Origin of the sequence: Pseudomonas sp. 25 R 14, from assembly GCF_900004755.1 — a bacterium.
GTDB lineage: Bacteria > Pseudomonadota > Gammaproteobacteria > Pseudomonadales > Pseudomonadaceae > Aquipseudomonas > Aquipseudomonas brenneri.
Map to the genome: position 1 here is coordinate 1 of NZ_CVTS01000036.1, position 57,671 is coordinate 57,671.

Annotated in this window: 50 protein-coding genes and 2 tRNA genes (1 of these 52 running past the window's edge); 19 read left to right on the top strand and 33 right to left on the bottom strand. The window is 59.4% G+C overall.

Annotation, left to right across the window (positions count from 1 at the left end):
* Positions 1-186 precede the first annotated feature (186 nt).
* The 9 genes from msrQ to mrcB form a co-directional block, all read right to left on the bottom strand.
* Complete coding sequence (gene msrQ / locus BFQ03_RS09285) at positions 187-807, bottom strand: protein-methionine-sulfoxide reductase heme-binding subunit MsrQ (RefSeq protein ID WP_032862951.1); 621 nt, start codon at positions 805-807, stop codon at positions 187-189.
* Positions 807-1,820 (bottom strand): protein-methionine-sulfoxide reductase catalytic subunit MsrP, encoded by a 1,014-nt coding sequence (msrP, locus tag BFQ03_RS09290; RefSeq protein WP_032862949.1) that lies wholly within the window; start codon positions 1,818-1,820, stop codon positions 807-809. Before msrP ends, msrQ begins: the two co-directional genes overlap by 1 nt.
* A gap of 63 nt (positions 1,821-1,883) precedes the next feature.
* Positions 1,884-2,741 carry a CDP-diacylglycerol--serine O-phosphatidyltransferase gene (gene pssA / locus BFQ03_RS09295; RefSeq protein WP_029298897.1) on the bottom strand — a complete coding sequence of 286 codons (858 nt, stop codon included), beginning with the start codon at positions 2,739-2,741 and terminating at the stop codon, positions 1,884-1,886.
* Between the two features lie 143 nt (positions 2,742-2,884).
* Complete coding sequence (gene ilvC, locus BFQ03_RS09300) at positions 2,885-3,901, bottom strand: ketol-acid reductoisomerase (protein ID WP_007948647.1); 1,017 nt, start codon at positions 3,899-3,901, stop codon at positions 2,885-2,887.
* Positions 3,902-3,947: 46 nt separating this feature from the next.
* Positions 3,948-4,439 carry an acetolactate synthase small subunit gene (ilvN, locus tag BFQ03_RS09305; protein WP_003176102.1) on the bottom strand — a complete coding sequence of 164 codons (492 nt, stop codon included), beginning with the start codon at positions 4,437-4,439 and terminating at the stop codon, positions 3,948-3,950.
* Between the two features lie 2 nt (positions 4,440-4,441).
* The gene (locus tag BFQ03_RS09310; RefSeq protein ID WP_032862959.1) at positions 4,442-6,166 is read right to left on the bottom strand and encodes an acetolactate synthase 3 large subunit; all 1,725 of its coding nucleotides are present in this window, start codon (positions 6,164-6,166) and stop codon (positions 4,442-4,444) included.
* 431 nt (positions 6,167-6,597) lie between these two features.
* The gene (locus tag BFQ03_RS09315; RefSeq protein ID WP_032862947.1) at positions 6,598-6,927 is read right to left on the bottom strand and encodes a YqcC family protein; all 330 of its coding nucleotides are present in this window, start codon (positions 6,925-6,927) and stop codon (positions 6,598-6,600) included.
* A complete protein-coding gene (locus BFQ03_RS09320) occupies positions 6,927-7,658 on the bottom strand; it encodes a tetratricopeptide repeat protein (protein WP_065942918.1) in 732 nt (243 codons plus the stop codon). Before BFQ03_RS09320 ends, BFQ03_RS09315 begins: the two co-directional genes overlap by 1 nt.
* Positions 7,659-7,674: 16 nt before the next feature.
* Complete coding sequence (gene mrcB, locus BFQ03_RS09325; RefSeq protein WP_032862944.1) at positions 7,675-9,996, bottom strand: penicillin-binding protein 1B; 2,322 nt, start codon at positions 9,994-9,996, stop codon at positions 7,675-7,677.
* A 117-nt stretch (positions 9,997-10,113) separates the two neighbouring features.
* On the opposite strand from mrcB, the gene BFQ03_RS09330 reads away from it, so the two are divergent.
* From BFQ03_RS09330 to BFQ03_RS09340, 3 genes are all read left to right on the top strand, one after another.
* Positions 10,114-11,670, top strand: a complete 1,557-nt coding sequence (locus BFQ03_RS09330) for a bifunctional aminoglycoside phosphotransferase/ATP-binding protein (RefSeq protein WP_065942919.1) — start codon at positions 10,114-10,116, stop codon at positions 11,668-11,670.
* A 91-nt stretch (positions 11,671-11,761) separates the two neighbouring features.
* The gene (locus BFQ03_RS09335; protein WP_032862942.1) at positions 11,762-12,106 is read left to right on the top strand and encodes a pentapeptide repeat-containing protein; all 345 of its coding nucleotides are present in this window, start codon (positions 11,762-11,764) and stop codon (positions 12,104-12,106) included.
* Between the two features lie 201 nt (positions 12,107-12,307).
* The gene (locus BFQ03_RS09340) at positions 12,308-12,580 is read left to right on the top strand and encodes a TfoX/Sxy family protein (protein ID WP_032862941.1); all 273 of its coding nucleotides are present in this window, start codon (positions 12,308-12,310) and stop codon (positions 12,578-12,580) included.
* Positions 12,581-12,816: 236 nt separating this feature from the next.
* Here the strand turns inward: BFQ03_RS09340 and BFQ03_RS09345 are convergent, their stop codons facing one another.
* The 3 genes from BFQ03_RS09345 to BFQ03_RS09355 are packed head-to-tail and all read right to left on the bottom strand — an operon-like array spanning position 12,817 to position 15,496.
* Positions 12,817-13,584, bottom strand: coding sequence for a heme ABC transporter ATP-binding protein (locus BFQ03_RS09345; protein WP_065942920.1), 768 nt, complete (start codon positions 13,582-13,584; stop codon positions 12,817-12,819).
* Complete coding sequence (locus BFQ03_RS09350) at positions 13,584-14,621, bottom strand: FecCD family ABC transporter permease (RefSeq protein WP_032862939.1); 1,038 nt, start codon at positions 14,619-14,621, stop codon at positions 13,584-13,586. Before BFQ03_RS09350 ends, BFQ03_RS09345 begins: the two co-directional genes overlap by 1 nt.
* Positions 14,618-15,496 carry a heme/hemin ABC transporter substrate-binding protein gene (locus tag BFQ03_RS09355; protein WP_065942921.1) on the bottom strand — a complete coding sequence of 293 codons (879 nt, stop codon included), beginning with the start codon at positions 15,494-15,496 and terminating at the stop codon, positions 14,618-14,620. The genes BFQ03_RS09350 and BFQ03_RS09355 overlap by 4 nt, the downstream gene beginning before the upstream one ends.
* Before the next feature lie 207 nt (positions 15,497-15,703).
* Between BFQ03_RS09355 and BFQ03_RS09360 the strand changes: the two genes are divergently transcribed.
* Positions 15,704-16,021 (top strand): Rieske (2Fe-2S) protein, encoded by a 318-nt coding sequence (locus BFQ03_RS09360; protein WP_032862936.1) that lies wholly within the window; start codon positions 15,704-15,706, stop codon positions 16,019-16,021.
* Here the strand turns inward: BFQ03_RS09360 and sfsA are convergent.
* Together sfsA and BFQ03_RS09370 are read right to left on the bottom strand one after the other, a co-directional pair.
* Positions 16,018-16,731: a DNA/RNA nuclease SfsA gene (gene sfsA, locus BFQ03_RS09365; protein ID WP_032862935.1), complete on the bottom strand. Its 714-nt coding sequence runs from the start codon at positions 16,729-16,731 to the stop codon at positions 16,018-16,020. The two genes, BFQ03_RS09360 and sfsA, sit on opposite strands and share 4 nt — an antisense overlap.
* A complete protein-coding gene (locus tag BFQ03_RS09370) occupies positions 16,731-17,903 on the bottom strand; it encodes a pyridoxal phosphate-dependent aminotransferase (protein ID WP_065942922.1) in 1,173 nt (390 codons plus the stop codon). Before BFQ03_RS09370 ends, sfsA begins: the two co-directional genes overlap by 1 nt.
* Positions 17,904-18,223: 320 nt before the next feature.
* Here BFQ03_RS09370 and dksA point away from each other — a divergent pair, with 320 nt between their 5' ends.
* The 14 genes from dksA to BFQ03_RS09435 all read left to right on the top strand — a co-directional run bounded on the left by dksA (position 18,224) and on the right by BFQ03_RS09435 (position 37,944).
* Positions 18,224-18,658, top strand: a complete 435-nt coding sequence (gene dksA / locus BFQ03_RS09375; RefSeq protein WP_032862933.1) for an RNA polymerase-binding protein DksA — start codon at positions 18,224-18,226, stop codon at positions 18,656-18,658.
* A gap of 84 nt (positions 18,659-18,742) precedes the next feature.
* Entirely contained in the window at positions 18,743-19,630 is an 888-nt protein-coding gene (gluQRS, locus tag BFQ03_RS09380; protein WP_032862932.1) for a tRNA glutamyl-Q(34) synthetase GluQRS, read from the top strand.
* 62 nt (positions 19,631-19,692) lie between these two features.
* The gene (locus tag BFQ03_RS29705; RefSeq protein ID WP_003176118.1) at positions 19,693-19,869 is read left to right on the top strand and encodes a hypothetical protein; all 177 of its coding nucleotides are present in this window, start codon (positions 19,693-19,695) and stop codon (positions 19,867-19,869) included.
* Entirely contained in the window at positions 19,853-22,807 is a 2,955-nt protein-coding gene (locus BFQ03_RS09385; RefSeq protein WP_162237657.1) for a sensor histidine kinase, read from the top strand. Before BFQ03_RS29705 ends, BFQ03_RS09385 begins: the two co-directional genes overlap by 17 nt.
* Positions 22,808-22,829: 22 nt before the next feature.
* The gene (locus BFQ03_RS09390) at positions 22,830-24,263 is read left to right on the top strand and encodes a sigma-54-dependent transcriptional regulator (RefSeq protein WP_032862930.1); all 1,434 of its coding nucleotides are present in this window, start codon (positions 22,830-22,832) and stop codon (positions 24,261-24,263) included.
* A gap of 712 nt (positions 24,264-24,975) precedes the next feature.
* A complete protein-coding gene (locus BFQ03_RS09395; RefSeq protein ID WP_029298948.1) occupies positions 24,976-26,373 on the top strand; it encodes a polynucleotide adenylyltransferase PcnB in 1,398 nt (465 codons plus the stop codon).
* A 5-nt stretch (positions 26,374-26,378) separates the two neighbouring features.
* Complete coding sequence (gene folK, locus BFQ03_RS09400) at positions 26,379-26,861, top strand: 2-amino-4-hydroxy-6-hydroxymethyldihydropteridine diphosphokinase (RefSeq protein ID WP_065942923.1); 483 nt, start codon at positions 26,379-26,381, stop codon at positions 26,859-26,861.
* Between the two features lie 322 nt (positions 26,862-27,183).
* Positions 27,184-27,984 carry a 3-methyl-2-oxobutanoate hydroxymethyltransferase gene (panB, locus tag BFQ03_RS09405; protein ID WP_065942924.1) on the top strand — a complete coding sequence of 267 codons (801 nt, stop codon included), beginning with the start codon at positions 27,184-27,186 and terminating at the stop codon, positions 27,982-27,984.
* Positions 27,981-28,835 carry a pantoate--beta-alanine ligase gene (panC, locus tag BFQ03_RS09410; RefSeq protein ID WP_032862927.1) on the top strand — a complete coding sequence of 285 codons (855 nt, stop codon included), beginning with the start codon at positions 27,981-27,983 and terminating at the stop codon, positions 28,833-28,835. The genes panB and panC overlap by 4 nt, the downstream gene beginning before the upstream one ends.
* Positions 28,836-29,124: 289 nt before the next feature.
* Entirely contained in the window at positions 29,125-30,789 is a 1,665-nt protein-coding gene (pgi, locus tag BFQ03_RS09415) for a glucose-6-phosphate isomerase (protein WP_032862925.1), read from the top strand.
* A 97-nt stretch (positions 30,790-30,886) separates the two neighbouring features.
* On the top strand, positions 30,887-32,824 hold the full coding sequence (gene acs / locus BFQ03_RS09420; protein WP_032862924.1) for an acetate--CoA ligase: 1,938 nt from the start codon (positions 30,887-30,889) through the stop codon (positions 32,822-32,824).
* Positions 32,825-32,840: 16 nt separating this feature from the next.
* Positions 32,841-33,710 carry an oxygenase MpaB family protein gene (locus BFQ03_RS09425; RefSeq protein WP_032862922.1) on the top strand — a complete coding sequence of 290 codons (870 nt, stop codon included), beginning with the start codon at positions 32,841-32,843 and terminating at the stop codon, positions 33,708-33,710.
* A gap of 176 nt (positions 33,711-33,886) precedes the next feature.
* Complete coding sequence (locus tag BFQ03_RS09430; RefSeq protein WP_032862921.1) at positions 33,887-34,903, top strand: class I SAM-dependent rRNA methyltransferase; 1,017 nt, start codon at positions 33,887-33,889, stop codon at positions 34,901-34,903.
* A 107-nt stretch (positions 34,904-35,010) separates the two neighbouring features.
* Complete coding sequence (locus tag BFQ03_RS09435) at positions 35,011-37,944, top strand: DUF748 domain-containing protein (protein ID WP_065942925.1); 2,934 nt, start codon at positions 35,011-35,013, stop codon at positions 37,942-37,944.
* Between the two features lie 250 nt (positions 37,945-38,194).
* Here BFQ03_RS09435 and BFQ03_RS09440 read toward each other — a convergent pair whose 3' ends face one another.
* The 16 genes from BFQ03_RS09440 to rlmE all read right to left on the bottom strand — a co-directional run bounded on the left by BFQ03_RS09440 (position 38,195) and on the right by rlmE (position 54,158).
* On the bottom strand, positions 38,195-38,542 hold the full coding sequence (locus tag BFQ03_RS09440; RefSeq protein ID WP_065942926.1) for a BON domain-containing protein: 348 nt from the start codon (positions 38,540-38,542) through the stop codon (positions 38,195-38,197).
* Positions 38,543-38,839: 297 nt separating this feature from the next.
* Positions 38,840-40,945 (bottom strand): polyribonucleotide nucleotidyltransferase, encoded by a 2,106-nt coding sequence (pnp, locus tag BFQ03_RS09445; RefSeq protein WP_032862917.1) that lies wholly within the window; start codon positions 40,943-40,945, stop codon positions 38,840-38,842.
* Between the two features lie 195 nt (positions 40,946-41,140).
* Positions 41,141-41,410, bottom strand: a complete 270-nt coding sequence (rpsO, locus tag BFQ03_RS09450) for a 30S ribosomal protein S15 (RefSeq protein WP_003177875.1) — start codon at positions 41,408-41,410, stop codon at positions 41,141-41,143.
* Positions 41,411-41,525: 115 nt separating this feature from the next.
* Entirely contained in the window at positions 41,526-42,443 is a 918-nt protein-coding gene (truB, locus tag BFQ03_RS09455) for a tRNA pseudouridine(55) synthase TruB (RefSeq protein ID WP_065942927.1), read from the bottom strand.
* A 3-nt stretch (positions 42,444-42,446) separates the two neighbouring features.
* Complete coding sequence (gene rbfA / locus BFQ03_RS09460) at positions 42,447-42,842, bottom strand: 30S ribosome-binding factor RbfA (protein ID WP_029298974.1); 396 nt, start codon at positions 42,840-42,842, stop codon at positions 42,447-42,449.
* A gap of 159 nt (positions 42,843-43,001) precedes the next feature.
* Complete coding sequence (infB, locus tag BFQ03_RS09465) at positions 43,002-45,524, bottom strand: translation initiation factor IF-2 (RefSeq protein WP_032862915.1); 2,523 nt, start codon at positions 45,522-45,524, stop codon at positions 43,002-43,004.
* A gap of 27 nt (positions 45,525-45,551) precedes the next feature.
* Positions 45,552-47,033: a transcription termination factor NusA gene (gene nusA / locus BFQ03_RS09470; RefSeq protein WP_029298976.1), complete on the bottom strand. Its 1,482-nt coding sequence runs from the start codon at positions 47,031-47,033 to the stop codon at positions 45,552-45,554.
* Between the two features lie 59 nt (positions 47,034-47,092).
* Positions 47,093-47,551, bottom strand: a complete 459-nt coding sequence (gene rimP, locus BFQ03_RS09475; protein ID WP_032862957.1) for a ribosome maturation factor RimP — start codon at positions 47,549-47,551, stop codon at positions 47,093-47,095.
* Between the two features lie 140 nt (positions 47,552-47,691).
* Positions 47,692-47,768, bottom strand: a tRNA-Met gene (locus BFQ03_RS09480).
* Between the two features lie 96 nt (positions 47,769-47,864).
* Positions 47,865-47,950, bottom strand: a tRNA-Leu gene (locus BFQ03_RS09485).
* 22 nt (positions 47,951-47,972) lie between these two features.
* Entirely contained in the window at positions 47,973-48,356 is a 384-nt protein-coding gene (secG, locus tag BFQ03_RS09490) for a preprotein translocase subunit SecG (protein WP_032862914.1), read from the bottom strand.
* A 4-nt stretch (positions 48,357-48,360) separates the two neighbouring features.
* Positions 48,361-49,116, bottom strand: coding sequence for a triose-phosphate isomerase (tpiA, locus tag BFQ03_RS09495; RefSeq protein ID WP_032862913.1), 756 nt, complete (start codon positions 49,114-49,116; stop codon positions 48,361-48,363).
* A 66-nt stretch (positions 49,117-49,182) separates the two neighbouring features.
* Positions 49,183-50,520, bottom strand: coding sequence for a phosphoglucosamine mutase (glmM, locus tag BFQ03_RS09500; protein WP_065942928.1), 1,338 nt, complete (start codon positions 50,518-50,520; stop codon positions 49,183-49,185).
* 16 nt (positions 50,521-50,536) lie between these two features.
* Positions 50,537-51,388, bottom strand: coding sequence for a dihydropteroate synthase (gene folP / locus BFQ03_RS09505; protein ID WP_065942929.1), 852 nt, complete (start codon positions 51,386-51,388; stop codon positions 50,537-50,539).
* Between the two features lie 8 nt (positions 51,389-51,396).
* The gene (ftsH, locus tag BFQ03_RS09510) at positions 51,397-53,307 is read right to left on the bottom strand and encodes an ATP-dependent zinc metalloprotease FtsH (protein WP_032862907.1); all 1,911 of its coding nucleotides are present in this window, start codon (positions 53,305-53,307) and stop codon (positions 51,397-51,399) included.
* A gap of 200 nt (positions 53,308-53,507) precedes the next feature.
* Entirely contained in the window at positions 53,508-54,158 is a 651-nt protein-coding gene (rlmE, locus tag BFQ03_RS09515; RefSeq protein ID WP_032862906.1) for a 23S rRNA (uridine(2552)-2'-O)-methyltransferase RlmE, read from the bottom strand.
* Positions 54,159-54,263: 105 nt separating this feature from the next.
* Here rlmE and BFQ03_RS09520 point away from each other — a divergent pair, with 105 nt between their 5' ends.
* On the top strand, positions 54,264-54,572 hold the full coding sequence (locus BFQ03_RS09520) for a YhbY family RNA-binding protein (RefSeq protein WP_029298992.1): 309 nt from the start codon (positions 54,264-54,266) through the stop codon (positions 54,570-54,572).
* Between the two features lie 8 nt (positions 54,573-54,580).
* Here BFQ03_RS09520 and BFQ03_RS09525 read toward each other — a convergent pair whose 3' ends face one another.
* The 3 genes in view from BFQ03_RS09525 to carB are tightly spaced (at most 28 nt apart) and all read right to left on the bottom strand, a layout consistent with a single transcriptional unit that may run on beyond the window.
* A complete protein-coding gene (locus BFQ03_RS09525; protein WP_032862904.1) occupies positions 54,581-54,985 on the bottom strand; it encodes a hypothetical protein in 405 nt (134 codons plus the stop codon).
* Between the two features lie 28 nt (positions 54,986-55,013).
* On the bottom strand, positions 55,014-55,490 hold the full coding sequence (greA, locus tag BFQ03_RS09530) for a transcription elongation factor GreA (protein WP_032862903.1): 477 nt from the start codon (positions 55,488-55,490) through the stop codon (positions 55,014-55,016).
* A protein-coding gene (carB, locus tag BFQ03_RS09535) for a carbamoyl-phosphate synthase large subunit (RefSeq protein WP_032862901.1) crosses the window boundary here: on the bottom strand, positions 55,487-57,671 show its 3' portion. Its footprint extends 1,037 nt past the window's final position; the window shows 2,185 of its 3,222 coding nt (coding positions 1,038-3,222); its start codon lies off the right edge, out of view; its stop codon occupies positions 55,487-55,489. The genes greA and carB overlap by 4 nt, the downstream gene beginning before the upstream one ends.

Genomic DNA, 57,671 nt, shown 5'->3' on the forward strand with positions numbered 1-57,671 from the left:
GGCGAATTCTACAGCGTTACACGCTGCTGTCAACACCTCTTTTTCAACTTCCTTTTGGCTTCGATGAACTGAAGCAACCTGCTGCCGAAAACTGTGTAACTCATTGTTTACCAAGGAGTTTTCCGTTTCGACTGCGCCGGAAGTGGGGCGAATTATAGACTTCCTGATTCTGCGGTCAAGGGCTAATTACACTTTTGTTGCAGAAGGTGCTTTTTTAGCAATAAGACGAGGGATTCGACGCATCACAGGCGGGATCCGCAGGAGCAAAAGCAGCGCGCCTATAGAAGCATAGATAGCCCATTCCTTCAGGTCAGCCCGCACGATCCAAAGCATGTGCAATAAACCAAGCCCCAGAATCACATACACCAAGCGATGCAGCTTCTTCCAACGGCTACCCAACCGACGCTGGCTGTAGCGATTAGAGGTCACCGCCAACGCCAGCAGGCCCAGGAAACCCAGCGCCCCCACAATAATGTAGGGCCGCTTGCGTAACTCCACACCCAATTGCGACCAATCCAACCCCAGGATAAATACACAGTAAGCCGCAAGGTGCAGCACCACATAAGCAAAGCACCACAACCCCAACTGCCGGCGCACAGCGATCCACCCTGCCCAACCGCTCAGTTTTTGCAGAGGCGTCATCCCCAGGGTGACCAGCAACAGGATTAGCGTTCCCAGCCCCAGGCGATCAACCAGCACTTTGCCGGGATCTGGCCCCAAGGCCAGGCTCCAGGCCTCATACAACCAATACAACGGCCACACCGCCGCTGCTATAAAGACGCCAACGCGCCATATGGGGTAACGCATCAATAGTTCTTCCGCAGATCAAGGCCCGTATAAAGAGAGGCGACCTCTTGCGAGTAACCGTTGAACATCTGCGTCTCGCGCACATTCGGGCTGAACAAGCCACTGGGCAGCCGTCGTTCCCGCGCCTGGGTCCAGCGCGGATGATCGACCGTGGGATTCACATTCGCATAAAACCCATACTCATCCGCCGCAATGCTTTGCCAGGTAGTTTTCGGCTGCTCACTCACCAGACTGATCCGCACGATGGACTTCACACTCTTGAAGCCATACTTCCATGGCACCACCAAACGCAGCGGCGCACCATTCTGGTTGGGCAATTCACGCCCATACATGCCCACCGCCAGGATCGCCAGAGGATTCATCGCCTCATCCAGGCGCAACCCTTCTACATAAGGCCAGTCGATCAGGCCGAAGCTCGAACGCTGGCCCGGCATGCTCTTGGGGTCCTGGAGGGTTTCAAAGCGGATGTACTTGGCCTTGGAGGTCGGCTCAACCTGTTTCAGCAGGGCTGATATGGGGAACCCCATCCAGGGAATGACCATCGACCATGCCTCGACACAGCGCAGACGGTAGATCCGCTCTTCCAACTGATACGGCTTCATGAAGTCTTCCAAGGCATAACGCCCCGGCTTTGCAACCTCCCCATCAATTACGACGCTCCATGGCTCGGTCTTGAGTGACCCGGCATTCGCCGCCGGGTCGCTCTTGTCGGTACCGAACTCATAGAAGTTGTTGTAGTGGGTCGCATCCTTGAATGGCGTGATGGCTTCGTCTTTGACCGTCACCGCCTGCCATTGCGTACCAGGCAGCTTCTCGGTAAACCAGCCGGGAGCCTTGCCGGGCTCGACATCGGCATAACGCGCAGCGTCAGCCGCACTCGCCCAACGCGGCAGGCTACTGGCCGCGATACCGGCAAGCGCGCCACCGAGCAAACTGCGACGGGAGAAATAGAGGGATTCTGGGGTGACATCCGATTCGTGGCAGTCGGACGCTTTGGGCAACTTGATTAACATGGCAACTCCGCAGCATTGGAGAACTGATGCACCAATAGACTGCGGAGTATGGGGGAAATTACATTAAGGCAATGTTTTGTCCCGGCGAAGATGCAGCAGGTACTGAACCGGACCCGATGCGGCATACACCAGGAACGCCAGCAGCAGAATCCGCGGTGGATCGCTGAAGACGACCGCGAAGACCAGCACCACCACCAGAATCGCCACGAAAGGCACTCGCCCCTTCAGGTCGAACTCCTTGAAGCTGTTGTACTTGATGTTACTGACCATCAGCATGCCGGCCGCCGCAACCATCAAGGCCACCAGGAACGACATCTTCGAACCCTGGATACCGTAATCACTGAACGCCCAGACAATACCCGCCACCACACCTGCCGCGGCAGGGCTGGCCAGGCCAATGAAGTAGCGTTTGTCGGCAGTACCTACCTGGGTATTGAAGCGCGCCAGACGCAGCGCAGCTCCCGCCACATAGATGAAGGCAACCATCCAGCCAACCTTGCCCATATCTCCCAGCGCCCAGGCAAACGCCAACAACGCAGGTGCGACACCAAAGGCAACCATGTCCGACAGAGAGTCGTACTCGGCACCGAAGGCGCTTTGGGTATTGGTCATCCGCGCCACGCGCCCATCAAGGCCGTCGAGCACCATGGCCACGAAGATCGCGATGGCGGCAAAACCGAAGTATTTGCTGGCACTCGCCGCATCACCTGCCGCCAAGGCGCTCTGGGCGCTCATGGAATTGATGATGGAGTAGAAACCGGCAAACAGGTTCGCCGTGGTGAACAGGTTGGGCAGAAGATAGATGCCACGATGCCGGACCTTGCGGCCTTCCGCGTCATGCCCTTCTTCGACATGCTCATCGATCGGTAGCAGGCTTTCGGCGTCAGAGGCCTGGTTTGGCTCTTCGGGACGTTCGCTCATGGACTTTACCTTGCAACGGTGTGAAAAAATTCGACAGACACTTGCGGCGAGTGTTCGCCCGCAAACGATGCAGCTTTATACCAGAACCAGCCCTCAAACGAAAAAACGCGGCCGAGGCCGCGTTTTCACTTGATACGTACGACTTAGTTCTTGGCTTTGTCGACAATCTTGTTGGCACCGATCCACGGCATCATGGAGCGCAGTTGCTCGCCGATGATTTCGATACCGTGAGCGGCGTTGTTACGACGCTTGGCGGTCATCGAAGGGTAGCCGGTTGCACCTTCGCTGATGAACATTTTGGCGTACTCGCCGTCCTGAATACGTTTCAGGGCGTTGCGCATGGCCTGACGGGATTCGGCGTTGATCACTTCCGGACCGGTCACGTACTCGCCGTATTCTGCGTTGTTGGAGATCGAGTAGTTCATGTTGGCGATACCGCCTTCGTACATGAGGTCAACGATCAGCTTCAGTTCGTGCAGGCACTCGAAGTAGGCCATTTCCGGCGCGTAGCCAGCTTCAACCAGGGTTTCGAAACCAGCTTTTACCAGCTCGACGGTACCGCCGCACAGAACGGCTTGCTCGCCGAACAGGTCGGTTTCGGTCTCGTCCTTGAAGGTGGTTTCGATGATGCCGGTACGACCACCACCAACGCCTGCGGCGTAGGACAGTGCAACATTCTTGGCGTTGCCCGAGGCGTCCTGATAGATCGCGATCAGGTCAGGGATACCGCCGCCTTTGACGAACTCGGAACGTACGGTGTGGCCTGGAGCCTTGGGCGCGATCATGATCACGTCGAGGTCAGCGCGCGGTACTACCTGGTTGTAGTGGATCGCGAAGCCGTGGGAGAAGGCCAGGGTGGCGCCCTTCTTGATGTTCGGCTCGATTTCGTTCTTGTACAGCGCGGACTGGAACTCGTCCGGGGTCAGGATCATGACCAGGTCGGCAGCAGCAACAGCGGAAGCAACGTCAGTCACTTTCAGGCCATGAGCCTCTGCCTTGGCAACGGTCGCCGAGCCTTTGCGCAGGCCAACGGTCACGTCAACGCCGGAGTCTTTCAGGTTGCACGCTTGAGCGTGGCCCTGGGAACCGTAGCCGATGATGGCAACTTTTTTGCCCTGGATGATCGACAGGTCACAATCTTTTTCGTAATAAACTTTCATGAGGTTCCTCTATATATCCAGGCCCTTAGGCCATTCACTAATTGGGTTAGATGCTGAGTACTTTGTCGCCACGGGCAATCCCGGTGACACCACTGCGTACGGTTTCCAGAATCGAGGCCGTCCCGATCGACTGGATGAAGCTGTCCAGCTTGTCGCTTGTACCGGTCAGTTGCACGGTATAAACGCTGGCGCTCACATCGACGATCTGCCCGCGATAAATATCGGTAGTGCGTTTGATCTCGGCACGCTGGGCGCCCGTGGCCTTGACCTTGACCAGCATCAGCTCGCGCTCGATGTGGGCACTTTCCGACAAGTCGACCAGCTTGACCACTTCGATCAGCTTGTTGAGGTTCTTGGTGATCTGCTCGATCACCTCATCGTGGCCTACAGTAGTCAACGTCAGACGCGACAGGGTCGGGTCTTCGGTCGGGGCCACGGTCAGGCTTTCGATGTTGTAGTTGCGTTGCGAAAACAGGCCGACAACACGAGACAGAGCGCCGGGTTCGTTCTCCAGAAGCAGGGAGATAATGTGCCGCATGATTAGGTTCGCTCCGTCTTGTTCAGCCACATGTCGCGCATAGAGCCGTCTTTGATCTGCATCGGGTAGACGTGCTCGCTGGTGTCGACCTGGATGTCGATGAACACCAGGCGATCCTTCATGGCGAACGCCTCTTCCATCTTCGGCTTCAGATCCTTCAAATCGGTGATGCGCATGCCGACGTGGCCATAGGCTTCAACCAACTTGACGAAATCAGGCAGCGATTCCATGTAGGAATGGGAGTGACGGCTGTTGTAGCTCATGTCCTGCCACTGGCGAACCATGCCCAGTACACCGTTGTTCAGGCAGACGATCTTCACCGGCAAGCCATATTGCAGGCAGGTCGACAGCTCCTGGATGTTCATCTGGATGCTGCCCTCACCGGTCACGCATGCAACGTCGGTGTCGGGGAAGCTCAGTTTCACACCCATGGCCGCAGGGAAACCAAAGCCCATCGTGCCCAGGCCACCGGAGTTGATCCAGCGGTTAGGCTTGTCGAACTTGTAGTACTGCGCGGCGAACATCTGGTGCTGGCCCACGTCGGAGGTCACAAAGGCGTCGCCCTTGGTCACTTCGCACAGGGTTTCGATCACGGTCTGTGGCTTGATAATGCTGCCGTCGCCCTTGTCGTAAGGGAACAAGCCGCGATCGCCACGCCATTCGTCGATCTGCTTCCACCAACTGGCAACGGACTCCTTGTTCGGTGCCTCACCGATGTCCTTGAGCGCGGCGACCATTTCGGTCAATACGCTTTCCACTGGACCTACGATCGGCACGTCGGCCTTGATGGTCTTGGAGATGGACGCCGGGTCAATATCGATGTGGATGATCTTGGCATTCGGGCAGAACTTACTCGCGCCGTTGATCACCCGGTCATCGAACCGCGCCCCCACGGCCAGAATCACATCGGCGTGGTGCATGGTCAGGTTGGCGGTGTAGCTGCCGTGCATGCCGAGCATGCCGACGAACTGACGATCCGAACCCGGGAAGGCGCCGAGCCCCATCAGGGTGTTGGTCACTGGCAGGTTCAGCATCTTGGCCAGTTCGGTCAGCGGTGCGGAACCGCCGCCCAGGATCACCCCACCGCCGGAGTAAAGCACTGGGCGCTTGGCCGCCAGGAGCATTTCTGCTGCCTTGCGGATCTGCCCCGAGTGCCCACGAACAGCCGGGCTGTAGGAGCGCAGCTTGGCTTTCTTCGGGAAGACGTATTCGAATTTTTCCGCCGGGTTGGTCATGTCTTTCGGGATATCGACCACCACCGGACCCGGGCGACCGGACTGTGCGAGGTAGAAGGCCTTTTTCATGACGTCCGGGATCTCCGACGGATGCTTGATCATGAAGCTGTGCTTCACGATCGGCCGGGAGATACCGATCATGTCGGTTTCCTGGAATGCATCGGTACCAACCATGGTGCTAGGCACCTGGCCGGAAATGATCACCATCGGAATGGAGTCCATATAAGCAGTCGCGATGCCGGTAATGGCATTGGTTGCACCTGGGCCGGACGTTACCAGGACCACGCCGGCTTTACCGGTGGCACGGGCATAACCGTCAGCCATATGGGTCGCGGCCTGTTCGTGGCGAACCAGGATGTGGGTAACACCAGGTTCCTTGAACAGTGCGTCGTAGACATGCAGCAGAGCACCACCTGGGTACCCGTAGATATAGTCGACGCCTTCGTCACGCAAAAAGCGGACGAGCATCTCACCACCAGATAAAAGCTCCACGTTGTTCACCTCTAAAACGCCAGAATACCGTCCGTTGAAAACCGACGGGTCTTAATAGGTTTACTTCTCAACAGAGCATGAGCGACGGTGGTCGCCGACTACGTCAGCACTGACTGAGCAAGTATTGGGATCGTCCCAAGTGTTGCGGGCTTTTCCCACCCAGCGCGAGGTAACGCGTTGCGGGTGTAACAGGTCGGCGCGGATGTGCGCCTCATGATCTGCTGAGCGGGCCTGCTTCTGGCAGTCCCGATACAGCGGACTTTGGATTCTTCTGTTTCAGCCCCTTCAAGTCAAGCAATAATTGCGCTTTTTTCCAACTAAGCGCATGAGAACGCAGAAGAAAGGGGTTTGAGGAGGGATAAAACTCGCCTGAATGTCGTCAAGCGGTAGAAATGTGCGCAAGACTGCCGGAAAACCCGGCAGTCAGGCAATTAACGAGCGTCGACGATCAGTTGGTCGAACTTTTTCAGCGCATTGCGCAAGCCGAGGCTCTCGCGCGGACGATCGGCGTAGACCATCTCGGCCATCTCCAGGATTCCCGACGCATTGGGCAGCGGCAAGTCCTGCTCCAGGATCTGTTTCATCCGGGCCAGGAAAATCCACTGCAACCACTGATGAAAATCCAGGGTATCGACAGAAAAAGGCTCGACGCTGCTCAGCGCCTCGGCGCTGGGAGACACTTCGTCCCACCAGCCCTGCACGCGCAGTTCACGCTCAATCAACAGCAACTGTTCGGCAATCGCCGGAAAACGCGAATCCATCAGAGGCTGACCTTGGCTTTTTGCCGGGCCTGGGCTGCGCCAGCGGCGTCACCTTGCGCAGCGCGCGCATCACCAATCAAGGCCCACAGACTGGCTTGCAGGTCAGGGCGACCATTGGCCATGGTCAAGCCACGACGGGCGAACTGTTCAGCTTGTGGCGCATCCCCCTGGGCCATGCGCACTTGTGCCAGGCGATACAGAACCTGTGGTTCACGCGGCGCTACACGCTGGGCGCGCTCAAGGCTGGACGATGCGCCGTTCAAGTCACCACCAGCCTGCTGTTGCTGGGCGGTCGTGAGCAAGGCCAGGACCGGACCGTCCAATTGCTCGTCGGCAGACAGCCCACCGCTGCTTGCGGAAGGAATCCCACTCGGTGTCGAAGGCATGGAGTAGCTGCCCTGGTTGATCGGCGCCGTTTGAATCGGCGCGGAGTTCGACGGACCCGGGGTGATTGGCCCAGGCGTCCATGGCGCGGAGCTGATCGGCGCAGAAGTCGTGGCACCACCGCCCGGAACCATGACCACCACCCCGGATTCCTGAGGCACGGCCTGCGTCGTGGCTGGGTTCGGACGCGTGACCACGGTCTGGCGAAAACCGCCATTGGCCGAAATCCGATCATTGTTGGACACGGCCGTGCCGGAATCCACCACCGGGATGGAGCCACGCTGCACGGTGGAACAACCACTGAGCAAAGCCAATGTTGTAACAGCTGGAATCAACCACTTGTTCACTTGAAATCCTCTTTGCTTAATTCATCCAGCCCTTGACCCAATCCATCACCGAATCCGCGTCTGTGGGCACGCCACCACACGGTGCGCCGGCTGGCGGTTCGCTGCCGCGAATATACGGCATCTGCACCGCGCCCGGACAGTTGGCATCGGAGCCCTGGCCGGTATGGGGATCGATCCAGGCCTGAACGATATTGTCAGGTTGTGGCATGTTCAGTGGCAGCGGGTCGGCCTTGCGCATAAAGCTGGTCCAGACCTGCAGGGCGCCGGTCGCGCCGGTAAAAGGTGTCTTGCCGTTGTCATCACGCCCCAGCCAGACCACCGCGAGCAGGTCCTGGCTGAAACCGGCGAACCAGCTGTCACGGGAATCGTTACTGGTACCGGTCTTGCCAGCCAGCGTCAGGTTGGACGGCAACACGCTGTAGACCGAGCGCCCGGTACCTTCGCGCATGACGCGCTGCATGGCGTTCTGGGTCAGGTAGATGGAGGCTGGATCAAAGCGCTGTTCAATCTGGAACGGATAACGCTTGAGCGGCTCGCCTTCCGCCGTGAGAACACTACGAATCCCGCGCATCGGCGTGTTGAAACCACCGTTGGCGAGGGTCTGGTACATGGTTGCCACTTCCATCGGGCTCAAGCCCCCCGCGCCCAGCAACATCGACGGGAACGCCGGGAACTCGCGGCTGACGCCCAGTCGCGCCAGCGTCTTGAGCACATTCGGCACACCCAGTTCCAGGCCAAGTCGCGCCGTGGACAAGTTGTAGGAATGCGCCAGGCCCTGGTACAGGAAAACCGTACCGTGGGAGCGGCGATCATAGTTCTGCGGCTTCCACACCTGACCATCGGCACCCTTGACCGAAAACGCCTCGTCGGACAACCAACTGGTCAGTGTGTATTTGCTCGGTTTTTCCAGCGCAGTGAGGTACACCGCCGGTTTGATCAGCGAGCCAATCGGCCGCACGGCATCCAGCGCCCGATTGAAACCGGCGAAGCTGGCCTGACGGCTACCGATCATGGCCTGGACTTCACCGGTTTCCGGATTGGTCACCACCATGGCGGCTTCGACTTCGTCCGAGCCTTTACGCCCGGCCAGGCGCTTGAAGGTATCGCTGACCGAAGCCTCGGCCTTCATCTGCAGGATCGGGTCGAAACTGGTGAAGATCCGCAGGCCTTCTTCGGTCAAGTCTTCGTCGCGATAATCTTCGCGCAACTGGCGTTTGACCAGGTCGATAAAGCCGGGGAACGAGCTGTCTGCCAACTTGCCACGGGTGGTGACACCCAGGGGCATCTTCTTCGCGGCAGCCACCTGTTCAGCGCTAGCAACGCCCTGCTGCTCCAGCACATCGAGCACCAGATTGCGGCGTTCCAGCGCCCGCTCCGGGTTACGACGTGGGTTGTAATAGGACGGCCCCTTGACCATACCCACCAGCAACGCCACCTGGTGCAGCTTCAATTCGGACAATGGTTGACCGAAGAAGAACTGGCTGGCCAGGCCGAAACCGTGCACCGCCCGCTGGCCATCCTGGCCGACAAACACCTCATTGAGGTACGCCTCCAGAATTTCCTGCTTGCTGTAATGCAGCTCCAGCAACATTGCCATCATGGCTTCGGTGAGTTTGCGAGTCAGGCTGCGTTCACTGGTCAGGTAGAAATTCTTGACCAATTGTTGCGTCAGCGTACTGCCACCCTGGGTCATCCGCCCGCCGGAGGTGTTGACCCACACGGCACGGGCGATGGACTTGGGCGATACACCCCAGTGGCTATAGAAGTCCCGATCTTCGACCGCGACCAGGGTTTCCAACAGGTAGGGCGGTACCTGATCGATCTTGATCAGGATGCGATCTTCAAGGTTCTTCGGGTAAATCCCGCCGATCAGCAACGGCTCAAGGCGCACCACCGGCAGTTTGCCGCCATTGAGTGCCGACAGCTCGGCAACGTAATCACCGGAGAAGCGCACACGCACAGGCTGCGCCTTTTCCAGGCCTTCATAGAACTGGAAACCCCGGGTATTCAAGTCAACCGTGTTCCCGCTGACAGCCGCAGCGCCCGGGCCGTTGGCCACGGCTTCACGCCGATAGCCCAGCGCATCGAGTTCGGTGAGGAAGTCCGCCTTGCTCAGCTTCTGGCCGGTAAACAGTTCCAGCGGGCGAGCGTAGACCTTCGCCGGGATGGTCCAGCGTTTGCCTGAGAACTTCTCCTGGACCACCGCATCAAGGTAGACCGCGATGCCTGCGATCACCACCAGGCCCACCAGGCCGAGCTTGAGCGCCCAGCCCAACCAGGGGCGCAGGCTGCGGGGAGGAGGTTTTTTACGGGAACGGGGAGATCGGGTACGAGTCATGGCGGCGGATTATACGCACTTTATTGATGATCAACATGAACCGGACGGCGGTTTGCATGACCGGCTTGAGCGGCCATAATGCGCACCATTATTTTCCCAGACTCCGAAGGATCGCCCGTGAGCCAGCCCCTGATTGCCGCCCTGCAAAACCCGGCCTTGTTTCCTCATCCGGTCGACGCGTTTCAAGTCATCGAAACCCATATTTCCTGGGTCCTGCTCACCGGCCCCTATGCCTATAAAATCAAGAAGCCGGTGAACTTCGGCTTCCTCGACTTTACCCAATTGGACGCCCGCGGCCACTTCTGCAATGAAGAGCTGCGCCTCAACCAACGCCTGACACAAGATTTGTATCTTGACGTGTTGCCGATCACCGGCAGCGCTGAAGCACCGCAACTGGGCGGCGAAGGCCCAGCCATTGAATATGTGCTGAAAATGCGCCAGTTCCCGCAAAGCCAACTGCTGAGCACGTTGCAGGCCAATGGCGAGCTGACCAGTGGCCACATTGATGAGATGGCCAGCCAGATTGCCCACTTTCACCTGAGCGCGCCCAAGGTTCCCGAAGCCCATCCCGCCGGCACCCCGAACGAGGTGATGGCGCCGGTGCGGCAGAACTTCGAGCAGATTCTTCCCTTCCTCAGCGACAAGGCCGACCTGGCCCAACTGCAAGCCCTGCAAGCCTGGGCCGAGAGCAGCTTTGAACGCCTCAAGCCGCTGCTGGAGCAACGCAAGCTCAATGGCTTTACCCGTGAGTGCCACGGTGATATTCACCTGGGCAACGCGACCATGATCGACGGGCACGTGGTGATCTTCGACTGCATCGAGTTCAACGAACCGTTTCGCTTCACCGACGTGTGCGCCGACACTGGCTTCCTGGCCATGGACCTGGAAGACCGTGGCCTCAAGTCGCTGGCCCGACGCTTTATCAGCCAGTACCTGGAGCTGACCGGCGATTACCAGAGCCTGGAGCTGCTGAACTTCTATAAAGCCTACCGTGCCCTGGTGCGGGCCAAGGTCGCGCTGTTCAGCATGCCGTCCGAGGCAACACCGGTCGAGCGGGCCACCACCCTGCGCCAATACCGCAACTACGCCAACCTGGCCGAAAGCTACAGCACCATCCCCTCGCGCTTCCTGGCGATTACCCATGGCGTGTCGGCGACCGGCAAAAGCCACGTGGCGATGCGTCTGGTCGACGCGCTGGGCGCCATTCGCCTGCGCTCGGATGTCGAGCGCAAACGCCTGTTCGGCGAGCAGCAGGTCGAAAATACCCCGCAAGCCGGGATTTATGCCGCAGATGCCAGCGCAGCGACCTACGCCCGCCTGCATACCCTCGCCGAAACCGTGCTGCGCGCAGGCTTCCCGGTGGTCCTGGATGCGACCTACCTCAAGCGTGAGCAACGCGCCGCTGCCGCCCAGGTCGCAGAAGCAACCGGGGCGCCCTTCCTGATCCTTGATTGCAATGCACCGCAGGCTGTTATCGCCAGTTGGCTGGCAAAACGTCAGGCAGATAAAAACGATCCGTCTGACGCCACCCTGGCAGTCATTGAAGAGCAGCAAGCCAGCCGTGATCCCCTGAGCGCCGAAGAACTGCTGCTGAGCAAACGGGTCGAGACCAATGAAAGCGGGACACTGGACGCACTGGTTGCCCATGTCCGCCAACGCTTGCCGGGCCTGTAATAAATATTTCTTGGCCGTGAAGCCGTTAACAGCTCACGGCCAGCAATAGTGGCACTATAATGGCGTCATAATTCCAACGGGAGATGCCGCCATGGGCCAGCCGAAGCTGCTTGATACCCCGCTCTACGCACTACTGCATAAAGATGACATCCGTGGCTTCAACCAGGAACGCCCCAAGGGTGGCCCCATCGATATGCGCGGTGGCGATTTCCGTGGGCTCGACCTGCGGGATCTGGACGCTGCCGGCGTGGACTTCACCGACGCCTACTTCCGCTCGGCCGACTTGCGTGGCCTGGACCTGCGCGACTGTTCGCTGGAAGGCGCCAGCCTGGCCCATGCGCAGATTTCAGGCGCTTACTTCCCGCCCGAACTGAGCGCTGACGAGATCCTCATGTCGGTCAATTTCGGCACTCGCCTGCGTTACCGCACCCGCTGACAGCACATCCTCACCCCCGGCCCCGCGCAATGCGGGCTGGGGGCTTGCGCCGCTCACCGTCAACATTCCAGCGCCAGCCTTAGAAGCGTTTACATCGTTTCTGAGCAAAGAACTACGCTTTTCCTACTGAGCGCTACACTCCTTTCAGGCTTGCCTGGTCACGATACCCACCGAACCATTCGGCCGTCGCAAGGAGGCTTGATGAATGATGAGCTGCAACACCTGAAAAACCTTGGCAAGACCTCGGCACAATGGCTGCATGCGGTGGGCATCCATAGCGCTTCGGACCTGCGCCGCCTGGGCGCGGTAGACGCCTACCGGGCAGTACGCACCCGCGGCTTCCGGGCTTCCAAAGTCCTGCTGTATGCCATCGAAGGCGCATTGATGGATGTGCATTGGAACGATATTCCAACCGAGCGCAAGGAAGCCCTGAATCGCCAATTGGACGCACTGTCGGTCCGCAACAAGAGCTGAGAGGGCCTGATGCCCAGCGTTTTCGGGAATTCCAAACAGACGTTTGAGGAAACATCCCGGGGCCGCAAAAACAAATGTTGACTCTTAAATGAGAATCGTTATGATTATCACAACTGGTCGCGAGATCAGCCGATAACTGAAAGACCATTGGTTCGGACTCTCAGCTTATCTCCTCATCAGGCTAATCACGGTTATTTGACCCGGCTCTTGCCGGGTCTTTTTTTGCCTACGGTTTTTTAACGGGCGATGATCAATGGATGACCTAGCTCAGGATGGGGCTGCACCAGTACATCCAGGCCAAACACCGCCTTGAGCAGTTCAGGACGCAACACCTGCGTCGGCGTATCCAGGGCATGGGGGCGGCCGTTCTCCAGCAGCAGGATACGGTCGCAGTAGCGCGCGGCCAGGTTCAGGTCGTGGAGGATCACCAGCACGGCGGCACCACGGTCAGCGAATCTGCGGATAGCCTGCAAGGTGGTGTGCTGGTGCAAGGGGTCAAGCATCGAGGTCGGCTCATCGAGCAATAACGTCTGCCCAGCTTCACCCGGCCATAGTTGCGCCAGTACCCGCGCCAGGTGCACGCGCTGGCGCTCGCCACCGGACAAAGCCAGGTAGCTGCGCCCGCTCAAATGGCCCACATCGGCGGCCTGCAAGGCGGCGGCGATGATTTCATCGTCGCGCACGCGCCCGGTCTGATGGGGCAAGCGCCCCATGCCCACCACTTCCTCGACGCGAAAAGCGAAGTCCAGGGTCGACACTTGGGGCAGCACCGCAAGGCGCTGGGCCCGTTGCGCGCCCTGCCAATCCTTTAGCGCGCGATCGCCCAGCCATACCTGCCCCTCATCCGGGTGCAACTGCGCACACAATGCACCGAGCAATGTGCTTTTGCCCGCGCCATTAGGGCCCAGCACGCCCAAGACTTCACCCGGCCTGAGGTCCAGGGTCACATCGGCCAATACGGTTTTGCGACCGCGACGGACCTGCAGGTTTTCCACTCGCAGCATCAGGCGCGCCCTCGTAACAGCAAGTAAAGAAAGAACGGGGCGCCGATAAAGGCGGTAACAATCCCAATGGGCAATTCCGCGGGTGCCAGGGCCAGGCGCGCTACCAGGTCAGCGAATAACAACAGGCTCGCGCCAGCCAGCACCGAAGCCGGCAACAGCACCCGGTGATCCGGCCCGGCCAGCAGCCGCACAAGGTGCGGCACCACCAGCCCGACAAAACCGATCAACCCTGCGGCCGCGACCGCTGCGCCCACCCCGAGGGCCGTGCAAAACACCAGCTCACGCTTGAGCCCCTCAACGTTGATCCCCAGGTGACTGGCTTCCGATTCCCCCAGGAGCAAAGCGTTGAGCGCCTTGGCCCGGCGCGGTAGCCACAGCGCCACACCGGCACTGACCAGCAACAACGGCCACAAACGCGAGTAGCTGGCACCATTGAGGCTGCCCAGGTTCCAGAACGTCAGGGTGCGCAAGGTGGCGTCATCCGCCAGGTAGGTGAACAGGCCCACCGCCGAGGCCGCCAGTGCGGTCAAGGCGATGCCGGCCAACAGCATGGTTGCGACATTGGTCTGGCCGTCACGTCGTCCCAGGCGATAGACCAGCGCAGTCACACCCAGCCCGCCGAGAAACGCACACAACGACAGCAGATACGGCCCCACGGCATCCGGCAGGCCACCGAAGGCCGCGCCACCGACGATGGCCACCGCCGCCCCCAGCGCGGCGCCACTGGACACGCCGACCAAACCCGGGTCGGCCAACGGGTTGCGGAACAACCCCTGCATCGCCACCCCCGACAGCGCCAGCACCCCGCCAACCGCCAGCCCCAACAAGGTGCGCGGTAAACGGATCTGCCCGAGAATCAACTCGGCCTGCTCCAACCCCTGGGCCTCGATGGGCACGCCAAGCAAACGCAAGGCGGCGCGCAAGGTGTCGAGCAATGGCAGGCTGACCGGCCCCAAAGCCAGGGACAGCCAGATCGCCAATACACATAACAGGCTCAAACCGATGAACAGCGCGCGCGGTTTAACCAGAGTCGTCATGGGGCAGCTTGGGTTTTAGGCGGATAGAACCCGGCGGACAAGGCTTGCAGGCTGGCCGGCAAACGCGGCCCCAGGCCACCGACCAACAAGGTGGGGTCCAACTCAAAGACTCGCCCGGTCTTGGCCGCAGAAGTGGCTGCCAGAATCGGGTTTTCCTTGAACAAGGCCGCGCGGGCTGCCTCGCCACTCAGGGCGCGATCAGAGAACACCAGCACTTCAGGACTCAGCCCCGCCAGGGACTCTACGGAAAATGGCTTGTAGCCACTGTGCGTCGCCAGGTTGTGCCCACCGGCGTGTTGCAGCACCCAATCGGCGGCAGTGTCCTTGCCGGCGATCAGTGGTTTGCCACCGGCATGCCCGAGCACCAGCAGCACACCTGGGGCCTTTTGCCGGGTTTGCGCCTGGGCCACAGCGGCTTTCTGCTCGTCCAGTTGCTGCTGATAGGTGTTGAACAGTGCCGCAGCCTTGGCTTCGGCCCCCAACAGTTTGCCAAGATGTTGCAGGTTGCCTTGCAGGGTCGGCAAATCCGGCTGCGCGGAGAACAGCTCCACTTGCACGCCTGCACCACGTATCTGCGCCAGCACCGGCGGCGGCCCCATTTCCTCGGTGCCCACCAGGATTTGCGGGCGCAGGCTCAAGATCCCTTCGGCCGACAGTTGGCGCTGGTAACCGATACTGGGCAGTGCCTTGAGTGATTGCGGATGCTGACTGGTGGTGTCGACACCCACCAGTTTGGACTCCCCACCCAGGGCCGTCACCCACTCCGACAATGCACCGCCTGCACTGACCCAGCGTTGTGGCAGCTCAGAGGCTTGTGCCCCGTGGTTGACCAGCAGTCCGACAACAAGCGCAATAGCGCTGGTACTCAGGCGCATAAAAGGGTTTCCTTCCAAGGGGTGGAGCCACTGAATCACTCAATCGTGTGACAGATCCTGGCGGTCTGGCATCGTACTGAGCACGCAGTCAGCTAACGGGCGAAGCCGGCATTTGATAATTGTTTGCATTTGAACGTCAAGCGCCAGGCTCGCCCATAAACCCTGGATCGCCCTGCAGCCCTTGACCCGCACCACCTGAGAACACTCATGAAGTTTCTGTGCCCGTCCCACGAACTTGCCCAAGACAGCAGCCGCGGCTTCGATCTCGATGGCCGCAAGCTGTTTGCCGTACGCCGCGAAGGCCGGGTGTATTTCTATATCAACCGTTGTCCTCATCGCGGCGTACCGCTGGAATGGCAACCTGACCGGTTTCTCGATCCCAGCGCGAGCATGATCCAATGTGCCACCCATGGCGCATTGTTTCTGATCGAAAACGGCGAATGCGTCGCCGGCCCCTGCGCAGGCCAAAGCTTGACCCCCCTGCCCGGCCGCGAGGACGCACAGGGATTGTGGGTACAGCTCTAGGGGTTGAGCAACACTGGCAGTGGGCGATCGATATAGATTTGCTGCGCACTCACCTGCACACCGTAAGCTAAGACTTGCACCCCGGCAGCCTTGGCTTCACGCAGTGCCGCGGCATAGCCCGCGTCGATTTCCTCGGCCGGCCGTACACCGTCGATGCCAGACAGATTCACACAGTACAACTGCACGGCTCGTACACCGCTGCGAGCCAGATGCGCCAGCTCACGCAAATGTTTGGCCCCACGCTGAGTCACCGCATCGGGAAACGCTGCGATAGGCGTGCCGTCAAACCCCAGGGTGACACTTTTGACTTCGACATAAGCTGCACCGTCGGGGTAGTCCAGGCGAAAGTCGATACGGCTCTTCTCCTGGCCGTAGGGCACTTCGCGCTTTAAGGCGGTAAAGCCGTTGAGTTCGGTGATCACTCCAGCATTCAGCGCTTCTTCAACCAGTTGATTGGCGCGCGCGGTGTTGACGCACGCCAGGCGGCCCTGGGGTGTTTGCGCGATTTCCCAGGTCCCCGGCAGCTTGCGCTTGGGGTCGTTGGAGCGGCTGAACCAGACTTGCCCGCCCTCGACCATGCAGTTGAACATCGAGCCAGTGTTCGGGCAGTGGATGGTCAGCAATTCGCCGGCTGCGGTTTCGATGTCGGCCAGAAAGCGCTTGTAGCGGCGAATCAGCCGACCTTCTTCGAGGGGAGGATGAAAGCGCATCAGCCTTGCCAACTCTGCAAGCCACGGGCAATGCGTTCCACTGCTTCCTGTAGTCGATCAAGGTTTTGCGTGTAGGCAAAACGCACATGATGACCGGCCTGGAAGCGACCGAAATCCAACCCTGGCGTGAATGCCACATGCTCGGTTTCCAGAAAATGCCGGCAGAACGCGAAAGCATCGCCACCAAAGGCGCTGATATCGGCATACAGGTAAAACGCCCCTTCAGGCTCGACCGCAATACCGAAACCCAACTCGCGCAGAGCCGGTAACAAAAAGTCACGCCGGCGCCCGAATTCGGCCCGTCGCTCTTCAAGAATCGCCAGGGTCTGCGGGGTAAAACAGGCCAATGCTGCGTGCTGGGCCATGCTGGGGGCGCTGATGTACAGGTTCTGCGCCAGTTTCTCCAGTTCGCCCACGGCTGCGGGGGGCGCCACCAGCCAGCCAAGGCGCCAACCGGTCATGCCGAAATACTTCGAAAAACTGTTTAGGACGAACGCGTCATCATCCACTTCCAGCACGCTGGCTGCGTCAGTGCCATAGGTCAGGCCGTGATAGATCTCATCCACCACCAAATGGCCATTGCGCGCCTTGATCGCACTGGACAGGCCAGCCAGCTCATCACGGGTCAGGATGGTCCCGGTCGGGTTGGCCGGCGAGGCAACCAAGGCCCCCACGCTGTCCTGGTCCCAATAACGCTCCACCAGGTCGGCGGTCAGTTGGTAACGCACCTCGGGACCAACCGGCACCAGTTGCGCCGCACCCTCGACCAGTCGCAGGAAATGCCGGTTACAGGGGTAGCCAGGGTCCGCCAGCAACCAGTGCTTGCCGGGATCCACCAGCAGGCTGCTGGCCAACAGCAAGGCCCCGGAGCCGCCCGGGGTGATCAGGATGCGCTCGGGGTCGATGTTCAAGCCATAGCGCTGCTGGTAGAAACCACTGATGGCCTCGCGCAACTCCGGCAGGCCACGGGCAGCGGTGTAGCGGGTCTTGCCATTGGCCAGCGCGGCCTGGCCGGCCTGGATGATCGGCTCGGCGGTGGTGAAGTCCGGTTCGCCGATCTCCAGGTGAATCACATCATGGCCAGCGGCCTGTAGCTCATTGGCCCGCGCCAGCAACGCCATGACATGAAAAGGTTCGATAGCACGACTGCGAGCACTGTAGGGCTGAGCCATTAGCCTTCCTTAACAATGAGGACAAAATCGGGATTCTACCGAACCCGTGAGGTAAAACATGTTCTATTGCCTGCCTGGCTGGCGATGATGAGCCGGGCAAGCGCCGGCAAAAAGACTAAAATCATCATTCGGGACGATGCATGCCCGGCCACGGCGGGTCGCAGCCGTTTGCAACCCCGGCGCGACGGGCCCAGACAACCGGGAGTGGCGCACCCCGAATCTATCTGGTAAGTTCGCCCGCTTGCAGCCGCAGGGCCGGCAGGTGTCGGTGATGTTGCAATCCTGCGCAATGGATTAGAAGAGTGAGAGGCGGTCTATTCATGTCCACCCAAGCAAAGCAACAGAGCATCAGCGGCTTCGAACCCTACATCGAGTCGAAGGGCGAAGAGTACATGGGCGAGCCCATGCGCAAGCACTTCACCAAGATCCTGCAGAAATGGAAACAGGACTTGATGCAGGAGGTCGACCGTACCGTTGACCATATGAAGGACGAAGCAGCCAACTTCCCTGACCCGGCCGACCGAGCCAGCCAGGAAGAAGAGTTCAGCCTTGAACTGCGCGCCCGTGATCGCGAGCGCAAGCTGATCAAGAAAATCGACAAGACGCTGCAACTGATCGAAGACGAAGAATACGGTTGGTGCGAATCCTGCGGCGTCGAGATCGGCATTCGCCGCCTGGAAGCCCGTCCTACCGCAGACATGTGCGTGGACTGCAAGACCTTGGCCGAAATCAAGGAAAAGCAGGTCGGCAAGTAATCCCTGCCGAGCTGAACGAATGGGGCGTGCAAACGCCCCATTTTTGTTTCTGGCGCCTGGCGGTTTTCCAGTAATATCCAGGCCATGACAGCCTCCCCCTATATCGGGCGTTTCGCCCCCACGCCCAGCGGCCACCTGCACTTCGGCTCCCTGGTTGCAGCCCTCGCCTCCTATCTCGACGCCCGTGCCAATCAAGGCCGCTGGCTAATGCGCATGGAAGACCTCGACCCACCCCGTGAAGAACCCGGCGCCCAGGCAGCGATCCTGCATGCCCTGGAAAGCTATGGTTTTGAGTGGGACGGGGAACTGGTCCGACAAAGCGAGCGGCATGATGCCTACGCCAAAGTACTGAACGACATGTTCAACCATGGCCTGGCCTACGCCTGCACCTGCTCACGCAAGCAACTGGAACCGTACAACGGCATTTACCCCGGCCTATGCCGCAATGCCGGCCACGATCAGCAGGATGCCGCCATTCGTCTACGTGTTCCCGAGCTGGAATACCATTTCACCGACCGTGTACAAGGCCAATTCCGACAACACCTGGGCCGCGATGTCGGCGATTTCATCATCCGCCGCCGCGACGGCCTATATGCCTATCAACTGGCCGTGGTGCTCGACGATGCCTGGCAAGGCGTAACCGATATCGTACGCGGCGCCGACCTGCTCGACTCCACGCCACGCCAGCTGTACCTGCAAGAGTTGCTGGGCCTGCGCCAGCCGCGCTACCTGCATGTGCCCCTGATCATCCAGCCGGACGGTAACAAGCTGGGCAAATCCTACCGCTCCCCGCCATTGATGCCCGACCAGGCCACACCGTTGCTACTAAGGGCGTTGCGCGCGCTCGGCCAGCAACCTGGGGATGAACTGCACCATGCCAGCCCACGGGAACTGCTGGATTGGGGCATTGCGCACTGGGATGCCACTCGGATCCCGCGCACACTCACATTGGCCGAGGCGCAATTACACTGAAGGCGCTTGCAGCCTGCCAGCCATCCGTTAACATCGCCGCAGTTTTTCAATCAGAGGCCAACATGTACATCTATCGCTTGGTCCTGCTGTTGGTCGTCGGGATCTACCTGTTTTCTCCCGCCATCATGGACTGGTGGATCGACGCCACGGGCGCCTGGTATCGCCCTTATCTGCTGTGGCTGATCCTGATCGTCGTGACCTTTATCCTGCAGAGCCAAAAAGATGCCGATGAGCTTTAGCCTGACCCAGATGCTGCTGATCAGCGCCGCCTACCTGGCCGCGCTGTTCGGGGTGGCCTGGATCAGTGAGCGCGGGATGATCCCGCGGGCGATCATTCGCCACCCGCTGACCTACACCTTGTCGCTGGGCGTGTATGCCAGCGCCTGGGCGTTCTATGGCACGGTGGGCCTGGCGTACCAGTACGGTTACGGATTTCTTTCCAGCTACCTCGGAGTCTCTGGGGCCTTCCTGCTGGCGCCGGTGCTGCTGTACCCGATCCTGAAGATCACCCGCACCTACCAGTTATCGTCGTTGGCCGACCTGTTTGCCTTTCGCTTTCGCAGCACCTGGGCCGGCGCGCTGACCACGATTTTCATGCTGATCGGCGTGCTGCCGCTTTTGGCCCTGCAAATCCAGGCCGTGGCCGATTCCATCGGCATCCTCACCCATGAGCCGGTGCAACATCGCGTAGCCCTGAGCTTTTGTGCGCTGATTACCCTGTTCACGATTTTTTTCGGCTCGCGGCATATCGCCACCCGGGAAAAACACGAAGGCCTGGTGTTTGCGATTGCCTTCGAATCGGTAATCAAGCTGATCGCCATCGGCGGCGTGGGCCTGTACGCGCTGTACGGCGTGTTCGACGGCCCGCAACAACTTGAGCTGTGGCTGCTGCAAAACCAGACCGCCCTCGCCGCCCTGCACACCCCGCTGCAAGAAGGCCCATGGCGCACGCTGTTGCTGGTGTTCTTTGCCTCCGCCATCGTCATGCCGCACATGTACCACATGACCTTTACCGAGAACCTCAACCCGCGCTCGCTGGTCAGCGCTAGTTGGGGCTTGCCGCTGTTCCTGCTGCTGATGAGCCTGGCGGTGCCGCTGATCCTCTGGGCCGGCCTGAAACTGGGGGCCACCACCAACCCGGAATACTTCACCCTCGGCATCGGCATCGCCGCCAACAGTAAATCCCTGGCCTTGCTGGCCTACGTCGGCGGCTTATCGGCGGCCAGTGGCTTGATCATTGTCACCACCCTGGCGCTGTCGGGCATGGCCCTCAACCACCTGGTGCTGCCGCTGTACCAGCCGCCTGCCGAAGGCAACATCTACCGCTGGCTGAAATGGACACGCCGCGCGCTGATCGTGGCAATCATCATGGCCGGCTATGGCTTCTACCTGCTGATGGCGGCCGAGCAGGACCTGGCCAACCTCGGCATTGTGGCCTTCGTCGCTACGTTGCAGTTCTTGCCGGGCGTGCTCTCGGTGCTGTACTGGCCGACCGCCAACCGGCGCGGGTTTATCGCCGGGCTGCTGGCGGGGATCCTGGTGTGGCTGGTGACCATGCTGCTGCCGCTGGTCGGTAACCTGCAGGGCTTCTACATCCCGCTGCTGAACATGATCTACGTGCTGGATGACACCAGTTGGCACATGGCGGCCATCGCCTCGCTGGCAGCCAACGTGCTGATGTTCACCCTGATCTCCCTGTTCACCAACGCCAGCCCCGAAGAAACCAGCGCCGCCGAAGCCTGCGCCGTAGATAACGTGCGCCGCCCGCAGCGCCGCGAACTGCATGCGGCTTCGCCCCAGGAGTTCGCCACGCAACTGGCCAAGCCCCTGGGCGCCAAGGCCGCGCAAAAGGAAGTGGAGCAGGCACTGCGCGATCTGTACCTGCCCTTCGATGAGCGCCGGCCCTATGCCCTGCGCCGCCTGCGCGACCGCATCGAGGCCAACCTGTCCGGGCTGATGGGCCCCAGTGTGTCCCAGGACATGGTGGAGACTTTCCTGCCCTACAAGGCCGGCGGCGAAAACTATGTCACCGAAGACATCCATTTTATCGAGAGCCGGCTGGAGGACTACCACTCGCGCCTCACCGGCCTTGCCGCCGAACTCGACGCCCTGCGCCGCTACCACCGCCAGACCTTGCAGGAACTGCCCATGGGCGTCTGCTCCCTGGCCAAGGACCAGGAGATCCTGATGTGGAACAAGGCCATGGAAGAGCTGACCGGCATCGCCGCCCAGCGCGTGGTGGGCTCGCGCCTGACCACCATCGCCGATCCGTGGAAAGAATTGTTGCAGGGTTTTATCAACCTGCCGGATGAACACCTGCACAAACAGCACCTGGCCCTCGACGGCCAGACGCGCTGGCTGAACCTGCACAAAGCAGCGATCGACGAACCCCTGGCCCCCGGCAACAGCGGCCTGGTGTTGCTGGTCGAAGACCTGACCGAAACCCAGATGCTCGAAGACAAACTGGTGCACTCCGAGCGCCTGGCCAGTATCGGGCGCCTGGCGGCTGGGGTGGCCCACGAGATTGGCAACCCGATCACCGGTATCGCCTGCCTGGCGCAGAACCTGCGTGAAGAGCGCGAAGAAGACGGCGAAATCACCGAAATCAGCGGGCAAATCCTCGAACAGACCAAGCGTGTCTCGCGCATCGTGCAATCGCTGATGAGCTTTGCCCATGCTGGCGGCCACCAGAATCACGATGAAGCGGTGTGCCTGGCCGAAGTCGCCCAGGATGCCATTGGGCTGCTGGCCTTGAACCGGCGCAATTTCGAAGTACAGTTCTATAACTTGTGCGATCCGGAACACTGGGTGGTCGGCGACTCACAACGCCTGGCCCAGGTGCTGATCAACCTGTTGTCCAACGCCCGCGACGCGACACCCGCCGGCAGTGCGGTAAGGGTCAAGAGCGAGGCTTTCGAGCACACGGTCGACCTGATCGTGGAGGACGAAGGCAGCGGTATTCCACAGAACATCATGGACCGATTGTTCGAACCCTTCTTCACCACCAAGGACCCTGGTGAAGGTACCGGTCTGGGCCTTGCACTGGTCTATTCCATCGTTGAAGAGCATTATGGACAAATCACCATCGACAGCCCGGCTGACACCGAAAGCCAACGCGGCACCCGTATTCGGGTGACCTTGCCGCGTCATGTCGAAGCGACGTCCGCTGTGAACTGAGACCGTCGAGAGAATTGAATCAATGCCGCACATTTTGATCGTCGAAGACGAAACCATTATCCGCTCTGCCTTGCGTCGCCTGCTTGAACGTAATCAGTACCAGGTCAGCGAAGCCGGCTCGGTGCAGGAAGCCCAGGAGCGTTTCAGCATTCCCACGTTCGACCTGATCGTCAGTGACCTGCGCCTGCCTGGCGCACCGGGCACCGAACTGATCAAGCTGGGCCAGGGCACGCCGGTGCTGATCATGACCAGCTATGCCAGCCTGCGCTCGGCGGTCGATTCGATGAAGATGGGCGCGGTTGACTACATCGCCAAGCCCTTCGATCACGATGAGATGCTCCAGGCGGTAGCTCGTATCCTGCGTGACCGTCAGTCGGCCAGCAGTGCACCCGCTGAACGACCTGCCGGCAAGGCCGCCAATGGCAGCGACAAGCCAGGCGTGGACAACAGCAATGGCGAAATCGGCATCATCGGCTCCTGCCCACCCATGCAGGACCTGTACGTCAAGATCCGCAAGGTTGCGCCCACCGACTCCAATGTTTTGATTCAGGGCGAGTCCGGTACCGGCAAGGAGCTGGTGGCCCGTGCCCTGCACAACCTGTCCAAGCGCGCCAAGGCACCGATGATCTCGGTGAACTGTGCGGCGATCCCCGAATCCCTGATCGAATCCGAACTGTTCGGCCATGAGAAAGGTGCCTTTACCGGTGCCAGCGCCGGACGCGCCGGCCTGGTAGAAGCGGCGGACGGCGGCACCCTGTTCCTCGACGAAATCGGTGAACTGCCCCTGGAAGCCCAGGCGCGCCTGCTACGGGTGCTGCAGGAAGGTGAGATTCGTCGGGTCGGCTCGGTACAGTCGCAAAAAGTCGACGTGCGCCTGATTGCCGCGACTCACCGGGACCTCAAAAGCCTGGCGAAAATCGGCCAGTTCCGTGAAGACCTGTATTACCGCCTGCACGTGATCGCCCTCAAGCTGCCGGCCCTGCGTGAACGCGGTGCCGACGTCAACGAGATTGCCAATGCGTTCCTGTTGCGCCAAAGCGCCCGGGTCAACCGTACCGACCTGACGTTTGCGGCCGACGCCGAACAGGCCATCCGCCATTATTCGTGGCCTGGCAACGTGCGCGAGCTGGAAAACGCCGTGGAACGCGCGGTGATCCTGTCGGAGAGCCCACAGATCTCCGCCGAGCTGCTGGGCATCGATATCGAACTGAGCGACCTGGACGATGACGACTTCATTGGCCTGGCACCGCAACAGGGCGGCAGTAACACCAGCCACGAACCCACGGAAGACTTGTCCCTGGAGGACTACTTCCAGCACTTCGTCCTGGAGCACCAGGACCACATGACCGAGACCGAACTGGCACGCAAACTGGGTGTCAGCCGCAAATGCCTGTGGGAGCGGCGCCAGCGCCTGGGCATTCCACGGCGCAAGACCGGGGTTGCCAGCGAAAGCTGAGGCCAGCTCACATCGGGTAACACCCCAAACGTGAAAAAACTGTTACCTCAGATATTCACGTAACAAAAAGCCGGGGCTTACGGTAACGAAGCCCCGGCTTTTTTATGCCTGCCAAACCCACCATAACCGGCAAAACCCCTTGTTTTGCTGGGGTTTGCAAAAGTTGGCACGCACCCTGCTATATGCTTAGTACAAGAACAATAAAAAGCACCGTACACACACAATAAAAATAAGACGAATCGACTCACGCATAATAAAAACAACACGGCGGAGGCGCAGCTAACTGATTCTTTTGGAGAGGCGTTGCATTTGGGGCTTGCCCCGCAACCAGGCCGAGAACAACAAAAACTGCCCTAAGGCAGAGCCTGAACTGGTTGGATCATTGATCATAGCAACACAGCGACCAAAGCAATCCGTTTGCTCTTGACTCCCGATTGGGAGTGTCATGAAGGTCAAATCTCATGGCGAGGGCGATCAACAAAAACAAGAAGCCCGAAATCAATAATAAAAATAGAGCACGCAACTACTTTCTGGGGGAGCTTCGGCTCCCCTTGTAGTTTCTGCAATTTGAGCATCACGCCGGCTTATTTAAGCCTCTGGCTCAACGCTTGCAGCTAGTTCCTACACCATCCCCTGACTAAATGCTAGAATCCCGGCCCATCATGCGGTCATTCTTCGTTATGGCCGAACATTCCTTCAAACAGTGCATCCCATGCTGAAGAAGTTGTTCCAGTCATTCCGTTCCCCCTTGCGTCGTACGCAACACATTCGCAGCACGCCTGAAGTGCTCAACAGCAATCAACATTCGCTGCAGCGCGCCCAGTTCAGCCGTTATGCGGTGAACATCGTCGAACGCCTGCAGAACGCTGGCTACCAGGCCTACCTGGTCGGCGGTTGTGTGCGCGACATGTTGCTCAACATCACTCCCAAGGATTTCGACGTCGCCACCAGCGCCACGCCCGAACAAGTGCGTGCCGAGTTTCGCAACGCGCGAATCATCGGACGACGCTTCAAGTTGGTGCACATCCACTTTGGTCGCGAGATCATTGAGGTCGCGACCTTCCGCGCGGGCCACCCGCAAAACGATGAAGAGGAAGACAGCAACCAGTCTTCCCGCAACGAAAGCGGACGTATCCTGCGGGACAATGTGTACGGCACCCTGGAAGAAGACGCGCAACGTCGCGACTTCACCATCAATGCCCTTTATTACGATCCGGTCAGCGAACGCATTCTCGATTACGCCAACGGTGTGCACGATATCCGCAATCACCTGATCCGCCTGATCGGCGACCCCACGCAGCGCTACCAGGAAGATCCGGTGCGCATGCTGCGGGCCGTGCGGTTTGCCGCCAAGCTGAACTTCGGCATCGAGAAACACACGGCCGCGCCGATTCGCGAACTGGCACCCATGCTGCGGGAAATCCCCTCGGCGCGCCTGTTCGAGGAAGTGCTCAAGCTGTTCCTGTCCGGGCATGCCGCCGACACGTTCGAAATGCTGGTGGACCTGCAGTTGTTCGACCCACTGTTCCCGGCCAGCGCCGATGCACTGGAGCACAACCCGACGTACACCCACACCCTGATCAGTGAAGCCTTGATCAACACTGACCTGCGGATCAAACAGAACAAACCGGTGACCCCGGCGTTCCTGTTTGCTGCCCTGCTGTGGCCTGCGCTGCCAGCCCGGGTACTGCGCCTGCAGAACCGCGGCATGCCGCCGATTCCGGCGATGCAGGAAGCGGCGCACGAACTGATCGCCGAACAGTGCCAGCGCATCGCGATCCCCAAGCGTTTCACCATGCCGATCCGCGAGATCTGGGACATGCAGGAGCGCCTGCCACGGCGCAGTGGCAAACGTGCCGACCTGCTGCTGGACAACCCGCGCTTCCGTGCCGGCTATGACTTCCTGCTGCTGCGTGAAAGCGCTGGCGAACAGACCGATGGCCTGGGCGAATGGTGGACCGACTACCAGGACGCCAATGACAGCGAACGCCGCGAGATGATTCGTGAGCTCAGCAGCAAAGGCGAAGCCACTGGCGACGGGCCGAAAAAGCGCCGTCGCAGCAGCGGTAGCAAGCGCAAACGCAGTGCCGCCGATACCTCTGGCGAGTAAGCACGGTGGAGCGTATCTACATCGGCATGGGCAGCAACCTCGCTGCCCCGCAGCAGCAATTGCGCAACGCCATAGAGGCGTTGGCGCAATTGCCGAACACCACAGTCGCGGGTGTCTCTGCCTTCTATCAAAGTGATTCCCTGCTTCAGGGCCAACCGCGCTATACCAATGCCGTGGCGGCGCTGGACAGCGCCCTCGCGCCGCTGGAACTGCTGGATGCACTGCAAGCCATCGAGAACGATCAGGGCCGCGAACGTCTTGAACGCTGGGGCCCACGCACCCTGGACCTGGATATCCTGCTGTTTGGCGAGCGCCTGATCGATGAGGCGCGCCTCAAGGTGCCTCATTACCAGATGCATCTGCGGGCTTTTGTGCTGTACCCGCTGGCTGAACTGGCGCCTGCCACGTTGCAACTGCCTGACGGCCGTCTACTCAATGACCTGCTCGCCGAATGCCCGTTCGTCGGCCTGGAACGCTTGCCACTGTAGGAGCGAGCTTGCTCGCGAAAATCGTCAATATAAATGCAGGCTGCCTGATTAAACGCGCTGTCTAGATGTTCTTCGCGAGCAAGCTCGCTCCTACAATCGCATCAGTAACAGCGGTAACACCCCACTCGTAACAATGCGGTAACACATCCAATTGACTTCCAGAGTCCTCCTCACGACTATAGGCGTCCCGCTGCCGCCAACCCGGCGCTGAAGGGCGCAATCCAGGCCTTATAAGCACTGCTCTGAAGAAAGTGCGCCTGTATAAACGAAGACTCACGCGCGTTACTCGCTGTTTCCAAGCGCCTGAATGAGGACCCTTTTCATGCCAGACATTACCCTGACCACCTTGCAGAGCCTCAAACTCAAGGGTGAAAAAATCGCCATGCTGACCTGCTATGACGCCACCTTCGCCCATGCCTGCTGCCAGGCCGGCGTCGAGGTGCTACTGGTGGGCGACTCCCTGGGCATGGTTCTTCAAGGGAATGACAGCACACTGCCCGTCACCACAGACGAACTTGCCTACCACACCGCCAGCGTCAAGCGCGGTAACCAGGGCGCCTTCATCATCGCCGACCTACCGTTCATGGGTTACGCAACGCTTGAGCAGACCTTCCAGAATGCCGGCAAGCTGATGCAGGCCGGGGCACATATGATCAAGGTCGAAGGTGCCGTTTGGCTCGCCGAGTCGATCCGCCTGCTGGCTGAACGCGGTGTACCGGTGTGCGCGCACATGGGCCTGACGCCGCAGTCGGTGAATATCCTCGGCGGCTACAAGGTCCAGGGCCGCAATGAAGCCCAGGCGCGGCAGATGCGGGCCGATGCCATTGCCCTGGAGCAGGCCGGTGCGGCGATGATCGTGCTCGAATGCGTGCCGAGCGAACTGGCTGAAGAAATCACCCAGGCCGTGAAAATCCCGGTGATTGGCATTGGCGCGGGCAGCGCCACCGATGGCCAGGTCCTGGTGCTGCACGACATGCTCGGCCTGGCCCTCACCGGCCGTGCACCGAAGTTCGTGAAAAACTTCATGGCCGGCCAGGACAGCATCCAGGCCGCACTGAACGCCTATGTCGCCGAAGTCAAAGGCGTTACCTTCCCAGGCATCGAACACGGGTTCTCGGCATGAACACCGTCAAAACCCTGCGCGAACTGCGGGCCGCGGTCACTCACGCGCGCAGTGCGGGCAAGCGCATCGGCTTCGTGCCCACCATGGGTAACCTGCATGCCGGCCACGCCACACTGGTGACTCGGGCCGCCGAGCAAGCAGACTTCGTGGTGGCGAGCATTTTCGTCAACCCGCTGCAGTTTGGCGCTGGCGAAGACCTGGACAAGTACCCTCGCACCCTGGCCGCCGACCAGGAAAAGCTGCTGGTGGCCGGCTGCAACCTGCTGTTCGCCCCCACAGTCGACGAGATGTACCCTGATGGCATGACGGTGCAGACGCGAGTCAGCGTACCGCAGTTGTCCGAAGGACTGTGCGGCGCCAGCCGCCCCGGTCACTTCGAGGGTGTGGCGACGGTGGTGAGCAAGTTGTTCAACATGGTCCAGCCTGACCTGGCAGTGTTCGGGCAAAAGGACTACCAGCAACTGGCAGTGATCCGCGCCATGGTGCGCGACCTGAACATGCCGATCCAGATCATTGGCGAGCCTACGGTGCGCGCCGATGACGGCCTGGCGCTGTCCTCGCGCAACGGCTACCTGACGCAAGAACAGCGCGCCATCGCCCCGGTGCTGTACCGCAGCCTCAGCCAGATCGCTACGGCGATCCAGGCCGGTGAACGTGACTTTGCCAAACTGCGCGCCGAACAGATCCAGCACATCGAGGCCGCCGGCCTGCGCATGGACTACCTGGAAGTTCGCCAGGGCCAGCATCTGCGCCCTGCAACTGTCGAGGATCGTGATGTGGTGATCCTGGTTGCCGCTTACCTGGGCGCGACCCGGTTGATCGACAACCTGCATCTCAATTTGCCCGCCTGAAGCTGGCGATAATCCAATGTGCGAGCGGGCTTGTGTGGGAGCGGGCAAGCCCTAATGCCACACAAACCTGCTCCCCCATTGGTTTTGTAGCGCCCCTCAGGCCCTGGTATAAAAAAGTACCAACCTCTGCACAGACAAAGCCAAGACATATCGACACGCTAGGTTTAATGTAATCGCCCGGCGTTATAGTTAGCGCTGTCTGGAACCCAATCCTTGATACAAGACTGGACGTTCCGGGTTCAGCAGTGTCCTAAAGGCAATCCCAGTAATAAAAAGGAAACCCGCAGCGATGGCGTATTACCGCACCCCTCATGACGTTACCGCTCTGCCCGCCTGGCAAGCGCTCAATCAACATCGCCAAGCCATGCAGGATTTCAGCATGCGCGAAGCGTTCAATGCCGATCCCCAGCGCTTTTCCCAGTTCACTCTGAGCAGCTGCGGACTGTTCCTCGATTACTCGAAAAACCTCATCACTGCGCAAACCCGCGACCTGCTGGTGGACCTGGCCAACGAAGTCGACCTCAAGGGCGCGATCAAAGCGCTGTTCGACGGCGAGCCGGTCAACTCTTCGGAAGGCCGTCCGGCGCTGCATACCGCACTGCGCCGCCCGGTGGGCGACAAGCTGTCGGTCAACGGCACCAACATCATGCCCGACGTGCACAAAGTGCTGAACCAGATCACCGACCTGGTGGGCCGCATTCATGACGGCCTATGGCGCGGCTACACCGAGAAGCCGATCACGGACGTGGTCAACATCGGCATCGGTGGCTCGTTCCTCGGCCCGGAGCTGGTCTCCGAAGCGCTGTTGTCCTACGCCCATAAAGGCGTGCGCTGCCACTACCTGGCGAATATCGACGGCAGTGAGTTCCACGAACTGACCCAGAAGCTGCGCGCCGAGACCACGCTGTTCATCGTCTCGTCAAAATCCTTCAACACCCTGGAAACCCTGAAAAACGCCCAGGCCGCCCGCGCCTGGTACCTGGCCCAGGGTGGCTCGGAAGCCGAGCTGTATCGCCACTTCATCGCGGTGTCGAGCAACAATGCGGCGGCCGTGGCCTTCGGGATCCGTGAAGAAAACATCTTCCCGATGTGGGACTGGGTCGGCGGCCGTTATTCGTTGTGGTCGGCCATCGGCTTGCCAATCGCCCTGGCCATCGGCATGTCCAACTTCAAGGAACTGCTGTCTGGCGCCTACTCCATGGACCAGCACTTCCAGAACGCTCCGTTTGAACAGAACATGCCTGTGCTGCTGGGCCTGCTGGGTGTGTGGTACGGCAACTTCTGGGGCGCGCAGAGCCACGCGATCCTGCCGTATGACCATTACCTGCGCAACATCACCAAGCACTTGCAACAACTGGACATGGAATCCAACGGCAAGAGCGTACGCCAGGATGGCACGCCGGTTGCCACCGACACCGGTCCGGTGATCTGGGGCGGCGTGGGCTGCAACGGTCAGCACGCCTACCACCAGTTGCTGCACCAGGGTACCCAGTTGATCCCGGCCGACTTCATTGTGCCAATCGTCAGCTTCAACCCAGTCTCCGACCATCACCAATGGCTGTACGCCAACTGCCTGTCCCAGAGCCAGGCGTTGATGCTCGGCAAAACCCTTAGCGAAGCCGAAGCCGAGCTGCGCGACAAAGGCATGGCCGAAGCCGAAGTGCAGAAACTGGCCCCGCACAAAGTGATCCCGGGCAACCGCCCAAGCAACACCCTGGTGGTCGAGCGGATCAGCCCGCGTCGCCTGGGCGCGCTGGTGGCGATGTATGAGCACAAAGTGTTCGTACAGAGCGTCATCTGGGGCATCAATGCCTTTGACCAATGGGGTGTTGAGTTGGGCAAGGAGCTGGGCAAGGGCGTCTACAACCGCCTGACAGGCGCCGAGGAAAGCACGGCCGACGATGCCTCGACCCAAGGCTTGATCAACTACTTCCGTGGTCGTCACCGCGGTTGAGGTGATCGGCACTACAATCAGGGATTGAACCTGCATAAACGGCTCCTATAGGGGCCGTTTACGCTCTTGTGGCCATAACAAGAATAAGGATCCCTGTATGTTCGATATCAGCCAGTTTCCCCATGCCGATGCCGTGCGCCGTGCTGCACAACTGGGCCAAGAGGACTACCAGCGCCTCTATCGGCAATCTATCGAGAACCCCGACACCTTCTGGGCCGAACAAGCCAAGGCCTTGCTCGACTGGGTCACGCCCTGGCAGACCGTCCAGCACTGCGATATCCACACCGGCGCCGCACAGTGGTTTGCTGGCGGCCAGTTGAACGTCAGCTACAACTGCATTGACCGGCACCTGGCGCAGCGTGCCGATCAGCCGGCCTTCATCTGGGAAGGCGACGATCCGGCAAAGTCGTCCAAAATCACCTACCGCCAACTTCATCAAAACGTCAGCCGCCTGGCCAATGTGCTGAAAAGCCGTGGCGTGAAGAAAGGCGACCGGGTGTGTATCTACATGCCGATGATTCCAGAAGCCGCCTACGCGATGCTGGCCTGCACGCGCATTGGTGCGGTGCACTCGGTGGTATTTGGCGGGTTCTCACCGGATGCCTTGCGCGATCGTATTCTCGATGCCGACTGCCGCACGGTGATCACCGCCGACGAAGGTGTACGCGGCGGCAAACCCGTGGCGCTGAAACAGAATGTCGACAAGGCCTTGGCCAGTTGCCCAAATGTCACGACGGTACTGGTGGTAGCACGTACCGGCGCCGCCGTGGCCTGGACCGAGGGGCGCGACCTCAAGTATCAACAAGCCGTTGACGCGGTCAGCGGCGAATGCCCGCCCGAGCCGATGGATGCCGAAGACCCGCTGTTTATCCTTTATACCTCCGGCAGTACCGGCAAGCCCAAGGGCGTGCTGCACACCACCGGTGGCTATCTGCTGCAAGCGGCAATGACCTTCAAGTACGTGCTCGACTACCGCGAAGGCGAGGTGTTCTGGTGCACCGCCGACGTCGGCTGGGTGACCGGCCACAGTTACATCGTGTACGGGCCACTGGCCAATGGCGCCACCTCCCTGATGTTCGAGGGCGTACCGAGCTACCCGGACAGCTCGCGCTTCTGGCAGGTGATCGACAAGCATCAGGTGAATATTTTCTACACCGCACCCACCGCCCTGCGGGCCCTGATGCGTGAGGGCCATGGTCCGCTGGAGAACACGTCCAGGGCTAGCCTGAGATTGCTCGGCAGTGTCGGCGAACCGATCAACCCGGAAGCCTGGGAATGGTATTTCAATGCCGTCGGCGAGCAGCGCTGCCCGATTGTCGATACGTGGTGGCAGACCGAGACCGGCGGCATCATGCTCAGCCCGCTGGTCAGCGCCCAGCGCATCAAGCCCGGCTGCGCGACCCAGCCAATGTTTGGGGTACTGCCGGTATTACTCGACGAACAGGGCAAGGAAATCAGCGGCGCCGGCAGTGGCGTCCTGGCGATCAAAGCCAGTTGGCCGGGGCAGATCCGCAGCGTGTATGGCGACCCACAGCGGATGATCGACACCTATTTCAAGCCCTACCCCGGCTACTACTTTACCGGCGACGGCGCGCGGCGCGACGAGGATGGCGACTACTGGATCACCGGGCGCATCGATGATGTGATCAACGTCTCCGGCCATCGCATCGGTACCGCCGAGGTGGAAAGCGCGCTGGTGCTGCATGACAAGGTGGCCGAGGCGGCCGTTGTCGGCTATCCCCATGACCTCAAGGGCCAGGGCATCTATGCGTTTGTCACGCCGATGAATGGCGTCGAGCCCAGCGACGAGCTGAAAAAGCACCTGCTGGCACTGGTCAGCAAGGAAATCGGTAGTTTCGCCAAGCCCGAGCTGATCCAATGGGCACCGGCCTTGCCCAAAACCCGCTCAGGCAAGATCATGCGGCGTATCCTGCGCAAGATCGCCTGCAACGAGCTGGACAGCCTGGGCGATACGTCGACCCTGGCCGATCCCAGCGTGGTCGATGGCCTGATCGACAAGCGCCTGAACCGATAGGAACCCCCAAGCCACCATGGAATTTCTGCGCAACCGTATCGAATCCCAGTTGATGAGCCTGACAGGCCTGTCCCTGGGAAACCTGGACCTGGAAAGCCCCAAGGGCGATCCAGGGCTGTTCGGGCCGGACTCGGTAAGCTGGCAGGTCCATGGTGATTTCAGCAGCATGCTGATCGGCGGTATCAGCGCCTTGATGTTGCAGGCGCTGCATCCCCTGGCGCTGGCCGGCGTGTGGGACCATTCGAACTTTCGCCAGGACATGCTCGGGCGCCTGCGGCGTACTTCGCAGTTTATTTCCGGCACCACTTTTGGCTCGCGGCGCGATGCCGAGTGGCTAATCGAAAAAGTGCGTACCATCCACCTGCAAGTGGTCGGGCATGCCCCTGACGGGCGTCCTTATGCGGCCAGCGATCCGCAATTGCTGACCTGGGTGCATGTCGCCGAAGTCAGCAGCTTTCTGGCGGCGCACCTGCGCTACAAAAACCCGGACTTATCGCCTCGGGATCAGGACCGGTACTACAGCGAGATCGCCTTGATCGCCGAGCAACTGGGGGCACGACATGTGCCGCGCTCACGGCAGGAAATTTCGGATTATCTGCAACGAATTCGTCCACAACTGCTGTGTGACGAGCGCAGCCACGAAGTGTTGCGCCTACTGCTCAATGCCCCGGCCCCCAGCACCCTGGCCAAGCCGTTCGGCGCACTGATGATGCAGGCCGGCATCGACCTACTGCCGGGCTGGGCCAGCGACATGCTTGGCCAGCAACAAAGCCCACTGCAACGCCAACTGATCCGCGCCGGGGTCAAGCGCAGCGCACCGCTGCTGCGTTGGGCAATGCGCAATGGTTCGGTGCAGCGCGCCCACAGGCGAATGGGCCTGCTGTAACGACGCAACCCCTTGTAGGCGCTGGCTTGCCAGCGAAAATCGTCAACGCTGACGCAATAAGCCTGACGAAGCGCGGCGATATCGAGTTTTTCGCGGGCAAGCCCGCTCCTACAAAAGCCGGGACCCACAGGAGCTGTTAAACTTGCGCGCTTCAATTCCCCAGCAAGGCGCGCTCCATGTCGTCCCTGAATCAGGCGCTGCGCGCCGCCCTCGATCACCGTCAAGACCTGCTCGCCGAGCTGCATGCCCAAGGCACCGATTGCTACCGGTTGTTCCATGGCAGCCAGGAAGGCGCCGGTGGCTTGACCATCGACCGTTACGGCCCGCAATTGATGGTGCAGAGTTTTCACCAGTCCCTGGACAGCGATGCGCTACAGCAACTGCACCTGATGATCAACCAGTACCTGGGCCTGGAGTTGCTGCTGGTCTATAACGACCGCTCCCGCGGCAACTCGCGGATCGACCGGGAAGACACGGTATACCGCGCCGAACCCGCGGCCCTGGAGGATCTGGTCGGCCACGAGTGGGGCCTGAACTACCGTGTGCGCGGCCGCCACCCCGGGCAGGACCCGCTGCTGTTCCTGGACCTGCGCAACACCCGTGGCTGGGTCAAGGCGCACAGTGCCGGCAAAAGTGTGCTGAACCTGTTTGCCTACACCTGTGGCGTCGGCCTCAGCGCAGCGGCCGGTGGAGCCCGCGAGGTATGCAACCTGGACTTTGCCGAGGGCAACCTGGCCGTCGGCCAAGAAAACGGCGAGTTGAACCCACAGCTGTCGAAAATGACCTTTGTACAGTCCGACTACTTCCCTGCCATTCGCCAACTGGCGGGACTGCCGATCACTCAGCGTCGCGGACAGAAACTGCCCAGCTACCCGCGCCTGGAACAACGTCAATATGACCTGGTACTGCTCGACCCGCCGGCCTGGGCCAAAAGCGCCTTTGGGACCGTGGACCTGTTGCGTGACTACCAAAGCCTGCTCAAACCGGCATTGCTCGCCACCGCCGACAATGGCGTACTGATTTGCTGCAATAACCTGGCAAAGGTCAGCATGGATGACTGGCGCGAGCAGGTCTTGCGCTGCGCCGAAAAGGCCGGCCGGCCTGTACGCGACTGGAAAGTGATGACACCCGGCGCGGACTTCCCCTCACAAGACCAACAGCCACCGCTGAAGACTCTGATCCTGCAACTGTAGGATTGTCCTGAAAAGCTTAGGCTGGCGTAATAAAGGCGCGGTTCTTCGGAACCGCAAACCCGTGCCATACTCCAAGGCACTTCTGAACCACATAGATGGCGTCACCCATGCCCAAAGGATTGATTCGCGCCGCAGGCGCCTTGCTGACCGCCCTTGCACTCTATAGCTTGCTGGGCTTCCTGATTCTCCCCGGCATCGCCCTTCGCGTGGCCAACCAACAGTTGGCCAACTACGCCACCGTGCCAGCCCGCATCGAGCGTATCGAGCTCAACCCGTTCAGCCTTGAGCTGACCCTCTGGGGCCTGAAGATCGGTGAGCCCGGCAAGGAGCAGGTGGGCTTTGAACGCCTCTACGCCAACCTGCAGATCGACAGCCTCTGGACCCGTGCCCTGCACCTGGCCGATGTGCAGTTGGACAAGCCGAAGACCGAAATCCTGTTCGACAAGGCCGGCACGCTCAACCTCGCGCAATTGTTCAAAGTGCCGCCGAGCGAACCGACGCCCGATGATCCCGAAAGCAAACCGTTCCCACTGCGCATCGAGCGCATCAAGCTGGCCGGCGGCTACGTGCACTTTGAAGACGTGCGCCCAAGCGAGCCTATCGAGTTTCTCTACGACAAACTCGACTTCGAACTGAAAAACCTCAGCACCCTGCCCGAAGACAACGCCGACATGACCCTGGTCGCCGCAGGCCCCGAAGGCGGCCAGATCGACTGGACCGGCAATTTCAGCCTGGTCCCGATCGCCTCTGAGGGTAAGCTCAAAGTCACTGATGGCAAGATGAAAGTCTGGTGGCCGTATGTGCGCGACGCCGTGCCACTGGTCCTGGAAGATGGCGTGCTCAATTTCAGCACCGACTACAAGCTCAACCTGGCCAAAGAAACCGAACTGAACCTGACCAACGTCTCCGCGAGCATCGCGCCCTTCGCGATCAAGGCCCCGGATGGCCGGCCACTGGCGCGTCTGGAGCGCCTGGATGTCAGCGAAACCTCGATCGACCTGGCCAAGCAGCAAGTGATCGTCGGTAAGATCCGCAGTAACAAGCTCGAAACCTGGGCTGCCCGCGAAGCCGATGGCCAGTTGGACTGGCAGAAACTGTTCGCCAGCCAGCCGAGCAAGCCGGCCGCAGCCCCTGAGCCGGCAACGGCCCCAGCCACCGCCGACTCGCCAAAACCCGAGGCGGTAGCGCCAAGCAAGCCTTGGCAAGTGCTACTCAAGGATGTGCAACTGCGCAACTATCAGGTGCATCTGGCTGATCGCCAGGTAAAACCTGCGGTAGCGCTGGAACTGGGCCCGCTGAATGTCGATGTCCAAGACTTCGACAGCCTCAACCAAAGCCCCTTCACACTCAAGATCGACACCGGCCTGGGCAAACAGGGCAAGATCCAGGCGAGCGGCCAGGTCAACCTGAACCCGGTCAGCGCCAAGTTGAAAGTCGACACCAAGGATATCGACCTGCGGGTTGCCCAGTCCTATATCAGCCCGTTTATCCGCCTGGAGCTGCGTAGCGGCATGCTGGGCAGCAACCTGGATGTGAACCTCAAGAGTACCGAGCCCCTCGCGCTGCAGATCACCGGCCGTGCGCAAGTGGACCAGTTGCACACCCTGGACACCCTCAAGACCCGTGACTTCCTCAAGTGGCAGCGCCTGGTGGTCGAAGGCTTGAACTATCAGCATGGCAACAGCCTGTCGATCGACAAGATCAACCTGCTGCAACCCTATGTCCGCTTCATGATCAACGATGATCGCACCACCAACGTCGATGACCTGCTGATCCCGCAGCCAGCCGACAGTGGTGCCAAGTCCACCACCAAATCCAGCGCGAGCAACGAAAAGCCCCTGGGCATCCGGATCGGCCAGATCGCGATCAATGATGGCTCGGCCAACTTCGCCGACTTCAGCCTGACGCCAAACTTCGCCACCGCGATCCAGCAACTCAACGGCCAGATCGGCACCATTGACAGCCGCCAGGCCAAACCGGCCAGCGTCGATATCAAGGGCAAGGTTGACCGCTACGCGCCGGTGACCATCAAGGGCAGCGTAAACCCGTTTGACCCGATGGCCGCGCTCGACATCGCCACTAGCTTCAAACGCGTCGAACTGACAACCCTGACCCCGTATTCGGGCAAGTTTGCCGGGTTCCGGATCCGCAAGGGCCGGCTCAACCTTGACCTGCACTACATCATCACCAAGGGCCAATTGAAGGCCGAGAACAAGGTGGTGGTGGAGCAACTGCAACTGGGCGAAAAAGTCGACAGTGCGGACGCGGTGGACCTGCCGATTCGTCTGGCGATTGCCCTGCTCAAGGACACCGACGGCAAGATCTCCATCGAGTTGCCGGTGACTGGCGACTTGAACAACCCGCAATTCAGCGTGATGCCGATTGTCTGGCAAACCCTGCGCAACCTGGTGGTGCGCGCGGCGACGGCGCCGTTCAAGTTTATTGGCGGGCTGGTCACCGGTGGCGGCTCGGAAGACCTTGGCAACGTGTCGTTCGCTGCAGGCTCCAGTGCGTTGAGCAAGGACGCCGAGTCGGCCCTCAACAGCCTCTCCAAGGCCCTCAAGGAGCGCCCTGCCCTGCGCCTGGAGATCGAAGGCACTGCGGCGGCGAGCAGCGACGGTCCGTTCCTGGCCGGCGAGCGGCTTGAGCGCGAATACCAATACAACTACTACAAGATCCTCCAGCGCCGTGGCGATAAAGTCCCGGCCCAGGCATCGTTGCTTGTCGTACCGGAGAAGGAAAAAGCCCCATTGCTGGAAGGCATCTACCGTACCCGCTTGAAACAACAGCCTCCGGCCGAGTGGAAAGACCTGGGCAGCGATGAGCGCACGGCGAAGCTGCGCGAAGGTGTGATCAAGTTCTGGAGCGCCAGTGACGTGCTGCTGCGCCAACTGGGGCAGGATCGTGCCAGCGCCATCAAGGACTATCTGGTGGACAAGGGCCAGCTGGACGATGATCGGGTGTACTTCATTGATGCCAACCTCGGGCAAGCCGAGAAAGATGGCCGGGTTGTTACGCCAATGCACCTGGATGCCGAGTAATTACCCGGCACCAGAAGTCTGAAGTGTGGGAGCTGGCCTGCCTGCGATAGCGGTGGGTCAGCCAGCCTCCCACATTTGAGCTCCATCATCCGCAAATATGTATTCCAAACCACAATAAAACGGGCCCCGACACAAGTGCCGGGGCCCGTAGTGACCACATCCCTGTGGTCGGTCGCATGAACCTGTAAGGTGCATTGAGCGGATATCTGCCTCGCTCTAGGCCGCCTGGGTTCAGTCGAATTGTTAAGCGTTACTCTGCTTTCAGGCCGTCGGCCGATACAGCTTTAACGCCTTTGATTTTCTTGGTGATAGCTACTGCCATTTCCTTCTGTGCGTCAGTCACAGCAACGTTGGAGGACAGGGAAACCACGCCTTTGTTGGTTTCGACTTTGATGTCGGTGCCAGGAATGCCTTTCTCGGTGACCAGATCAGCTTTGACTTTAGTGGTGATCCAGGTGTCAGAGGTCGCTTCTTTGGCCTTGGTCACTTCACCAGCGGCTACAACCATTGGAGCCTGGGAAGTCTGGGCGAACGCAACGTTAGCCATGGTCAGGGTCAGAGCGGTGGCAGTTGCAGCAGCGATAGCGAACTTCTTCATACGAGTAACTCCTGTTTTTTCGAAGGTCTGCAGCGTTTCAACGTTAATGCTGCAGGGTTACCCGTACTATTGCAGGCGCTGTGCCAAGTCTTCACGATCAATAATTACCTTTAAAATCAACAAGTTGAAATATTTGTCGATTTTCGGAATCGTGCAACTTGCATGAAGGGTATCGTGCCTGCATGCAAGTTGCGGCTTTTGCCCTGGGCTAAACGGCTGATTTACCTTCACTTTCCCACAGCTATAAAAAAAGGACCCCGAAGGGTCCTCTTTTTCAGCGTGAAGCCTGGGGAGTAATTAAACGCCCGAAGCCTTGGCTGCCGCTACGTCCTTGATGGACAGCTTGATACGGCCGCGGTTGTCCACGTCCAATACCAGCACTTCCACTTCCTGGCCTTCTTTCAGGATGTCGGTCACTTTCTCAACGCGAGCATCGCTCAGCATGGAGATGTGAACCAGGCCATCCTTGCCCGGCAGGATGTTGACGAATGCGCCGAAGTCGACGATGCGCTCAACCTTACCGACGTAGATCTTGCCGATTTCAGCCTCAGCGGTGATGCCCAGGACGCGCTGGCGTGCAGCTTCAGCAGCTTCCTTGGTTTCGCCGAAGATCTTGATCGAACCGTCGTCTTCGATATCGATCGAAGCCTTGGTTTCTTCACAGATCGCACGGATGGTCGCGCCACCTTTACCGATGACATCACGGATTTTGTCGGTGTCGATTTTCATCGCGATCATGGTCGGAGCATTTTCCGACAGCTCGGTACGCGACTGACCAATGATCTGGTTCATCTGGCCGAGGATGTTCAGGCGCGCTTCCAGGGCTTGGCCCAGGGCGATTTCCATGATCTCTTCGGTGATGCCCTTGATCTTGATGTCCATCTGCAGCGCGGTCACACCCTTGGCGGTACCGGCTACCTTGAAGTCCATGTCGCCCAGGTGGTCTTCGTCACCCAGGATGTCGGTCAGGACGGCGAACTTCTCGCCTTCCTTAACCAGGCCCATGGCGATACCGGCAACCGGCGCCTTCATCGGCACACCAGCGTCCATCAGAGCCAGGGAAGCACCGCAAACGGAAGCCATGGAGCTGGAACCGTTGGACTCGGTGATTTCCGACACAACACGGATAGTGTACGGGAACACATCAGCGGCCGGCAGCATGGCCGAAATCGAACGACGGGCCAGACGGCCGTGACCGATTTCGCGACGACCAGCACCACCCATGCGACCACACTCACCTACCGAGAACGGAGGGAAGTTGTAGTGCAGCATGAACGGGTCTTTTTTCTCGCCTTCCAGGGTGTCCAGCAGCTGTGCGTCACGGGCAGTACCCAGTGTTGCAACAACCAGGGCCTGGGTCTCGCCACGGGTGAACAGTGCCGAACCGTGGGTTTTTGGCAGAACGCCGACTTCGATGTTCAGCGGACGTACGGTGCGGGTGTCGCGACCGTCGATACGTGGCTTGCCGTTGACGATGTTTTCGCGAACGGTGCGGTATTCGATCTCGCCGAAAGCAGCTTTGACTTCGCTGGAAGAAGGCTGGCCTTCTTCACCGGACAGCTTGGCAACAACCTGATCCTTCAGCTCACCCAGGCGAGCGTAACGGTCGGCCTTGATGGTGATGGTGTAGGCTTCGGAGATCGCAGCGCCGAACTCGGAGCGGATAGCGCCCAGCAGTTCGGTGGCTTCTGGCTGAGGAGCCCAGGTCCAGGTTGGCTTGGCAGCTTCAGCGGCCAGTTCTTTAACTGCGTTGATCACAACCTGGAACTCGTCGTGAGCAAACAGTACGGCGCCCAGCATTTGGTCTTCGGTCAGCTCTTTGGCTTCCGATTCAACCATCAACACGGCTTCCGAAGTACCGGCAACGACCATGTCCAGGCTCGAAGCTTTCTGTTGTTCGTAAGTCGGGTTCAGCAGGTAGCCGGTGCTTTCGTGGAACGCAACACGGGCAGCGCCGATCGGACCATCGAAAGGAATACCGGAGATGGCCAGGGCAGCCGAGGTGCCGATCATCGCAGCGATGTCCGGATCGGTCTTCTTGCTGGTGGAGACGACGGTGCAGACAACCTGCACTTCGTTCATGAAGCCTTCTGGGAACAGCGGACGGATCGGACGGTCGATCAGTCGGGAAGTCAGGGTTTCTTTCTCGGAGGGACGGCCTTCGCGCTTGAAGAAACCGCCAGGGATCTTACCGGCAGCGTAAGTCTTTTCCTGGTAGTGAACAGACAGAGGGAAGAAGCCCTTGCCTGGATCGGCTTGCTTGGCACCAACGACGGTCACCAATACGCTGACGTCATCATCAACGGTGACCAGCACTGCGCCGGAGGCCTGACGGGCGATACGGCCTGTCTCAAGGGTAACGGTCGACTGACCGAACTGGAATTTTTTGATTACCGGGTTCACGGTGTCCTACCTTCTTTGTGGCTCTTGGGGAACTGGTCTTCTTGCGAAATTCTTGGGCAATGTCGGGAATCGGCCCAACCCTTGTCCAGGGGTAAAACGTGTATCCAGATAAAACTTGAGGCTGGGAGCCTGCCATGGGCCAGCGGGAATCCCACTGACACACGACAGACAACCAACCTCTAGCGCAATCGCTGATTAGCGACGCAGACCCAGGCGACCGATCAGAGTCTGATAACGACCCAGATCCTTGCCTTTCAGGTAGTCCAGCAGCTTACGACGCTGGTTTACCATGCGGATCAGACCACGACGGGAGTGGTGATCTTTACCGTTGGCCTTGAAGTGACCTTGCAGCTTGTTGATGTTGTGGGTCAGCAGTGCAACTTGCACTTCTGGCGAACCAGTGTCACCAACAGCTTGCTGATAGTCAGCTACGATTTGTGCTTTTTCTTGAACGTCGAGAGCCATGAGGCAATCCTTTTTTCAGGAAACCACCCAAAGGGCAGTTTCAACAGGCCAGGGACAAATCCCTGTATCTAAAAATGAGTGTTGACCGTGCCTGTTAACAGCCACACTCGTCCGGTCATTCTGACCGAATCAGTCGACGCGGCGCGATGCGCCCGTCTTCGCTCACTTCACCGATACCGATAAAGCGACCGTTGTGATCTTGTACCCGCACCATACCGAATTTCGGGGCATCCGGTGCGCGTACCGGCTGGCCGTTAAGCCAGTAGAACGCGCTGTGCTCCGAGAAGTGCAGCAATGGCCAATCCAGCAAACCGCTGTCCGATGGCATCAGGAAGCGATCAACTGCTTCGTTGCCGCCCTCGGCATGCACGGCCTCCAACTCTTCCAGCGTGACCGTCTGGGCCAGGGTGAAAGGGCCAGCCTGGGTGCGTCGCAACTCAGCAACGTACGCGCCGCAACCGAGCTGTTCACCAATATCTTCCACCAGGGTACGGATATAGGTGCCTTTGCTGCAATCCACGGCCAAACGTGCGGTGTCGCCTTCGCAGACGAGCAATTCCAAGCGCGCAATAGTAACAGAACGCGGTTCGCGCTCCACTACTTCGCCCGCACGTGCCAGCTTGTAAAGAGGCTGCCCGTCACGCTTGAGAGCCGAGTACATCGGCGGTATCTGACTGATTTGCCCACGAAAAGCAGGTAAGGCAGCCTCAATATCTGCACGACCAACGGTCACGTCGCGAACCTGCAAAACATCACCTTCGGCATCTGCCGTGGTGGTGGTCTTGCCCAGTTGCATCAGGGTTTCGTAACCCTTGTCCGAGTCGAGCAGGTATTGGGAGAACTTGGTGGCCTCGCCAAAACACAATGGCAATACGCCAGTGGCCAGGGGATCGAGGCTGCCCGTGTGCCCGGCCTTCTCGGCATTGAGCAGCCAGCGGACCTTCTGCAACGCGGCATTGGAGGTAAAACCAATGGGCTTGTCGAGCAGGATGATGCCGCTGACATTACGACGGATACGTTTGACCTGAGCCACCGCTTACTCCTTGGCGTCTTCAGGTGTGGACGGATGCTGATTGTCTTCAGCCACGGCGCGCTCGATCAGGGCCGACAGGTGCGCACCACGCACGACGCTTTCGTCGTAGTGGAAGTGCAACTGGGGCACGCTGCGCAGCTTCATCTCACGGGCCAACTGCATCCGCAAAAAGCCTGCGGCGGAGTTGAGCACCTTGATGCTTTGCGCGATCTCTTCGCTGTTGTCCTGGCCCATCACGGTGATGAAGATCTTCGCGTGACCGACGTCACGGCTCACTTCAACAGCGGTGATGGTGACCAGGCCAACGCGCGGGTCTTTGACTTCGCGACGGATCAGTTGGGCCAGCTCGCGCTGCATCTGATCGCCGATACGTTGGGTACGGCTGTATTCTTTTGCCATGTCTTGTTACCTGTTACTGCCACACGGTGAAACCCGTGGGGTCTGAAAGCGGCAAACGCCCGGCCTGACAAAAGCCAGACCGGGCGTTGCGTTTAGAGTCCGGACACTGCGCGGGGCATTTGCATGCCCACACGCGGCGTGGCTCCTGAAGTGCGCGAGTTAGAGGCTGCGAGCAACCTGGACCTTCTCGTAGACTTCGATCTTGTCGCCAGGCTTGACGTCGTTGTAGCTCTTGACGCCGATACCGCATTCCATGCCAGCACGTACTTCGGAAGCGTCATCCTTGAAGCGGCGCAGGGATTCCAGCTCGCCTTCGAAGATAACGATGTCTTCACGCAGTACACGGATTGGACGGTTACGGTGCACGGTACCTTCGATAACCATGCAACCGGCGATCGCGCCGAACTTCGGCGAACGGAACACGTCACGCACCTCGGCCACACCCAGGATGTTCTCCCGGACGTCGCTGCCAAGCATGCCGGTGAGGGCCTTCTTGACGTCTTCGATGATGTCGTAGATGACGTTGTAGTAACGCATGTCCAGGCCTTCCTGCTCGACGATCTTGCGTGCGCCAGCATCGGCACGCACGTTGAAGCCGAACAGTACAGCGTTGGAAGCCAGTGCCAGGTTGGCGTCGGACTCGGTGATACCACCGACACCGCCACCGACAACACGCACTTGCACTTCGTCGTTACCCAGGCCGTTCAAGGCGCCGTTCAACGCTTCGAGGGAACCACGGACGTCAGATTTGAGGACGATGTTAAGCGTCTTCTTCTCTGCCTGGCCCATGTTCTCGAAGATGTTTTCCAGCTTGCCGGCGTGAGCGCGAGCCAGTTTGACTTCGCGGAACTTGCCTTGACGGAACAGAGCCACTTCACGGGCTTTCTTCTCGTCCGACAGCACGCTCATCTCGTCGCCAGCGTCCGGGGTACCGTCCAGGCCGAGGATCTCGACAGGGATGGATGGACCCGCTTCCTTGATTGGCTTGCCGTTCTCGTCGAGCATGGCACGTACACGGCCATAGTTCGAACCGACCAGCACCATGTCGCCTTGGCGCAGGGTACCGTCTTGAACCAGAACGGTAGCAACCGGGCCACGACCTTTGTCGAGACGCGATTCAACCACAACACCACGACCCGGAGCCGATGGCGTTGCTTTGAGTTCCAGGACTTCGGCTTGCAGCAGAACCGCTTCGAGCAGTTCGTCTACGCCAGTACCGACCTTCGCCGAAACCGAAACGAACGGCGTATCACCGCCCCACTCTTCGGAAGTCACACCGTGAACCGACAGTTCGCTACGGATGCGATCAAGATCAGCGCCCGGCTTGTCGATTTTGTTCACGGCAACAACCAGTGGAACACCAGCGGCCTTGGCGTGCTGGACAGCTTCAATGGTCTGCGGCATTACGCCGTCGTCCGCTGCAACTACCAGGATCACGATGTCGGTCGCCTTGGCACCACGGGCACGCATTGCGGTAAACGCGGCGTGACCTGGGGTGTCAAGGAAGGTGACCATGCCGCGCTCGGTTTCAACGTGGTATGCACCGATGTGCTGGGTGATACCACCGGCTTCGCCGGCAGCTACCTTGGCACGACGGATGTAGTCGAGCAGCGAGGTCTTACCGTGGTCAACGTGGCCCATTACGGTCACGACTGGTGCACGGGAGAAAGTCTCGCCTTCAAACTTCAGGGACTCGGCCAGGGAGTCTTCCAGGGCGGTGTCGCTGACCAGGGTCACTTTGTGGCCCAGTTCTTCGGCTACCAGTTGAGCAGTTTCCTGATCAAGCACCTGGTTGATGGTCGCTGGAGTACCCAGTTTGAACATGAACTTGATGATTTCAGCAGCCTTGACCGACATCTGATTGGCCAGATCGCCAACCGTGATGGTCTCGCCGATCTGCACATCACGCACGACAGGGCCGGTTGGGCTCTGGAAACCGTGGGCGTTGCGTTTCTTCAGCTTGGCCTTGCCGCGACCACCACGACGGAAGCCATCGCTTTCTTCGTCGGTAGTGCGTGGCGCAACGCGTGGAGCAGGCGCTTTCTCTTTGACCGAGGCACGATGCGGAGCGTTTTTACGCTCGCCATCGCCACCACCACTGCGACGATTGTTATCGTCGGCACGTGGTTTGTCCGGACGACGAGGTTCGTCGCGCTTGCGAGCGTCAGCAGCAGGTGCTGGAGCAGCGGCAACCGGAGCGGCCTCACGCACAGCTTCAACAGGCGCGCTAGGTGCAGCGACTGCGTCAGTAGCGGATTGCGCAGCAGCAGGCTGGCTACGCGCTTCTTCTTCGGCGCGACGCTTGGCTTCTTCTTCAGCCTTCTGGCGTGCAGCATTTTCTACTGCGCGACGTTCGTCCATCTCGCGTTTGCGCTCGGCTTCGATTTCTTCCGGGCTGCGCTGTACGAAGACTTTCTTCTTACGCACTTCAACGCTGATGCTCTTGCTACCAGCCACCCGCAGGGTGCTGGTTGTTTTGCGCTGCAATGTAATCTTGCGCGGTTCTTCCACTTTCGCCTTGTGGCTGCTTTTCAAGTGAGTCAGCAACGATTGCTTCTCACTGTCGCTCACATGTTCCTCGGCGGCGGTGTGCGGCAGACCTGCCTCACGCATCTGCTGCAACAGGCGCTCTACCGGTGTTTTGACCTCATCGGCCAGTTGTTTCACCGTGACTTGCGTCATGCACTTCTCTCCTCAGGCCGCGCCTAATTACTCGAACCAATGGGCTCGGGCGGCCATGATCAACTTGCCGGCACGATCATCGTCAATGCCGTCGATGTCGAGCAGGTCGTCAATAGACTGCTCGGCCAGGTCTTCGCGGGTAATTACGCCGCGCACCGCCAGTTCCATCGCCAAATCCTTGTCCATACCCTCAAGCGAGAGCAGGTCTTCGGCCGGATGGGCGTCTGCCAGCTTTTCCTCAGTAGCGATGGCTTTAGTCAACAAGCGATCCTTGGCCCGAGCGCGAAGCTCGTTGACGGTGTCTTCGTCAAAGCCGTCGATGTTGAGCATTTCCTCCACCGGTACGTAGGCAATCTCTTCCAGGCTGGTAAAGCCTTCATCTACCAGCACCTGTGCCAGGTCTTCGTCGACTTCCAGCTCGTCGATGAAGTTGCGCAGGATGTCGCCGGTTTCTGCTTGCTGCTTAGCCTGGATGTCCGATTCGGTCATGACGTTCAGGGTCCAGCCAGTCAACTGGCTGGCCAAACGTACGTTCTGACCACCGCGACCGATGGCCTGGGCCAGATTGTCTGCGCCAACGGCGATGTCCATTGCATGGGCATCTTCGTCAACAATAATTGCCGCGACTTCAGCCGGGGACATGGCGTTGATCACGAACTGCGCCGGGTTATCGTCCCACAGCACGATATCCACACGCTCACCGCCCAATTCGCCCGACACTGCCTGGACACGCGAACCGCGCATACCAATGCAAGCGCCCTGCGGGTCGATGCGTTTGTCCTTGGAACGGACCGCGATCTTGGCGCGCGAACCCGGGTCGCGGGACGCAGCCATGACTTCGATCAGGCCTTCGGCAATTTCCGGCACTTCGATACGGAACAGCTCGATCAACATTTCCGGCGCGGTACGCGACAGGATCAGTTGAGGGCCACGGTTCTCGGTGCGGATTTCCTTGAGCAGCGCACGCAAACGCACGCCAACACGGAAGGTTTCGCGGGAAATGATGTCTTCACGGGCCAGCAACGCTTCAGCGTTGTTACCCAGGTCGACGATCACGTTGTCGCGGGTCACTTTCTTCACGGTGCCGGAGATGATTTCCCCCAGGCGCTCGCGATAGGCGTCAACGACTTGAGCACGCTCGGCTTCGCGGACCTTTTGCACGATGACTTGCTTGGCAGTCTGTGCAGCGATACGACCGAACTCGATGGACTCGATCTTTTCCTCGACGACGTCACCAACCTGGGCACCAGGATGCGTCAGCGCAACCTTGCTTGGCCAGGTTTCGATGGCCGGATCATCAAGATCGGCTTCTTCGACGACCGTCCAGCGACGGAAAGTCTCATAGGCTCCGGTGTGGCGATTGATTTCCACACGCAGATCAACTTCGTCTTCAAAACGCTTTTTGGTAGCAGTGGCCAGGGCCAGCTCCAGCGCTTCAAAAATCACGTTTGCCGGTACGCCCTTTTCATTGGATACCGACTCAACAACCAGCAGTACTTCTTTGCTCATCGTACGCCTCGCCTTTCGCAAGCCATTGGATCCGCGGGATCCGCAGTTTCTGGCACGTCTCAGTCAAAACTGGGAATAATGTTGGCCTTGTCGATCATATCGATCGGCAACAGGAACTCGTGGTCTTCTACCTGCACCACTACATCCTGTTCTTCTACACCGCGCAGAAGGCCCTGAAAGTTGCGTCGCCCTTCAAAGGGAGATCGCAGCTTGATCTTCACTTGTTCACCGACATATTTAGCAAACTGCTCAATAGTGAACAGTGGGCGTTCCATGCCTGGCGAGGAAACTTCGAGGGTGTATTCAACGGCAATCGGATCTTCAACATCCAGGACACCGCTGATCTGACGGCTGACAATGGCACAATCGTCCACCAGCACACCGCCCTCTTTATCGATATAAACGCGCAACATTGAGTGGCGACCTTGAGCCGAAAACTCAATACCCCAGCATTCATAGCCTAGGGCCACGACCACCGGGGCCAGCAAGGCCTGCAACTCTTCTAGCTTGCTCGACACCTGAACCCCCTCGTGCATGTATGTGCATGCTGTGCAAAATAAAAAAATGGGCGAAACGCCCATCCTTGAAACGCCGTCGAACAGCGGCGTTGAAAGTGTCCAGCTAACAAAAAGCCCCTTAAAAGGGGCTCCGCTAAAACTGGTTGCGGGGGCCGGATTTGAACCGACGACCTTCGGGTTATGAGCCCGACGAGCTACCAGACTGCTCCACCCCGCGACAAAGCTGGGGCGGAAGTATACGACCGATCCCTTACAGGGTCAATGTAACCTTCCACCTACAAGAAAGCCCGCAATTGCGGGCTCTCCTGATAATTGGTACCGAGAAGGGGACTCGAACCCCTACACCCTATGGGCACAACCACCTCAAGGTTGCGTGTCTACCAATTCCACCACCTCGGCAATACAGCGCTTACAACCCTTCTTACTTTTGCTCTTGAGCTGGAGGTACGTCAGTCGCTGGAGTAGCCGACTTTTGCTCTTGAAGCACCGGGACATCATCAGAAGCCGGTTTTGCTTTTGGAACTTCCAACACTGCTGGATTTGGCAAACCTGCCTGAGTCAGCACTTGAGCTTTCTCTTTAGCAAAGTAACCTAACCCCAAGCTGGTTATGAAGAAACCTGCGGCAAGTATAGCAGTAAACTTACTAAGAAAGGTAGAGGAACCTTGGCTTCCGAACACAGTATTTGAAGCACCTGCCCCGAAAGACGCACCAGCGTCCGCACCCTTGCCCTGTTGCAGCAATACCAGGGCAACAACGCCCAGCGCACCCAACAGATGAAAAACGACTACGACTGTTTCCAGCATTTTCTCAGTTTCCCGCGGCGCGACAAATCGCACCGAACTCATCTGCATTCAGGGAAGCTCCACCAATGAGCCCCCCATCGATATCCGGCATGCCGAACAGTTCGACCGCATTGGCCGCCTTCACGCTGCCGCCGTATAGAAGCCGCACACCTTGTGCGACCTCAGAATTCTCTGCCGCCAACTGCGCGCGGATGGCTGCGTGCACATCCTGCGCCTGTTGCGGTGTAGCAGTCAGCCCGGTACCAATGGCCCAGACCGGCTCGTAAGCAATTACTGCCTTTGCAAATGCACCAACACCCAGCTCCTCGATGATGCTGCCCAGCTGACGCGAGACAACTTCAAGAGTCTTGCCGGATTCACGCTGCTCAAGGGTCTCCCCTATGCACAACACGGGAATCAGGCCACAAGCCTGTGCCGCTGCGAACTTGCGATTGAGTGTCCCATCACGTTCGCCCATCATCTGACGGCGCTCGGAGTGCCCAACGAGCACATAGGAACAACCTGCATCAACCAGCTGACTCGATGCAATCTCACCGGTCAACGCACCCTGCATGGCTTCTACCGCGCAATTCTGCCCGCCGACCTGGATCGACTTGCCTTTCAAGCCATCAACCACTTGGTTGATATGCAAGCAAGGCGGGAATACCGCGATATCGACACCGCTCGGCAGGGCCAAGTGACGAAGGCCATTGACCAGCTCAGCGACACTGGCGCGGGTACCGTGCATCTTCCAGTTACCAGCTACCATAGTGCGACGCATGCTGTACCTCGTCGGTCAAAGTGGGCGCAGATGTTACCCAACCGCATCAACACTGGCAAGCCGAATTCAGACGCAAACTTCAGTTACCAGTTTTGCCAGCTCTTCGGCATAGCCGCGAACCTGTGTTTCGTCATCGCCTTCGACCATGACACGCACCAAAGGCTCGGTTCCCGACTTGCGCAACAGGACCCGGCCACGGCCAGCCATGGCGACGGTAACGCGCTCACAGGCTTCTTTGATCGCCGGGTGCTCGATAGGGTTTTCGCCCCCCGAGAAACGCACATTGAGCAGCACCTGAGGGCACTTGCGCAGAGCCTGGCGCGCCTGGGCCAGGCTTTCTTCACGGCGACGCAAGGCCAATAGCACTTGCAACGCGGCAATGATCGCATCGCCGGTAGTGGTGTGCTGGAAGCACACAACATGCCCCGAATTCTCGCCACCTATCACCCAGTTACGCTCCAGCAACTCGGCGATCACGTAGCGGTCGCCAACATTGGCCCGCACGAACGGAATCCCCAGGTCGGCCAGGGCCAACTCCAGCCCCAGATTGCTCATCAGGGTACCGACCACGCCACCTTGCAGCTTGTTGCGCTCCTGCAGGTCACGGGCAATGATGAACAGCAGGTCGTCACCATCAACGATGGCGCCTGTATGGTCGACCATCAATACGCGGTCGCCATCGCCATCAAAGGCAATCCCCAGGTCCGCGTGCTCAGCCAAGACCGCAGCCTGCAATTGGCCCATATGGGTCGAGCCACAGTTATCGTTGATATTCAGACCGTTAGGCTGGGCCGACAACACGGTGACCTCGGCGCCCAACTCCTTGAATACGCTAGGGGCTACCTTGTAGGTCGCACCGTGAGCACAATCGATGACAATCTTGAGCCCGGCAAAATTGGTGCTGGTGGGCACGCTGCTTTTACAAAACTCGATATAACGACCCGAAGCGTCGTTGATCCGCGAAACCTTGCCCAGCTTGCTCGACTCGACGACGGTCATCGGCGCATCCAGCAACTCTTCAATCATGTGCTCAATCTCGTCCGGCAGCTTGGTGCCCTGGCCCGAGAAGAACTTGATGCCGTTGTCATCATGGGGATTGTGCGAAGCGCTGATCACAATACCGGCTTGCGCATGAAAGGTACGCGTCAGGTAAGCGATCGCCGGCGTAGGCATCGGCCCCAGCAACATCACATCAGCCCCGGCAGCGGACAGGCCCGCCTCCAGCGCAGATTCGAACATATAGCCGGAAATCCGCGTGTCCTTACCGACAAGGATGCGGCATGCGCCCATGCTGCGGAAGGCCATCCCGGCCGCCCAGCCCAGCTTGAGCATGAAATCCGGAGTGATCGGAAACTCGCCGACCCGACCACGAATACCGTCAGTGCCAAAATATTTTTTAGTCATAAGTGCTCCATCATTCTTATTCGGCTGATTCTACCGCTTCGATCATCCGCACGACGTCAACTGTCTCGGCCACATCATGCACCCGCAGAATGCGCGCGCCCTTGGCCACGGCAAGCGCCGCCAGGGCCAGGCCGCCATGCAGGCGCTCGCCCACAGGGCGATTCAAGGCCATGCCTATCATGCTCTTGCGCGACACCCCAACCAACAGGGGGCGACCAAGGGCGTGCAGGGATTCCATATGCTTGAACAGGCTCAAGTTGTGCTGCAGGGTTTTGGCAAAACCAAACCCCGGATCGAGGATGATCCGTTCTGGCGCAATGCCCGCGACGGCGCATTGGGCAATGCGCTCGGCAAGAAATTCCGTCACTTCATCAACAAGATTGTCGTAGTGAGGGGCATCCTGCATCGTCCCGGGCTCGCCGAGCATATGCATCAGGCAGACAGGCAGCCCCGTGGCAGCAGCTGCATCCAGCGCTCCGTCGCGCTGCAGTGAGCGGACGTCGTTGATCAACCCCGCCCCGAGCCGTGCAGTTTCACGCATGACGGCGGGCGTCGAAGTGTCTACTGAAATGATTACATCCAGCTCGCGGTGGATTCGCTCAACAATCGGCGCAACACGCTCCATCTCCTCCAACGGGGAAACAGCACGCGCGCCAGGCCGGGTTGACTCACCACCGACATCGATAATGGTCGCACCCGCAGCCACCATCGCTTCCGCATGGCGCAATGCCACATCCAGCTGACTGAAACGACCACCGTCGGAAAAGGAGTCAGGGGTTACATTGAGAATGCCCATGACATGAGTATGGGCCAAATCAAGAACCCGGCTGCCGCAAGGCAACCGGGTGGAGGACAACGCAGAAGTCATTTCAAGCCTTAAAGGTCGGCAGCCGGGCCGCCGATTGGGTTTTCCGGGCGCTCGTTCTGTACCACTGGCGGAGTGCCTGAAGTACCCGAACCACCTTCCCAATCGCGAGGCTCGCGAGGCGCACGACCAGCCATGATGTCGTCGATCTGCTCGGCATCAATGGTCTCGTACTTCATCAAGGCATCAGCCATGGCGTCGAGCTTGTCACGGTTATCGGTAAGGATCTGCTTGGCCGTGCCGTAGCACTGGTCAATGATGCTGCGCACTTCAGAGTCGATCAGCTTGGCAGTCTCGCCGGAGAAGCTGGCACCTTGACCACCGCCGCCACGACCCAGGAACACTTCGCCTTCTTCCTCGGCATACATCAGCGGGCCGAGCTTTTCCGACAGACCCCACTTGGTAACCATGTTCCGCGCAATCTGGCTGGCACGCATGATGTCGTTGGAAGCGCCGGTGGTTACACCATCGAAGCCCAAGGTCATCTCTTCAGCAATACGACCACCGTACAGCGAGCAGATCTGGCTGATCAGGGCGCGCTTGGAAAGGCTGTAGCGATCCTCTTCCGGCAGGAACATGGTGACACCCAGTGCCCGACCACGAGGAATGATCGATACCTTGTAGACCGGGTCATGCTCAGGCACAACGCGACCGACAATGGCGTGACCGGCTTCGTGATAAGCGGTGTTCTGCTTCTCTTTCTCGGACATGACCATGGATTTGCGCTCGGCACCCATCATGATCTTGTCTTTGGCCAGCTCGAATTCTTTCATCTCGACGATGCGCTTGCCGGTACGGGCAGCGAACAGCGAGGCCTCGTTCACCAGGTTGGCCAGGTCGGCACCGGAGAAACCAGGGGTACCACGGGCAATCACACCTGGAGCCACGTCATCGCCCATTGGCACTTTGCGCATATGGACTTTGAGAATCTGCTCGCGGCCACGGATATCTGGCAAGCCAACCACGACCTGACGGTCGAAACGGCCCGGACGCAGCAGCGCAGGGTCAAGTACGTCAGGACGGTTGGTGGCGGCAATCACGATGATGCCATCGTTCATTTCGAAGCCGTCCATCTCCACCAGCAACTGGTTGAGGGTCTGCTCACGCTCGTCGTGACCACCGCCCATGCCAGCACCACGATGGCGACCGACAGCGTCGATTTCATCGATGAAGATGATGCACGGCGCGTGTTTCTTGGCCTGCTCGAACATGTCACGCACACGGCTGGCACCCACGCCGACGAACATCTCGACGAAGTCGGAACCGGAAATGGTGAAGAACGGAACCTTGGCTTCGCCGGCAATCGCCTTGGCGAGCAGGGTTTTACCGGTACCCGGTGGGCCGACCATCAGCACACCGCGAGGAATACGACCACCCAGGCGCTGGAACTTGCCCGGATCACGCAGGAACTCGACCAACTCGCCGACTTCTTCCTTGGCTTCGTCACAACCGGCAACGTCAGCCAGGGTAGTTTTTACCTGATCTTCGGAAAGCAGGCGCGCCTTGCTCTTGCCGAAGCTCATCGGCCCGCCCTTGCCCCCTGCACCACCTTGCATCTGGCGCATGAAGAACATGAACACCGCGATGATCACCAGGATCGGGAAGCTGGCGACCAAAAGCTGGGTCCAGATACTCTGCTGCTCAGGCTGCTTGCCTTCAACGATGACCTTGTTGTCCACCAGGTCGCCAATCAGGCCATTGTCCTGGATCGCCGGACGGATGGTCTTGAAGCTGTCACCGTCGTTACGTTTGCCGGTGATCACGTAGCCATCAACCGCTACGCGCTCGACCTTGCCATCCTTAACTTGCTGGATGAAGTCGGAATAGTTGAGGGTCTGCGGCTCGTTAGGGCTGGAGAAGTTGTTCATCACCGTCACCAGGACAGCCGCGATGATCAACCACAGGATAAGATTCTTTGCCATATCGTTCAATTAACTACCCTCTGAAGCAAGCTCCGCTACTGGCGCGCGCTTCGCATGATATTCACCGGCCTAACTTACTACATTACCTACAACTCTGGCAGGCGCCGTCTGTAACCCTTTGTGAAACTTTGACTACACAATATTCGTAAAGCTTCGTGACGAAAGCGATATAAAAAAACCTATCGCCTACCTCCAATTCCTCAAAAACGCTCTTCGCTTGCAGCGCCCTCGACACCGCGGAAGCCGCGGCACAACAAATACTGCTCCCTGGATCGGTCCCGGGAAGAATCAGGCTTGCGCGTCTGCACCTTGTCGAACAACTTGCGAATGTTCTTGTGGTACTCGTCAAAACCCTCGCCCTGGAAGACCTTCACCAGGAAATCTCCACCCGGACGCAAAACCCGACCCGCCAAATCCAGCGCCAACTCACAAAGGAACATCGCGCGCGGCATATCGACGGCCGGTAATCCACTCATATTGGGGGCCATGTCGGAAATCACAAGGTCTACCTGCGAATTTCCCACAGCCTCAAGAATCTGGGCGAGGACGGCGTCCTGGGTGAAGTCACCATGAACAAAGGTCACATCCGGGATGCTGTCCATTTCCAGGATGTCCGACGCAATCAGTCGCCCCTGCCCACCAATCAGACGACTGGTCACCTGGGACCAGCCACCCGGGGCGGCACCCAGGTCAATAACGCTCATGCCTGGGCGGATCAACTTGTCCTTGTCCTGGATCTCCAGCAGCTTGTAACTGGCCCGTGAACGGTAGCCGTCCTTCTGCGCCTTTTTGACGTAAGGATCGTTGAAATGCTCTTGCAGCCACTTAAGGCTAGTTTTGGAACGGGCCACGGGCCACCTCGAAAATAAAACGGGTCGTGATTAACTGGGCGGTCCCGGACTCGCTCGGGTAAACTGGCCGCCGCTTTTTACAAGATCAGACGCAGGGGTCAGATTATGCCGCTCACTCAAGAGCAGAAGAAACAGTACAAATCCATTGGCCACCATCTGAAACCAGTTCTGATTGTGGCAGACAACGGTTTGACTGAAGGTGTGTTAGCCGAACTTGAACGCGCATTAGGCGATCACGAGCTGATCAAGATCAAGGTCAACATCCTTGATCGCGAAGCACGCCTGGCCGCCATTGCAGAACTGTGCAAGGTGGGCAAAGCGGACCTGGTTCAGGTCATCGGCAAGATGGCGCTGCTGTATCGCAAGAATTTCAGCGCCAACAAGCAACTGTCGAACGTTCATCGCTTCAAATGATTCAAGGGTCACGGGCGTGCTTCGCGCGCCCTGCCGCTCCACCCAGGTGCAGGCTGTACCACCAGCACCAAGCCAGAAAACCCTAGCACAAGATAGCTGAACAGCTGCCAGCGCAACGCTTCCGGCAGCAACATACGCACCACGCAATACATTGCACATGCATACAGCGCCATCAACAGCAGTTGCCCACGCATATCCCGCCACAAACTCCCCAAACCCTCGGCCTTGATCAGCACCAGCGCCTGGAGCGTCACGCACGTGGCTGCAAAACCTACCAGCAACGCACTCAATAATCCGCCGATCTCATCAATCAGCAACGGCGCCAGGCCAATCATGCCCAGCACCGGCAATACACCCAGATGTAACAGCCACAGGCCGCCAACCCAGAGCATCTGGGTCAACTGCCAAAGCATGGCGCCCGCTCGAAGCGGGCGCCGCCTTTCAGATGTGACGAACTTCGACAATCTCGTACTCGATCACGCCACCAGGCGTCTTGACGGCCACCACATCACCCTCTTCCTTGGCAATCAAGGCACGGGCCAGCGGCGAGCCGACGGAGATCTTGCCGAGTTTGAAGTCAGCCTCATCCTCACCCACGATGTGGTAAGTCACGCTTTCATCAGTCTCGACGTTGGCGATTTCCACCGTTGTGCCGAAAATCACCTTGCCGGTCTTGGGGATGGTCGTGACATCGATGATGACCGCATTCTGCATGCGCCCCTCGATATCACGGATCCGCGCCTCGACCATACCCTGCTGCTCGCGGGCAGCATGGTATTCGGCGTTTTCCTTCAAGTCACCCAGCTCACGGGCCGTACCGATGTCCTGGCTCAGCTTTGGACGTACGACCTTGGTCAGGTGGGCGTGCTCCTCTTCCAGGGCCTTGGCGCCCTGGACAGTCATTGGATATTTGATCATGCCTTCAATCCTGCGTGTAGATCCTGCAAGCGACGTACGGTTTTTTCCGGACCGAACTTGAGCGCTTCACAGATGGCTTCGCCAGCAGCAATGGTGGTGGTGCAATAGATCTTGTGCTGCAAGGCGTTACGACGAATGGAGTAGGAGTCCGCGATCGACTGGCGACCTTCGGTGGTGTTGATGATCAGGGTGACTTCGTCATTCTTGATCATGTCGACCACGTGTGGACGGCCTTCCGTTACCTTGTTCACGCGACGCACTTTCAGGCCGGCCGCTTCAATCAGCTTGGCGGTCCCTGCGGTGGCCACGACTTCGAAGCCCAAGTTGATCAGATCACGCGCCACACCTGCAACCAGTGGTTTGTCATCATCACGCACGCTGATAAACGCAGTACCGCCGGTCGGCAGCACTTCGCTGGCGCCCATCTGGGCCTTGGCAAAGGCTTCGCCGAAGGTGTCGCCCACGCCCATCACTTCACCGGTGGACTTCATCTCTGGGCCCAGGATCGGGTCCACGCCAGGGAATTTGGCGAATGGGAACACCGCCTCTTTCACGCTGTAGAAGTTCGGAATGATTTCCTTAGTGAAGCCGATTTCCTTCAAGGTCTTACCGGCCATCACACGGGCGGCGATCATCGCCAGGGACACACCGATGCACTTGGAAACAAACGGCACGGTACGCGAGGCACGCGGGTTGACTTCGATGACGTAGATGTCTTCGCCTTGCAGCGCCAACTGTACGTTCATCAGGCCAACCACGCCCAATTCCAGGGCCATTTTCTTGACCTGTTCACGCATCTCGTCCTGGATGTGCAGCGGCAGCGAGTACGGCGGCAGGGAACAGGCCGAGTCGCCGGAGTGAACGCCCGCCTGCTCGATGTGCTGCATGATCGCACCAATCACCACGTCGGTACCGTCGCAGACCGCATCCACGTCCATTTCGATGGCGCAGTTGAGGAAGTGGTCCAGCAGCACCGGGCTGTCGTTGGACACTTTCACCGCATCACGCAGGTAGCGCTTGAGTTCTTCTTCTTCGTAGACGATTTCCATCGCCCGGCCGCCCAGTACGTAGGACGGACGCACCACCAACGGGTAGCCGATCTTGCTGGCTGCACGGATGGCCTCGTCTTCGCTGCGCACGGTAGCGTTTGGCGGCTGGCGCAGGTTCAGGCGCTCAACCATTTGCTGGAAGCGCTCACGGTCTTCGGCACGGTCGATGGCGTCAGGGCTGGTACCGATGATCGGCACGCCGGCCGCTTCCAGGGCACGCGCCAGTTTCAGCGGGGTTTGCCCGCCGTACTGGACGATCACGCCTTTTGGCTTCTCGACGCGACAGATTTCCAGCACGTCTTCCAGCGTTACCGGCTCGAAGTACAGGCGGTCGGAAGTGTCGTAGTCAGTAGAAACAGTTTCCGGGTTGCAGTTGACCATGATGGTCTCGTACCCGTCTTCGCGCAGGGCGAGGGCGGCGTGTACGCAGCAGTAGTCGAACTCGATGCCCTGGCCGATACGGTTTGGACCGCCGCCCAGGATGATGATCTTGTCGCGGCCCGACGGCGCGGCTTCGCACTCTTCCTCATAGGTGGAGTACAGGTACGCGGTATCGGTGGCGAACTCCGCGGCGCAGGTGTCAACGCGCTTGTAGACCGGGAAGATATCCAGCTTGTGGCGATGCGTGCGCAGGTTCTTCTCGGTCACACCCAGCAGCTTGGCCAGACGCTGGTCGGAGAAGCCTTTGCGCTTGAGGCGGAACATCAGGTCGCGGTCGATAGAGGAAAGACCCAGGGTCTTGACCTTTTCTTCTTCCTTGATCAGATCTTCGATCTGCACCAGGAACCACGGGTCAATCATGTTCATGCCGAAGATGTCTTCGACGGTCATGCCAGCGCGGAAAGCATCAGCCACGTACCAGATACGCTCGGCGCCCGGCACGGTCAGCTCGCGCTTGAGGATACTCATGCTTTCCGGGTTGCTCAGGTCGAGCTTCTCGTCCAGGCCGCAAACGCCCACTTCCAGGCCACGCAGGGCTTTTTGCAGGGATTCCTGGAACGTCCGGCCGATAGCCATGACTTCACCGACCGACTTCATCTGAGTGGTCAGGCGGGCGTCGGCTTTCGGGAACTTCTCGAAGGCAAAGCGTGGCAGCTTGGTCACGACGTAGTCGATGGACGGTTCGAAGGAC

What these genes read in the sequence shown, in the direction of transcription:
- ftsH (WP_032862907.1), bottom strand. Translation starts at nt 53,307, where the DNA reads ATGGCAAAGAATCTTATCCTGTGGTTGATCATCGCGGCTGTCCTGGTG.
- glmM (WP_065942928.1), bottom strand. Translation starts at nt 50,520, where the DNA reads ATGACTAAAAAATATTTTGGCACTGACGGTATTCGTGGTCGGGTCGGC.
- msrP (WP_032862949.1), bottom strand. Translation starts at nt 1,820, where the DNA reads ATGTTAATCAAGTTGCCCAAAGCGTCCGACTGCCACGAATCGGATGTC.
- BFQ03_RS09335 (WP_032862942.1), top strand. Translation starts at nt 11,762, where the DNA reads ATGGGCCAGCCGAAGCTGCTTGATACCCCGCTCTACGCACTACTGCAT.
- BFQ03_RS09390 (WP_032862930.1), top strand. Translation starts at nt 22,830, where the DNA reads ATGCCGCACATTTTGATCGTCGAAGACGAAACCATTATCCGCTCTGCC.
- ilvN (WP_003176102.1), bottom strand. Translation starts at nt 4,439, where the DNA reads ATGCGGCACATTATCTCCCTGCTTCTGGAGAACGAACCCGGCGCTCTG.
- rbfA (WP_029298974.1), bottom strand. Translation starts at nt 42,842, where the DNA reads ATGGCAAAAGAATACAGCCGTACCCAACGTATCGGCGATCAGATGCAG.
- ilvC (WP_007948647.1), bottom strand. Translation starts at nt 3,901, where the DNA reads ATGAAAGTTTATTACGAAAAAGATTGTGACCTGTCGATCATCCAGGGC.
- mrcB (WP_032862944.1), bottom strand. Translation starts at nt 9,996, where the DNA reads ATGACTCGTACCCGATCTCCCCGTTCCCGTAAAAAACCTCCTCCCCGC.
- BFQ03_RS09435 (WP_065942925.1), top strand. Translation starts at nt 35,011, where the DNA reads ATGCCCAAAGGATTGATTCGCGCCGCAGGCGCCTTGCTGACCGCCCTT.
- BFQ03_RS09350 (WP_032862939.1), bottom strand. Translation starts at nt 14,621, where the DNA reads ATGACGACTCTGGTTAAACCGCGCGCGCTGTTCATCGGTTTGAGCCTG.
- BFQ03_RS09440 (WP_065942926.1), bottom strand. Translation starts at nt 38,542, where the DNA reads ATGAAGAAGTTCGCTATCGCTGCTGCAACTGCCACCGCTCTGACCCTG.
- panB (WP_065942924.1), top strand. Translation starts at nt 27,184, where the DNA reads ATGCCAGACATTACCCTGACCACCTTGCAGAGCCTCAAACTCAAGGGT.
- BFQ03_RS09425 (WP_032862922.1), top strand. Translation starts at nt 32,841, where the DNA reads ATGGAATTTCTGCGCAACCGTATCGAATCCCAGTTGATGAGCCTGACA.
- msrQ (WP_032862951.1), bottom strand. Translation starts at nt 807, where the DNA reads ATGCGTTACCCCATATGGCGCGTTGGCGTCTTTATAGCAGCGGCGGTG.
- nusA (WP_029298976.1), bottom strand. Translation starts at nt 47,033, where the DNA reads ATGAGCAAAGAAGTACTGCTGGTTGTTGAGTCGGTATCCAATGAAAAG.
- BFQ03_RS09370 (WP_065942922.1), bottom strand. Translation starts at nt 17,903, where the DNA reads ATGGCTCAGCCCTACAGTGCTCGCAGTCGTGCTATCGAACCTTTTCAT.
- BFQ03_RS09315 (WP_032862947.1), bottom strand. Translation starts at nt 6,927, where the DNA reads ATGGATTCGCGTTTTCCGGCGATTGCCGAACAGTTGCTGTTGATTGAG.
- BFQ03_RS09430 (WP_032862921.1), top strand. Translation starts at nt 33,887, where the DNA reads ATGTCGTCCCTGAATCAGGCGCTGCGCGCCGCCCTCGATCACCGTCAA.
- acs (WP_032862924.1), top strand. Translation starts at nt 30,887, where the DNA reads ATGTTCGATATCAGCCAGTTTCCCCATGCCGATGCCGTGCGCCGTGCT.
- BFQ03_RS09360 (WP_032862936.1), top strand. Translation starts at nt 15,704, where the DNA reads ATGAAGTTTCTGTGCCCGTCCCACGAACTTGCCCAAGACAGCAGCCGC.
- panC (WP_032862927.1), top strand. Translation starts at nt 27,981, where the DNA reads ATGAACACCGTCAAAACCCTGCGCGAACTGCGGGCCGCGGTCACTCAC.
- BFQ03_RS09525 (WP_032862904.1), bottom strand. Translation starts at nt 54,985, where the DNA reads ATGCTTTGGCAGTTGACCCAGATGCTCTGGGTTGGCGGCCTGTGGCTG.
- BFQ03_RS09345 (WP_065942920.1), bottom strand. Translation starts at nt 13,584, where the DNA reads ATGCTGCGAGTGGAAAACCTGCAGGTCCGTCGCGGTCGCAAAACCGTA.
- sfsA (WP_032862935.1), bottom strand. Translation starts at nt 16,731, where the DNA reads ATGCGCTTTCATCCTCCCCTCGAAGAAGGTCGGCTGATTCGCCGCTAC.
- folP (WP_065942929.1), bottom strand. Translation starts at nt 51,388, where the DNA reads ATGACTTCTGCGTTGTCCTCCACCCGGTTGCCTTGCGGCAGCCGGGTT.
- BFQ03_RS09520 (WP_029298992.1), top strand. Translation starts at nt 54,264, where the DNA reads ATGCCGCTCACTCAAGAGCAGAAGAAACAGTACAAATCCATTGGCCAC.
- gluQRS (WP_032862932.1), top strand. Translation starts at nt 18,743, where the DNA reads ATGACAGCCTCCCCCTATATCGGGCGTTTCGCCCCCACGCCCAGCGGC.
- infB (WP_032862915.1), bottom strand. Translation starts at nt 45,524, where the DNA reads ATGACGCAAGTCACGGTGAAACAACTGGCCGATGAGGTCAAAACACCG.
- dksA (WP_032862933.1), top strand. Translation starts at nt 18,224, where the DNA reads ATGTCCACCCAAGCAAAGCAACAGAGCATCAGCGGCTTCGAACCCTAC.
- pgi (WP_032862925.1), top strand. Translation starts at nt 29,125, where the DNA reads ATGGCGTATTACCGCACCCCTCATGACGTTACCGCTCTGCCCGCCTGG.
- BFQ03_RS09395 (WP_029298948.1), top strand. Translation starts at nt 24,976, where the DNA reads ATGCTGAAGAAGTTGTTCCAGTCATTCCGTTCCCCCTTGCGTCGTACG.
- greA (WP_032862903.1), bottom strand. Translation starts at nt 55,490, where the DNA reads ATGATCAAATATCCAATGACTGTCCAGGGCGCCAAGGCCCTGGAAGAG.
- BFQ03_RS09355 (WP_065942921.1), bottom strand. Translation starts at nt 15,496, where the DNA reads ATGCGCCTGAGTACCAGCGCTATTGCGCTTGTTGTCGGACTGCTGGTC.
- BFQ03_RS09340 (WP_032862941.1), top strand. Translation starts at nt 12,308, where the DNA reads ATGAATGATGAGCTGCAACACCTGAAAAACCTTGGCAAGACCTCGGCA.
- BFQ03_RS09385 (WP_162237657.1), top strand. Translation starts at nt 19,853, where the DNA reads ATGCCGATGAGCTTTAGCCTGACCCAGATGCTGCTGATCAGCGCCGCC.
- secG (WP_032862914.1), bottom strand. Translation starts at nt 48,356, where the DNA reads ATGCTGGAAACAGTCGTAGTCGTTTTTCATCTGTTGGGTGCGCTGGGC.
- pssA (WP_029298897.1), bottom strand. Translation starts at nt 2,741, where the DNA reads ATGAGCGAACGTCCCGAAGAGCCAAACCAGGCCTCTGACGCCGAAAGC.
- tpiA (WP_032862913.1), bottom strand. Translation starts at nt 49,116, where the DNA reads ATGCGTCGCACTATGGTAGCTGGTAACTGGAAGATGCACGGTACCCGC.
- BFQ03_RS29705 (WP_003176118.1), top strand. Translation starts at nt 19,693, where the DNA reads ATGTACATCTATCGCTTGGTCCTGCTGTTGGTCGTCGGGATCTACCTG.
- rpsO (WP_003177875.1), bottom strand. Translation starts at nt 41,410, where the DNA reads ATGGCTCTCGACGTTCAAGAAAAAGCACAAATCGTAGCTGACTATCAG.